This window comes from Amycolatopsis acididurans (genome assembly GCF_012328925.1).
GTDB classification, from domain to species: Bacteria; Actinomycetota; Actinomycetes; order Mycobacteriales; family Pseudonocardiaceae; genus Amycolatopsis_E; species Amycolatopsis_E acididurans.
Genome location: NZ_JAAXLS010000056.1, coordinates 1 through 42,547, shown reverse-complemented (window position 1 = coordinate 42,547; position 42,547 = coordinate 1). Strand labels below are relative to the sequence as shown.

Below are 42,547 nucleotides of genomic sequence, written 5' to 3'. Positions count from 1 at the left end.
ACGCCGATCTCACCGCCGCGGCGGGGACCTCGGCCCGGATCGGCGCCGCAGTTCCAAGCCGCTGGAGGGCCACGTCGACGCGGCGCCACCCCACCGCCGCCACCGCCCCCGCCGCTCTTCGCACCGACGGCGCCGCCGACCTTGCCGAACGCGCCGGTCTTCCCGGCGACCATGCCGAAGGTCTTCGCCGCGATGTAGGCGCGGGCCAGACCGCCGAGGAACGAGCGGCCGTTGCTGACCTTGACCGCCTTCAACAACCAGAACGGGATCTTGAACAGGATGAAGAACAAGGCGATCGCGGCGACCAGCGTGCCGAGCGCGGACAGCGTCGAGCCGAACAGATTCACACCGCCGGACAGGAACGTACGTACCGCGGTGATCAGCACCAGCGCCTGAGCGACCTGGATCGACAGCGTCGCGGTGAGCGCCTTCCACCACCAGCGAGCCAGCGGGTCGGTGTGCGGCAGCGCGTGGAACATCAGGAACAGAGGGCCCGAGATGATCAGGACGAGGGTGATGACGATCCGGACCACGTAGACGACCAGCAGGCCCAGGCCGACCACGACGAGCACCAGGCCGACCAGGATGATGAACAGTCCGCCGGTCTGGATGCCGGCGACGGCGTCCTTGAGGGTGTTGCCCAGCGAGGGCGCGTTGACTCCGTCGCCGAGGATGCCCAGGGTCAGGCCGTTGGCCAGTCGGATCAGCTTGTCGGTGAAGAACAGCGACAGCGCCGAGGCGATGAACGCGATCGGGATCCGGGGCCCGATCTCCTTGATCGAGTAGCGCGCCTGGACACTCTCGTGGCCCATCACGAGGATGCCGCCGAGGAGGATGAGCAGGCCGTAGGCGGCGACCACGAGCTCCCAGGAGTTGTTCCACAACTCGCCGATGCCAGGCAGATCGCTGATCGTCGGCGTGGACAACGCGGTGTGGCCGATCAGCTCCAGGATCGGCGAGAGCGCGGCATCGACGACGCTGCGGAACGCCGAGTTGATGGCCTCGGTGATGCAGGCGCCGATGTCGGTGATCCCGCAGTCGGAGTCGCTGTCGCCGCTGCCGTTGCCGGGCTGCTGCGGGCCGGTGCTCGGTGGCGGTGTCGTCGGCTGCGGGATGCAGTCCTCACCCGTGCACGGCTTGCTCGGCGTCGTGGTCGGTGTAGACGAGGTGCAGCCGACCTGGCCGGGGAAGGTGCATGTCGTCGGAGCCGGCACCTCGGTCGGGATGGGCAGTGGCGCGGTGGGCAGGGGCTTGGTCGTCGTCGGCGCCGGCAACTGGCAGACCGGCAGCGGCGAATTCGGCGTGCACGGATCCACCGTCGGGATCGGCAGCGGCGGTTGCGGCGGGGGTTGCTGCGGCGCGGCGGGCGAAGCCCAGGCGCTGACCGCGAGGGCGCCGACCAGGAGCACGACGATGCTCAGCGCCAGCATCCAGCCCGCGCGCCAGCGCCGCGGCCGACCAGCCGGCGGCCGGTCGGCGCTGGCGTCGCGGACCGGGGAGAGCATCGCTCGGTCTGCGGCGGCAGCGGTCGCGACCGGGCCGCCGGACCGGCGGTACGGGCGCACCGTGGGCGGGGTGCTGACGGCCATCGGTCAGGCCCCCACGATCCCTTTGAGGATCTCCACGACCAGCGGCGCGAGCGCCGCCAGGCCGTAGCCCCACCCCGCGCTCTTGAAGGCGGTCTTGGCCTTCTCGACCTCGCCGGGGTCGCCGCCGCCCATCACGTAGCGGACGCCGCCGATGGACAGGAACACCGTGGCCAGACCGGCCAAGATGCCCATGATCCAGTTGCGGACGTTGTTCAGGACCGTGGTCACCGAGTCCGCGAGGGCGACGACCATCGTGTCGGCGTGCGCCGACGACGCCGACGCCAGCAGCGCGAGGATCGCCAGCTCGACGATCAGCACCACGTGCGACCACCGCCGGGGACGGAGCGGAGTCCAGTCCTCCGGCGTAATGATCGGAGCATTCGACGGCTCGGTGCCGGTGTGCTCGTCCGGCGTGCGCTCCTGCACGGGCTGGGCCGGCGGCTGCGGATTGCCGTCGAGACCGGGGCGACGCGGCCCGCTCGCGGCGGGAAGGAAACGATCGATCAGGCGCATTGGGGCACCTCCGAAGGTCGGGCTGAGCGCGGGTGTGTCCCGCAGCCCTGAACTCCGGATTTCGCGTCCGTTTTGGACACGCGACCCTGAACTTTCTGCCCTGATCCGACCTGGGCGACGGACACGGACAGTGACGACCGTGGCAAGTCGCTGACCGACGTGACCGGGCGCGCCAGGGCCACCGCAGTGGCCACCTGGTCGGTCAGCGGGTCGGTCGGATCGGTCTCGGCGGCGCCGTCGCGCAGGTACGCGGCGAGCCGGAGCTCGGCGCGTTTGCGCGTCTTGTAGACCGCCCACTCGCCGGTCTGGTGCGTCGCGGCCCAGTCCGCGACGGGCACCTCTTCCAACCGGGTTGCACCGATCAGCGCGGCCTCGGTCTGGGTCAGGACTCCGTCCGCGACCGCGCGAGCGAGGACCAGATCCGGATGCCCCCACGGCGTGTGCGGCGGGGTTGACCGGAAGCCCGGCGCGACCGGAGTCGGACCCGCCAGCGCCTCGGCGAGCGCGTCATATCCGGACCGGTACGCGGCCCACCGCAGCCGCAGCATGATCCGCGGCGGACGCAGATCGATGGTCGACAACGCGGTCAGGAAGCCGCGCAACACCTCGGCGTGAACATCGGCCGGATCGCCGGCAAACCGATCGGACAAGGTGGCCGCGACCGAGGTCAGCGCGGGCAGTGCGACACCGACCGCGGCGACAGTCCAGGTCGCTCCTTCAGTCCGGGAGCGCAGCACCAGATGCGCCCACACCGCGTCCCGCGTCGCCTGCGGGCACCGGCGCGCCAGCAGCCGGTCGCGGACCTCGTCCAGCGGGAGGTACCGGTCGGGCAGACCGGGGAAGAGCCGGCCGTTCAGCGACACCGGATGCGGCCCGGTCACCAGCCAGGTAAACGTGTCCCGCGCGATATCCAACGAGTTCGGGACAACCTCGTCGCCACGGCGACGAAAAACGGATTGTGCTGCCATGTCATGACTCCCACGGCGTCGATGCGAACAACAACGACGTCAGGAAGCCACGACCGATACCACGGAAATACCACGGCATTACTAGGCCCCAACTAGCAAACCGCGCCGAGACTACTAGCGAACTACTATTTCGCCCCGCGAGCGGGGTCGATCAAGATCAACAAACCAGCCCCGCGCAGCAGGCCCCTTGATCAACTCTAGTAGCTGATTACCTGCGGTTATAGTCACCCGCTAGTACAGCACTAGTAGTCGCACAGGGCGTCAGAGGGCGCCAGGATTGAAGATCAACCGTCGCAGCCGAAAAATCTTGAAAAATTTTTCCCAGGCCAGTCCAGCGGGCGGTTCTGGGCGAGCCCGGAGTGACCGAACCGGCGGCTCTCAAACCACGGCTTTAACAGAACTGTTCGAGTCCTTTCGAGGTGCGAGCAACGCGGGCAGTTGTGATGCAGAGAAATTTGACGAGGCGTGTCCAAAACGGGGTCGAAATACGGAGTTAAGGGGCGTCAGAACGCACAGCACCCCCTCGTCGGAGGAGACCCGCGATGACCCCGACACACGGCAACGGCTCACCAGGAGACGGCTCCCAGGAGCACGGCCCGACCGACCCACCGACCGTCCCGATCCCGCTCCCGCAGCGGCGGCGAACACCGCGTCTGCGTGCCCTGCGCCTCACGCTGCGCCATCCGCGTCCGGCCCGGCCGAGCACCGTCTGGCCGTGCGCTCAGGACGACCTTCGTGAAGGCACCGGGCTGCTCGCCAACTGGCTGCTGACCGCGGTCATCAAGCTCGTCACCACCTACACCCAGCCCGGCCAACGGGTGCTTCTGCTCGACCCCGCGCCCTACCTCGCGCCGTCCGCGTCGTGGTCACCAACTGGGAGCCGCAGCCAGTCTCGGCCCGGTCCGTATGCCGGACTGCACGAAGCGGGCTGGACCGTGGTCCGACTCGGCCGCGGCGTCCAAACCCAGACCGCCGTCGCACACCCCGACCCGGTCGACGAACCCGCCGGTGCCGCGGCAGTCGAGTCCGAGTCCGGACCCCGACCGAACCCCGACAGTCCGACCACCGACCAGTCCGACGGGCCGTCGACAGACCGCCGGACCGGATCCGATCCGACTGCAACCGGCGTCGGTCCGGACCGCTACGACCTCGTCATCACCGCGGCCGACCCGCGCACCCTCGACTGGTTCCGACCCGCCGACTGGGCCGGTCTGCTCACCCCGACCGGCACCCTCGCCGTCATCACTCACGGTGACCGTTCCCGTGATCGGCTCACCGACCCCGCCGGCTCGCTGGTGCGCGCCGCGCACCGCACCGGGCTGCGCTACCTCGATCGCATCGCCCTGCTGCGCGTCCCCGTCCGCGACGGCGCGCTCGCGGTCGCGACCCCGGCCCCGCACCCCCGACCGCAGGGTCCAACGCGACCGCTCGCGACCCCCGCTCGGCACACCCAGGTGCATGAGGACCTCTTGGTGTTCGCCCGCCAACCGGCCCTGACCGACGCCGCCGACGGGGAGGAGACCTCCGATGACTGACCGTCCGACGTCGCCCTGGCCGCTCCCCCTGCCGCCGGGGGAGGAGCCGCCGATGCCGCCGCTGTCGGTCTGGCCCACCGGCCAGCGTGACCCGCTCGCGCAACTGCGCGACGCCGGCTGTGTGCCCGGCACCGAGACCGACACCGAGCGGATTCCGCCCGCCGTCGCCGCCCACGCGATCGCCCTCTACACCCGTCCCGGCGACCTCGTTCTCGACCCCGACTGCGGCGCGGGCACCGCCCTCGTGGAGGCGCTGCGCGCCGGCCGTCACGCGCTCGGATTGACCGCCCGCAGCCGGTGGTGGACGCTGGCTCGCGCCAACGTCACCGCCGCCAAGACCGCGGGCGCCTGGCGCGACGGCTCGGTCCTCGACGCCCGGCCGAAAGTCCTCGCGACCGTCCGGGCCGCCGGGTTGATCGGGCGAGTCGGACTCGTCCTGACCGCCCTGCGCACCGCGCCAGCCGACCCCAACGACCAGGCGAACGGTCCGGACCGCGACCCGGTCGAGTCCGCCCTCGCCGACCTCGCCACGACGCTGCTCTACTGCGAGCCGCTGCTGCGCTCCGGCGGGCACGTCGCCGTCATCGCGCGACCTCTCCGGCACCCGAACGGTTCGCTGGTTGACCTGACCAGTCCGCTCATCGCCGCCGCCACCGCTGCCGGGCTGGCGCCGGTCGAGCGGTGCATCGCGCTGACCGCCGGACTGCGCGGCAGCCGACTAGTCACCCGAGCCTCACTCGCCGAACGTCGCGCCGCTGCCCGAGCCCGCGCCGCCGGTGCGCCGACCGCGCTCACCGTTCACCACGAGGTGCTCGTCCTCCAACTCGCCCACGACACCGAACTCGCCGCCGCGACGGCAGCCGGCATCCCGTGGCCGACCGAGGACGACGTCATCCGGCCCGCCGTCAACGGCGTCACCTACCCCGGCTGGAGGCGAGCGGCATGACCACCCGCCTGTACTGCCGCGAGTGCGGCTGGCACCCCGAGTTCCGCCGCAAGCGCGCCGCCCTCCGTGCCGCCGCCCGGCACCAGTGCCCCGGCACACCGGTGGCCGAGATCCGTCCACCGTGGTGGTCCCGCCTGTGGACAAACCTGTGGACAAGTCAGCCGGGTGGCTCTGCCGTCGACACCGAAGTCGACGCGGACGACCAGCCCGGTGACGACGAACTGGTTGACGCTCGCGGCAACCGGATCCAGTGGGCCGCGCTCGCCGCGCACCACGCCGAGACCACTCGCCGCGCCCGCGCCGCCATGGTCGAACTCGTCCGGGCCGGCTACCAGATCGGGCCGCCGCCCTACGGCTACCGAGCCCTGCGCATCCGGGTCACCGACCCCAGCGGCCACAGCAAGCTGCGTGCGGTCCTTGTCCCGGACTGGCAGACCGCCGCCGCCGTCAAACAGATCTTCATCTGGCGCGCCGACCACGGCCTGACGTTCGCCGTCATCGCCGCACAGCTCAACAGCGACCCCCGCCAGTACCCGGCTCCGGTGCCCAACGGGCGGTGGACCGCCAAGGCCGTCCGGCGGATCGTCACCAACGTCAAGTACACCGGGCGCCAGGTCTGGGCCCGCACCGTTGCCGGCCGCCCGGCACCGGTCGAGCAGTGGGTCACCTCGGCGCCGAAGGTGCACGAGCCACTGGTTGACGAACGCACGTTCCGCCGCGCCCAGCCGGGCGCCGCCGACGGTCCGCCCGACGCGGAGGACTCGGCCGGTACCCGGCCGAGTGCGGCATGACCACCCGTCGGTGGCGCGTCGCCGCAGTGGTCCTGTTCGCCGCGTACGCAGCGACGATCGCGGGTGCGAACTGGGCGACCACGCTCTGGCCGGCGGTGGCGGTCGCGGGCCTGCACATTCCCGCGGGCGCGCTCCTCGCCGGGCTCGCGTTCACCGTCCGGGACCTCCTGCAGGACGCTGTCGGCACCCGGACAACGCTGCTCGCGATCGCCCTCGGCGCGGCGTTGTCCGGGCTGGTCGCCGAGCCGCGCATCGCGCTCGCCAGCGCCACGGCTTTCGCCGTCTCCGAACTGGTCGACCTCGCCGTCTACACCCCGCTGCGCGACCGGAGTCACCTCGCTGCCGTGAGTGTGTCGAACGCGGTTGGGCTGCTCGTCGACAGCCTGCTGTTCCTGCCGCTGGCCTTCGGCTCGCTGACTTACCTCACCGGCCAACTCGTCGGGAAGACCGCCACCACGGCCCTGGCGGTCGCGCTGCTTGCTGGTGTCCGCGCTCGTCGGAGGGCGGTGCCGGCGTGAAGTTCTACCTCGGCGTCCATCAACCCATCTGGCTGACTCGCGTGCCGGACATCCCGCTGCTGGTGTCGCACCGGCGCCTCGGTCACCGCCGCACCCTGCCTCGCGCCATCACGGAATGGGCGCTCGACTCCGGCGGCTTCACCGAGCTGCAGCTTCACGGGCGCTGGCTGATCACCGAGAAGGATTACGTCCGGGCGGTCCGGCGCTACGCCGACGAGATCGGCAACCTCGCCTGGGCGGCGCCGCAGGACTGGATGTGCGAACAGCGCATCCTGAAACGCACCGGCTTGACGGTCCGCGAGCATCAACGGCGGACCGTGCGCAACCTCGTCCGCCTGCGGGAACTCGCGCCTGAGCTCCTTTGGGTGCCGACGCTGCAAGGTTGGACTCTGTCGGACTACGAACGCTGCGCCGACTTCTACGAGCGGGCCGGGATCGACCTGGCCGCCGAGCCGCTCGTCGGGATCGGCACGGTGTGCCGGCGCCAGAGCAGCGCCGACGTCGAGCGCATCATGCGCGCCTTTGCCACACGCGGGTTGAACCTGCACGGTTTCGGCGTCAAGATCACCGGCCTCGACCGGTACGCCGAAGCTCTCTCTAGTTCGGACTCGGCGGTTCTCTACCCGGTTCGTAGTTGTTGGTGGATGTTGATCTTTAGCCTGCCGCTCGTGAGAACTGCTTATGAGGCTGGTGGCTGGGTTGTGTTCCGGTATGAGTTGGAGTGTCTGGGTGGGACGGTGGACGATCCGTTGTTGGTGGCCCATGCGGGGTTGTTGGCTGGGTTGGCCGAGCGGGGGCGTCGGCGTGGTCAGCCGTTTCTGATCGGTCCGGACGGTCGTCCGGATGGTCGGGTGAACGCGTTCTTTGCGTCGCCGCGCATGTTGGGCCGGTCGCCGTTGACGTGGAAGAAGTACGCGCAGTCGTTGGGGATGTGGCTGAACTTCTTGTTGGTGCTAGGCCGGCGGTGGGACGAGGCGACCGAGGATGACGCAGAGTATTTCAAGGAGTGGCGGCTGTCGGAGCGGAGCAACCCGCGGCTGGTTGAGGCGAGCACGTTCGCGGCGAACTTGGCGGGGTTGCGCGCTTTCTATCGATGGGCCGCGCGCCGGTACGGTGTGGTCGATCCGGTCGTTGCGGTGGATGACTTCGATCTGAAGCCGCGTGGTGTCCGCGGGCAAGATGTGAAGTGGTTGGACCCGGCCGGATATCGCCGGTGGCGTGACCTCGGGGTCCGTGGTCTGGGCCTGGATGGCCGGCCGGATGGGTTGTGGCGAGGCCGAAACGAGCAGCGGGACGGCGCGTTCGTCGACGGGCTCTACAGCACCGGGCTGCGGCTGACCGAGTGGGCCAGCGTGCTGGTTACCGAGTTGCCGGACGACGACCCGGCCCGGGGTTATCGGACCTGCCGGTTGGCGGACGCCTGCGCGAAGGGTGGCTACGGCCACAAGTACTGGATCCAACGCGAGGCACTGCTCGGGGTGCTGGACTATGTCGAGGGAGCTCGGGCACGTGCCGTCCGGGATGCGCAGCGCGCCGGTCGCTACGGGCAGTTGACGACGGTGCGCTTGGTGGTCGGCTCTGAGCGAGGCCGGCTGATCATTCAGGAGCCGGACGGTCGGCGGACCGGGCCGGCGCTCAACGCGGTTGGTCCGTGGGGCCGTCGGCGGTTGTTCCGCCGCACCGAGCAGGGGCTGGAACCGTTGGCGGTCTGGCTCAACGAGGACGGGATGCCCCGGACCCCGCACGGCTGGCAGCACACCTTCGCCCAGGCCAACGACCGCATCGCCCGGGCGGGCCTGGCCGGGTTCAGTGCGACCCCGCACATGCTGCGGCACAGCTGCGCGTTGCGGTGGTATTCGGTCGGGCGGTTGGCCTATGAGCACCGGTTCGCCCATCTGAGTGTGGAGGAGACGAAAGACTTCCGGGCCCAGTTCGGCGACACGTGGGATCTGGTGGCCACGATCCTGGGCCACCGCAGCCCGGAAACCACCAAGCAGCACTACCTCGAGCCGTTCCGGGCGCTGGATGTCGAGCTGCTGTTGCAGCACGCCCAGCAGGCCGCCGTCGAGCGGTTCCTGGCCAGCTACCTTGCCGAGCACCCGCGCGTGCTCACCGACCCGGTACGGGAGGCCACGTGAGCAACCATGTGAGCATCGGTCGAGGTAGTGGCCGTCGCGCGGCGTTGCCGCCCACGGGTTACGCACCCGCCGCCCGGGTGGTCGACGACACGGCGGCTTGCCGGGTCCGGTTCGTGCCGGAGAACCCCGCGCAGGCGCCACGCGAGTTCGACTTCACCGGCTGGCCGGTGAACCTGCCGTTGCGGCAGGCGTTCGCGACCGCGTTCGCCGAACGCACCCGGCCCGGCGGCCGGGTCCGGACCAGCGAGTCGGCCTACAAGACGTTCCGCACCTTGCGCCAGTTCGCGGAATACCTGGCCGGTCTGGTGTCGCCGCCAACTACGGCCGCCGACCTGACGTCGGCGCACCTGGATGGCTGGTTCCACCCGCAGCGACAGCATGCCGGCGGGGCGATCAAGCTCGGTGAGCTGAAGACCACATTGCGCAAGATTGCGGGCACCAGCAAGGAGTTCCGGGCTGCGTTGGCACGCCGCAACCCACCGCGGGCGAACCTCACAGCGAAGACCAGCTACAGCCGCAGCGAGAACCGGCGGATTCTCAACGCCGCCCGCGCCGACATCCGCCGCGCCGCCGACCGCATCCGCGGCAACCGTGACCTGCTACGGCGCTGGCGCGCTGGCGACATGGACACCGAGCCGGGGGACATCTACCGGCGCGGCGAGCTGCTCGATTTCGTCGACCGGCATCTGGACGTCCCGCGCTATGCCTCCGTCAGTGCGGCGCCGAAGCGGTGGGTCTCGATGTTGGGCGCGGTCGAGGACCACATGACCGCGCTGCACCTGTCGAGTGTGGAGGTCGCCGCGTTCGCGGTGCTGCTGATCGGGCTGACCGGCCAGAACAAGAGCACCATCCTGACTGCGCCCGCGGCGCATCACCGGCCCGACGGCTACACCGGGCACCCGTCGACGGCGATCGTCAAGCTGGACAAGCCACGCCGCGGAGCCCGCCGGCACATGGACGTCCCGCTGACTGGTGTCCCCACCTGGGTCGGCTCCGACCCCTACACGAGAGGCGCATCCTCGGTCGGCGAACAGTCGCGGCGGGTTGATCTGCACTCGGCGTTCGGCGTCTACATGCTTCTGCACGAGCTGGCCGCGCCGGCCCGGCACGTGGTCGGGACCGACCGGCTGTTCGTGTTCTGGGCCGGCACCGGGGCGGGTGTCGGACGCGGTCTGCGCACCACATTCGACCCCCGGCTGCCCGTGGCCTGGGCGCAACGTCACGACCTGCCCACCGACACCGCTCTCGCGCAGTCCGCGCCGGACGGCCAGCGGGAGCAGTTGCAGGTCACCTTCGGCCGGCTGCGGCTGACCTACAACGAGTTGCAGCAGCGCCCGGTCGCCCACACCGAGACGACTCTGGCCAACGAGTACCTGGCCCGCAACCGCGGCAACCTGGTCGAGTATCAGCAGGTCGTCGCTGCTGCGTTGGCCGAGCAGGTGACCAAGGCGTCCACCCGCGCCCGGCTGCACACACTCAGCGAGGCCGATGTCGTCGAGGCGCGGACGCATCCGGCGCGGGTGGCCGCCCGGCACGGGATGGACACCGCGACGCTGCAGCGGGTGCTCGCTGGCGAGTTGGATACGGTGGTCGGTGCCTGTGTCGACCACACCAACAGCCCGCACACCGTGTCAGGCCAGGCATGCCGGGCCTCGTTCATGCTCTGCCTGAGCTGTCCCTGCGCCAGAGCGCTGCCCACGCACCTGCCCCTGCAGGTGCTGGTCCACGACGGCCTCCGGCAGCGCAAGTCCGCCGTCACACCGCTGCGCTGGGCGCAACGGTTCGCCCTGCCGCATGCGCAGTTGGCCGACCTGCTCGACCGCGCCGGACCGGCGGCCGTCGCTGACGCCAGACACGCCGCCACACCCGAGCAGCGTGAGCTCGCCGAACGTTTCCTCCGCCGAGAGCTGGACCTGCTATGACCCACTCCGTCACAGCCGCGCCCACCAGTGCGCTCGATCGGCCGGAGCCGGACACGCCGGTGTTGCTGCACCGCAAGCACAATCCCGCCGCAGACCCGGCCCGCCAGTCGGTGTTCGGTGACTCCCGGTGGGACCTCACACCGGGGCTGTTCGAGGCCCACGCGGTCACCTGCCGACTGAACTTCCTACCCGTCCCCGAAACGTTCCGCGACCATGCCAAGCACTACATCTGGCAGCTGATCAACCATGAACCACCCCGGCGGCTGCGCGGCACCCGTGGCACCCGGCTCGCGCTGCGCAGCGTCTCGCTCACCCTGCCCCGCATCACCGCGTTCCTGGTCTGGCTGCACACCCACCGAATCGACGGCTGCGACCAGGTCAGACCCGAGGATCTGGACCGCTACCTCGCCGACGTGATCAGCACCGAAGCCACCACCAGCATGAAATCCAGCCTGCTGATCGAGGTCCGGCGGCTCTGGGCCTACCGCGACCGGCTGCCCGAGCCGATGCGCCTCCCCATCTCGGAACCCTGGCAAGGCGAGGACCCCAAAGACCTGCTCGGCGGACGGGTCAGGCCGCGAGAGAACCGCACGCCACGTCTGGCGACGGACACCATCGAGCTGCTGCTGATGTGGTCGCTGCGGTTCGTCGACGACTTCGCCGACGACATCATCGCCGCCTTCCACGAACACCTGCGGCTGTTCCCCTACGGCCCAGCCACCCACAAACACGGCATCCAGGTCACCCGCCGGTCCGTCGACGATGTCCTCCCCGACCTGCTCGACTACCTCGACCGTCTCCACGCCAGCGGCGAGAGCCTGCCCGGCCGGCCCGGTCGCGACGGAACCCCGGAGATCGACTGGCCGCACTTCGTCCGCCTGTTCCGCAGCGGCACCGAAGCCTTCCCCCGCAGCGCCCGACTGCGGGAACCAGTCGAACACTCCGGCCTGCCGATCGCCCCCGACGCCTACCTCGACACACCCATCACCGGCCAGGTCGACGGACGTCCCTGGCGAACCACCCGCATCGGCTTCACCGAAGCCCTCGACCTGGCTATCCTGTTACGCACCGCCTGCCTCATCGTCGTGTCCTACCTGTCCGGCATGCGCACCGGTGAGGTGCTCAACCTCGAACGCGGATGCCTGTCCCACAACCCGGCCACCGGGATCTGGTCCATCACCGGCAAGAAATTCAAGGGCGCCCGGGACGAACACGGCAACAAGATCCCCGAAGGCCAATTCCGCGACGACCCGTGGGTCATCGTCGCCCAAACCGCCCACGCGGTCACCGTCCTCGAACGACTCCACTACCAGCGTCTGCTCTTCCCGGCCGAGATGCACCCGCACCGCGGCACTCACAGCACCCGTCGAGGAAGGGCACGGCACGCGCGAGGCATCCCTTACGACATCGCCGCCTTCCTGGCCTGGGTCAAGGACTACTGCATCGCGACCGGGCGTGACCACGAAGCCATCCCACCCGATCCGCACGGCGCCATCGGCACCGCACGCTTCCGCCGCACCCTGGCCTGGCACATCGTCCGCAAACCCCGCGGTCTCATCGCTGGCGCCATCCAATACGGACACCTGCACGTCCAGATGACACTCGGCTACAGCGGCTCCTACGACTCCGGATTCCCCGACGAACACGCCTACGAAGACTGGCTGTTCCGGCTCGAACGCCTTGCCGAAGACCACGAACGGCTCACCGCCGGCGAGCACATCAGCGGCCCCGCCGCAGCCACCTACATCCACCGGATCAACCAGGCACACCACACGTTCGCCGGCCGGGTCCTCACCAGCACCAGCCACGCCCACGACATGCTCACCAACCCACTGCTGCAGATCTACCCCGGCCGCGCCATGACCTGCGTATTCGACCAAGCCAAAGCCCTTTGCCAGCTACGCAGCGGCGAAGGAGACGTCCGCGCCACCCCAGACCAGGACGACTGCCGCCCCACCTGCCGCAACCTCGCTTACACCGACCGCGACATCGCCGCCCTCCACCAGCAAGCCACCGAACTGGAGAGCCTCCTCGGCGACTTCCTCGCCCCATCACCGCGCCACCAGCGCGCTCGCGCCGAACTCGACCGCCTCCACGCGCTCATCCGCAACCACACCCGAAAGCCGTGACCACGTGAAGATCGCAACCACAGCCTGGCCCACCAACGAAACCGATCCACAAAGGATCGCCATCCTCGACGCCGCCGACCGACTCCTCGCCGGCACACCACAGCGCTCCACCGGCAACCTGTCCACCGTCCAGCTCGCGGTCGAAGCCGACGTCAAGTACTGGGTCGTCGCCCAGAAACACCCCGACCTCCGCGACCACTTCCAACAACTCGCCCGCCACGCCCGCCGCACCGCCGCCGAATTCCGGAACAACCACGACCCATTCACCCAACTGCAACGCGACCACGACGCGCTCAAGAAGCACTGCACCGGCCTCGAACGACTCATCCACACCTACGCCCACGTGATCAACGAACTGTCCTCGGAGAACCAGGCGCTCCGGGAACAGGTCACCAGTCCATGCGCCACAATCACTCCACTCGGGAACCGCAAGCACAGCAGCAATGTCTCAGTAGACCGGGAGCGTTATGTCGAATCCTGACAACCTTGCCCGCTTCATATCCATTATCGGACTGCTCGTCTCACTGGCTGGCTTAACTATCGCTACTCTCAGCTATCGCCGCGGCCGTCCCCAGGTGATGATCAAGAATGTGTGTTGGCGCTCGAAGCCTGTTGCCGGTGGGATAACTGTCGAAGCAGTGCTTGCCAACCGCAGCCAAGCCAAGGCCCAGTTAACCTCAGGCGTCAGCTCGCCCGATGGGCCCATCATCGCGGAGTTCCAGCATCCCCGTGATCTACGCCTACTGGCCCGCCTCAGGCCGCGACACGCGGCACAACACGGCCGCAAGCCAGCCCAAACTCCTCTCATAGAACTGTCTCTGCCTGATCATATTGATGCTTTCTCTGCGATAAAAATCACCGGCAACCTGTTGGATGAACAGAGGATCAAGGTTCCACCAGAGTTCACAGCAATGCGCCTGCAGATCGAGTTGAGCTCAGGCAAGATCCTTTACAGTCCATGGTTCAACGCGCCACCCTACCGCGAATCAGAAAAACGCCAAGGTCTAGTGCAGTTGCGAAGGGCGTTCGGTGCGGCGATTGCTGCCGAGATGAGCGCGAGAGGCTTGTCCGTTAGCTCGGTCTGTGATGAGTCCCGCAAGCGCGGTTACAAGATCTCTCGTATTGCCGTGAATGATGTTATGAGAGGTGACAGGATTCCTCGATGGGAAAAAGTCGAGGTGATTCTAAACGCGATCAATCCTGCGGTGACGGATGAATACCTCAAAGAGTGGCGCAATCGCTGGCTCGAGCTGAACAAGTCTCACGGCAGACACTGCTCACAACAGGCCGAAGGAAGCTGATACATGCAGTCAGCGAAGCGACGCTCCGCTGAAGGTGCCGCCGATCGGACTATCCGCGGGCAAGGCCGCTACAAGGGCCGGGCTACCCCGCCACCCGTGACCGATCAACAGTGTCTGACCGGCGAGAGAACGATGTCCTGGAGTATGCGCGGCCGGTACGTGCCCGGATGCGGTCCGAGCCATCGCACCGAGTCGAACTGTCTGCGCTTCGCGCTCAGCTGGTATCGGCAGATCCGAACCACGCTGGGGTCGGCGGGACTGTCTGCGGACAGCGTGTCCCCGCAGGTATCGAGGAGGGCCGCGTGATGGCCGTCGCCGCGTTCGCCGCCGAGGGCTCACTGCTCGTCGCGGGACTCCGCGGTGTCCGGTTCGACGAGCGAGACGTCACGTGGCGTGTCGATTCCGAACAGCTCGTTGGGCGTGCACCGCAGCGTCGTGCACAACGCCTGCAAGGTCACCACCTTCACCTGGACCGGTTGCCTCTTGATCAGCACGTCAACCGACTGGAGGGACAGCTCGAACCCGGCGCGCTGGATGAGGAGTTCGCGCAGCTGAGTCGCGTTCCAGACGTCGCGGGAGGCCATGACCTTCCGCAGCCGCCACTCGATCTGCACCCGCTGCCGTCCCGTGTTCGTCGCTCCGAGGCGCTTCGCGCCGTCGCCAACCGACGCTCAGTGTCCCCGATGGCGACGAAGGCCGGCCGTCGCACGTCCGGCGTGTTCAGCAGACACACGCCGATCAACAAGCATGACTTGAGCTACTAAGGTTTTACCGGATTTACTCAGGTGCTACCTTAGTTGAATGGCAGACCTGTCCCCGGTTCGAGAGAAAGGAGGTGCTTCGGCGCCCATCACGTTCACCGCCATGCCGACGCACCGCAGTCCGCTGCCAGCGCCGGTAGCGATCTTCTGGACTCGCGTCGACCGCTCACCTCGCGCTGACGAGGTGATCCAGTACCAGTTCGGCCCCGCCGAACGGCAAGAGTCCAGCACGGCCACGAGCGCCGGCCCCGTACATGTGCACTCGGGGAGTAGAGGCCCGTGGGTCGTGACAGCTTCGGCGGTCCCAGCTCATTCAACGCACGTCATGGTGCGTGCCCGCGTCGCCGCGAAACCCGCCTCGCGCGGACCGGCGACCGCAGGTGTCAACGGCTGGGAGCGCCCGCTGTGTCGACGGTTCCTGTCGCCGACCAGCAGCCCCGTGAACCTCCGCCAGCCGCGGGCTTCATGGGCACGAAGGGGGCGCTCATGTGCGCTCAACCTCGCAACCCTGACCAGACCAACGACAACTGCGCCGACGTTCCTTCTCCGGCTGACCAGGAGCAGCAAGGAAGCCCCGTCAACGCGTCGAACAGGCAACCCCGACGGCGCGTTGGCGCGGGCAGAGCTGTGCGCAACGTGGTGGTGCGCGGCGTCCGCCGCGATCCACCGGACATGCACAAGCTCGCGCGGGTGGTCGCCTGCCTCGCAGCCGACCTGCTGCAGGCCGAAGCCAGCGAACAAACGCTGCCCGCCGAGCCAGGCGCTGCGGACGCCGGCCACCGCGACCACCGCCGCGACGCGGCATGACGCCGCCCATTCGCGCTTGCGCAACGAACGCAGCAGAACGAAGCCGCTCGCCAATGACTCGAAAGGACGGTCCAGCACGATGCCGCCTGTCACTTGCGATCCCCGCAGTCGTCGCGACACACACCCACGAACTCGACGGTCGGTACGCGTCGGCCTCTACCAGCGGTGGCCCACGCTCCGCGAAAGTGACCACCTGCAGACCTACGTCGCGTCCCAACCCGGTTGGCACATCGCTCTCCGCAGCAGCGACTACGCATCAGGCGGCACGCTGAAACGTCCAGGGCTGCAACGGATATTGGCGGCAGCCCGATCCGGAGTCATCGACGTGCTCGTCGTCAATCACCTGTACAGCCTGTCCCGCAAGACGCAGCACCTCGCCTTCGTTCTCAGCGAGCTGACGTCCCGAGGCGTGCGGGTCGTCTCGGCCGCCGATCCCGCCCTCGACACCGAGACCGCGCACGGCCTCTTTCTCGTGCGCGTGGTGACCGCCGTCGCGGAGATCGAGCAGACGGGAGCAGTCGCAGATCGACGCGACCGTCGTCGGCACGAGCAGCGATCCGACAACGAGTCGCCGCTCGCGGGCTAGCCGCAAATCCCGCCGGGGCCCACTCCGCCGAACAACACCAACCAATCCGAACGACCCACAACGAGGTGTCATGACCAGCGCGTACGCCAACTCGGACAACGAACGTCAGCAGCGCTGTCCTGTCCCCACGCAGCGACCATCGGATGCCCCCGCGACCGACGCCCGAGCAGTGATCTACATACGCGTGGCCTCCGACCGGGCCGAGAGCGAGCACAGCGTCACGGCCCAGCGTGAGGCATGCCTGCGCAGGGCCAGGGAACTGGGCTTGTCGGTCATCGACGAGTACGTCGCCCCACGCGCTCGACTCTGGCGACGGCCGAAGTGCCAACCGTTCCGACGCATCCTCGCGCGGTTCCGCAGCCGGTGAGACACAGCAACCCCGCCACGAATTCGCCGCTCGCCGGAAGCGCGCGATCCAGCCGCCAGGACCCACTCGCCGGCTGCACGGTCCACCGTCCAGGCCGCCCTCAGAAGGAGGTGTCATGACCAGCGCTTATGCCGACTTCATCGACGAACTGCAGCAGGACGTCACCATCCCCATCCAGCCGCCGACGGACGACCTTGCCCCCGGCACCCGCGCAGTGATCTACCTGCGCGTGTCCTCGACCGGGCAAGTCCGCACCGACTACAACCCAGAAGGCATCTCCATCCCGGCCCAACGGGAAGCGTGCCTTCGCAAGGCGCGAGACCTCGGCGTCACGGTCATCGACGAGTACGTCGAACCCGGACGCTCGGGAACGGAGATGACCAAACGCGAAGCATTCCAACAGATGCTCGCGCGGGTCCGCAGCCAAGGCGACGTCGACGTCATCATCATCTACCAGCTCTCGCGCATGGCGCGGAACCGCTACGACGACGCGATCGTCATGGCAGACCTGCGCAAGCGCGGCGTCACCCTGGTCTCGGCCACCGAAGCCATCGACGACACCCCGGTCGGCCAGCTGATGCACGGCATCCTGACCACGTTCAACGAGTACCAATCCCGCCAGTCCGGTGCCGACATCGCATACAAGATGGGCCAGAAGGCGCGCAACGGCGGCACGCTCGGCCGCGCGAAACTCGGCTACCTCAACCACATCGACCACTCCGACGGCCGCGTGATCCGCACGATCATCGTCGACCCCGAACGGGCGCCCTTTGTCCAGCTGGGTTTCGAGCTCTTCGCCACCGGCGACTACACGCAAGAAGAGCTGGCTGACGAGCTCTACGACCGCGGCCTACGCACCAGGGCCACCCGGCGACACCCCGCCAAGAAGATCTCCGAGAACAAGATTTCGCAAATGCTGCGCGATCGCTACTACCTCGGATACGTCGAGTACGACGGCGAAGAAATCCAGGGGCGACACGAGCCCCTCATCGACGAGGACCTCTTCGACACCGTCCAGGAGATCCTCGAATCTCGCATGACGGCACAAGAACGCCGTCGCGTCCACCACCACTACCTCAAGGGATCACTCTTCTGTGGACGCTGCCAACGCGACGGCATCAAGCGGCGGATGATCATCCAACGGACCATCAACTCCAAGGGCGCCGAGTACCTGTACTTCTTCTGCCGCGGCCGGCAAAAGGGACTGTGCCAAGCACCCCACGTCAACGTCACGCTCGTCGAGGACGCGGTTGAGCGCCACTACTCCGCGATTCGCTTCAGCCAGCCGTTCATCGCTGACATGCGCGATCAGATCGATGCCGTGCTCGGCGAGCAGGAAAAGTCCGCACGCCTCCTGCGCAAGCAGATCACCGCACAGCTCAAGGAACTCGACACGAAGGAGGAGAACTTGATCGACCTCGCCGCCGACAGCACGCTGCCTCGGACCAAGGTCAAGGAGAAGCTACGCGACATCGCCCGCGAACGCCGCCGGCTGGAGGAGCGCCTCGACACAGCCAACGCCGACCTCACCGACAGCGCCCAGCTCGTCAACGCCAGCCTTGCCCTCCTCGAACAGCCCGACCAGCTATACCGACGCTGCAACGACCAACAGCGGCGCCTCCTCAACCAAGCGATCTTCCACGCCCTCTACATCGAGGACGACAAGATCACAGACGGTGAGCTCCGTGAGCCCTTCGGCGAACTCCACGCCATCCAAGATCAGCGGACCGCCGCACCCAACGCGGAGGACACAAGCAAAAGGACCACCCGCAACGCGGGTGGTCCTTGCACGCCGTCAAGCGTCACGGTCCTACTTCGCGGCCTTCATTCAGGCACTTGTTCTAGTAAGACCCCTAGGGTGGAGCTGAGGGGAATCGAACCCCTGACCTTCTCGATGCGAACGAGACGCGCTACCAACTGCGCTACAGCCCCTTGAGGAAGCTTCGAAAGCATAGCAAGCGCCCCGGCGGGGATCGGCGAGGGGGTTACTCGCCGACCGCCCGGCGGAACGGGAGCTGGCCCGGGTCGTCCAGCTCGTGAAACTCGGGGTCCTCGTCCTCCAGGTCGACGACCACGGCACGGCCGCGCATCCGGGACGCGGGCGAGGGCCTGCGCTCGATGCCGACCAGCTCACGCCGCGGCATCTCCGGCTCCGCCTCGACCTCGTAGTCGTCGATGTACTCGTCCTCGGCGTAGTCCTCGACCATCTCGCGCCGTGGCGCCGCCCGCCGCGTGCGGGTGCTGCCGAGCCGCGCCAGCCGCCGCTGCCGGATCTCGTCCTCGATACGAACCTGGCGCCGCAGATAGGCCAGATACGAAACGAACGCGAGGTCGACCGCTCCGTGCAGCCACCACAGGCTGCTGGCGAGGAACCCGGCTCCCGCGGCGGTCACCACGGCCAGGATGATCAGCAGCAGCACGATGCGCTGCCGGAAGGCGTACTTCGCACGGGCCGCGATCTCCGCCGCCTCCGGGTCGAAGCCGCCGCGCCCAGGCCGGTACCGGCGCTCACTGGAACTCGGACTCGGCTCGTAAGAGCGAACGGGCTCTTCTTCCACGATCTCTTCGGGTTCGGCGACCTCGGTGGCGGACTCGGACATGACGACCTCCTCTTCCCCCTCGTCTGCGCCGCTTCCACTGCGCACGACTCGCGCGGCCAGCGCGGCATCCGCCGTCTGCGCGACCGCCTGCCGCTTCCGCGCGACCATGGGCACGAGCACGACAAGCCACGCCGCCGCAAGAGCAACGATGATCAGCGAGCTGGGCATCTCCCTCTGTCACCTCCCCCGTCCACTGCTACATACCGTCACGCTAGTCACAGGAGTAACAGAAGACAGGGAGGCACGCCGCTCGACTCGAGAAAAAGCGTCACCGGATTAGGTGAAATAGGGCCGATGTGGTAACGCGGATCTCACACGTGCTCGGCGCGGCCGGCCGTGACGAGCTTCGCGACGAGGCCCGGGCCCGTCTCCTCCGCCGTGATCGCGAAGCAAAGATGATCTCGCCACCCACCGGCGACATCGAGATAGCGCTGGAAGAGGCCCTCCTGGCGAAAGCCGGCCTTGGTCAGCACGCGGATGCTGGGGTCGTTCTCCGGTCGCACCGTCGCCTCGATCCGGTGCAGCCCGCCGGAGGCGAAAACATGATCGACGACCAGCGCGACGGCGGCCGTGGCGACCCCGCCGGCCACCGCCGTCGAGGACACCCAGTAACCGACCCATGCCGAACGGAGTGAGGCGCGGATCACGTTACCGATAGTGATCTGCCCCGCGAACTCGTCGTCGACCGTGATCACGAACGGCAGGCACTGTCCGCGCCGGGCGAGCCCGCGCAATGCGAGCCACTGCGGAGGCCACGACCAGAATCCGTTGCGGTCCTGCCACGGTCCGGGCGCGGTGGGCTCCCATTTTTCGAGATGCGCCTGGTCACGCAGCCGGATCCGGCTCCAGTCCCCGGCGTCTCGCAGGCGGATCGGCCGCAACGCGACCGTGCCCGCGGCGACCTTGAGCGGCCCGAGCCGGGCCGGCCAGCCGGGATGACGAGCCTCGAGGTCGTAAGTAGCTGCCTGCACCGGCGTATTTAACCGTCAGACACGCTGTGCGAGGAAGGTCACCCGTACCTGCTCGCCCGCGGCCACCTCGGTCAGGTCCTCATCGACGTTCACCAGGCAGTTGGCCTCGGCGAGCGATGCCAGCAGGTGCGCACCCGATGTGCCCAGCGGTTGTACCAGGTACTCGCCGGTGCTCTCGTCCCGCAGCAGCTGCCCGCGCAGGAAACCCTTGCGGCTCTTGGTCGAGGTGATGGGCGACAGAAGCCGTGCGCTGACCATGCGCCGATGGGGGTTGCGAGTGCCGCGCGCCGCCCTGATCAGCGGCCTGATCAGCACCTCGAACACGACGAGCGCGCTCATCGGGTTGGCGGGCAGCAGGAAGGTCGGCACCGAGTCCGGGCCCAGCCGGCCGAAACCCTGCACCGAGCCGGGATGCATCCCGACCCTGGTCATGTCGATGCGCCCGAGCTCGGACAACGCGGCGTGCACCTCGTCGGCCGCGGTACCGCCCGCGCCGCCAGCGACCACGACGACCTCGGACATCAACAGCCTGCCCTCGACCACCTCGCGCAGCCGCCTCGGCTCGCTCGCCACGATGCCGACCCGGCTGACCTCGGCGCCGGCGTCCCTGGCCGCGGCGGCCAGCGCATAGGAGTTGACGTCGTAGACCTGGCCGACCGACGGCGTGCGGTCGACGTCGACCAGCTCGTCGCCGACCGACACGATCGACACCCGTGGCCTCGGATAGACGAGCACCTTCGACCGCCCGACCGCGGCGAGCAGCCCGACCTGCGCGGCGCCGATGGTGTCACCCTGCCGGACCGCGACGTCGCCGATCTGCACGTCCTCGCCGGTGCGCCGCACGTACCCGGCCGAGGGCACGGACTTGTGCACGGTCACGTTCGCCGGGTGACCGTCGGTGAACGCTGTCGGTACGACGGCGTCCGCGAGCGTCGGCAGCGGGGCGCCCGTCGCGACGCGCACCGCCTGGCCGGGCTGAAGCCTGCGCGGCTGGCGCGAACCGGCGGCGATTTCACCCACAACGGGGAGGCGCACGGGTTCGTCGCCCTCGGGACGCACGTCGACGCTCCGCACCGCGTACCCGTCCACCGCGGCCTGGTCGAAACCGGGCAGGGCGTGTTCCGCGACGACCTCTTCGGCGCAGAGCAGGCCCTGCGCCTCCGAGATCGCGACCCGGACCGGACGCGGCCGCACGGCCGACTCCAGCACGAGCGCGATCTGCTCGTCGACGGGACGAAACTCCTGCTCAGCGGCCTCGGGCGGCTCCGCGGTGGGTTCGGTCATCGGCCTTCGTTCTCAATTCGCTCGGCGAGCCAGGTGCGCAGCGGCGGGCCGTAGTCGGGGTGGTCGAGTGCGAAGTCGACCGCGGCCCGGAGGAACCCGCCGGGGTTGCCGAGGTCATGCCGGCCGCCCCGGTGCACCACGATATGCACCGGATGTCCCTCTTCGATCAGCAGTGCCACCGCGTCGGTGAGCTGCAGTTCGCCTCCGGCACCCGGCTTGATCCGGCGCAACGCGTCGAAGATCGCCCGGTCCAGCAGGTAACGTCCGGCCGCCGCGTACGTGGAGGGAGCATCCTCCGGTTTCGGCTTCTCGACCATTCCGTGTACCCGTTTGACGTCCGCATCGTCCGTATCAGTGACGTCAAACACGCCATAGGGTGAAATCTGCTCTTTCGGGATATCGAAAGCGCACAGCACGCTGCCGCCGTACCGGGCCCGCACCGCCGCCATCCGCTCCAGCACGCCGATCGGCAGCACGAGATCGTCCGGCAGCAGAACGGCGACCGCCGTGTCCTCCTCGGTCAGGTTCGCCTCGGCCTGCGCGACCGCGTGCCCCAGCCCCAGCGCCTGCTCCTGGATGGCGACCTCGACGTCGAGCAGGCCGGGACCACGGCGCACCTTCTCCAGCAGGTCCGTCTTGCCCTTACGCTCGAGGTTCTCCTCCAGCTCAGGCGCGGGACGGAAGTAGTTGACGACCGACTCCTTGCCGGGGGAGGTGACGATCACGAGCCGCTTGGCACCGGCGTGCGCGGCTTCGTTCGCCACGATCTCGATGCCCGGCGTGTCCACCACCGGCAGCAACTCTTTGGGTACGGCCTTCGTCGCAGGCAGGAACCGCGTCCCGAGGCCGGCGGCGGGGACGATCGCGGTGCGGAAGGTCTGGTTGTCGAGGGCGCCCGTCATAGAGGTAAAGACTAACCTCCGTTTATGGGAGACCTGCGCAATGACGGGATGGGCAAGGCGGAATGGCGGAAGAAACTGACCGCGGCCCGCTCGTCGGTTTCGTTGGCACAGCGCGTTTCCGAGGCGAAGGCTCTCACCGAGGCGATCGCGACGATGGAACTGCCCGCCACGGTGTGCGCGTACGTGCCGTTCGGCACCGAACCCGGTTCGGTCGGCTGGCTCGACGTGCTGCGGGATCGGGGCGCGCGGGTGCTGCTGCCCGTGATCCTGGACCGGTCGAGCGCGCTGGACTGGGCGGAGTACGACTGCCCGGCGACGCTGTCACCAGGCCGGTGGCGCGGGATTCTCGAGCCGAACGGCCCACGGCTCGGTCCCGCGGCGCTCGGTGAAGCGGGTCTGATGCTTGTGCCCGCGCTCGCCGTCGACGAAAGCGGGATCCGGCTCGGCCGTGGCGCCGGCCACTACGACCGGTCGCTGGTTCACGTCACTTCCGGCACGGATCTGGTCGCCGTGGTGCGTGACGACGAACTGGTCGGGCAGCTTCCCGCCGAGCCCCATGACGTGCGCATGACCGGCGCGCTCACGCCGGGCAAGGGACTCGTCCGGCTGCCGGCGCGAAGTCGCGGGTGACCAATCTCTCACGTCGCTTCGACATCACGATTCACGCAGCCGCCGTTCGACCAGATGAACGCATCGGTCCAGGCCACGCGCCGGGCTGTCCGGATACACCGCGGTCAAGTGCCATCACGATCCGCCGAAACCCCGTTTGACCTGCGAGGGAATGGCCCAGTATCGTTTCGCGTTAGCACTCTTGCGGATCGAGTGCCAATGCACGAAGGAGCTTCAGTGCCCACGTACCAGTACGCCTGCAAGGAATGCGGCCACCGTTTCGAGGCCGTGCAGTCGTTCTCCGATGCCAGTCTGACGGAGTGCCCCGAGTGCACCGGCCCGCTGCGCAAGCTCTACGGAGCGGTCGGCGTGATCTTCAAGGGCAGCGGTTTCTACCGCAATGACTCGCGGTCGGACTCGTCCAAGTCGTCGTCGGGCTCGAGTTCGAGCAAGTCGAGCTCGTCCAGCAGCTCGTCGAGCGACAGCGGTTCGTCCGCGAAGTCGGACTCGTCGTCCTCCTCCTCGAGCTCCAGCTCCTCCAGCTCGTCGAGCACTGCCGCGGCCGCGTCCTGACACCTGGGTTATCCACACCCACCCAGTTGTCCACAGCCGCTTGATCTGCCACTTTCCACCTCGCGAGCGCACTCCCTAACGTCGGAACCGACGCCGGAATCCTCCGCCGTCACACCGATTCTGGGGGTGCGCCGCCATGGAATTCGTTCCACGCTCTTTCTTCGCCCGGCTGCGGCGGTTGTCGCGCGGCCGGCGCTTCGTACTCATCCGCCGGGTTCTGGCGGTAGGACTGCTCGTCGGCGCGGTCGTGTCCGCCATGCGCCCTTCCCCGCCTCCAGCGGTGGCCCAGACGGCACAGCCGCAGGCTCCTCCCGGTGTCCCCCTGACGGGTGGACCGGGCTTCTCGACGGTCCCCGTTCATCTCGCCGACGCGAGCGTCGCGTCGTTGCTCAGTCCTGGAATGCGCGTCGACGTCGTCACGGTCGACAGCAGCGAGCAGAGCCGAAAAGTGCTGGCCAGCTCGGCGACCGTGGTCGACGTCCGTTCACCGCCGAAAGACAGCGGCGGCCTGCTGGGCGGGGAGTCGAAGGGACCGCTGGTGCTGATCACGGTGCCGGCCGACACGGCGACAGAGGTAGCCGCATTGTCACTGCGGAACCCGGTAGCCGTTACGCTCCGCTAGCCAGAGCGCCATGCGGAGGGGGCAGCGTTCCCGGTCGATGCCCTCCTGCCTCTGCTCGGTATTTCGGGTCCCTGCGACGAAGGAGTGCACATGTTCAAGGGCTTCAAAGACTTTCTGATGCGCGGCAACGTGGTCGATCTCGCCGTCGCGGTCGTCATCGGCACGGCCTTCACGGCTATCGTCACCGCGTTCACCAACGGCCTGATCAAGCCGCTGATCAACACCATCGGTGGCACGGACGCCGCGAAGGGCCTCGGCTTCAACGTCCTGTCGTCCAACGACTCGACGTTCCTGGATTTCGGCGGCGTGATCAACGCGGCGATCAACTTCGTGCTGATCGCGGCGGTGGTGTACTTCATCATCGTGCTGCCGGTGCAGAAGATCCAGGAGCGTCGCAAGCGCGGCCAGGAGCCCGGCCCGTCGAAGCCCACGGACGTCGAACTGCTGACGGAGATCCGCGACCTGCTCCGCCAGCGCCAGAACGGCGACGCACAGACCACCTCCACAAGCACCACTGGCAGCACCACGGCCGCCAGCAGCAGCAACAACACGGCCACCACCACCGACTCGCAACGCTCGGAGCGCTGACTGCCGGACAGCGAAACCAGCACGGCCGCCCGGCCGGACCGCGACCCGCCGCACATACCCGGCCGGGGTCGCTACCCTCCGGTCACCCACCACACCCGGCGCGACTTAGCCCTTCCCACCACCCGTCAGTACCCGGCCGGCGTGCTGCTCTCCCCGCCATCGCAGCGCCACACCGGACAGGATTCACCGTCGCTTACCACAGGCAGCCCGAGGTCTCCCCCGAGTGGGCCGCCGGTGGCGGCAAATTCAACCGGGGCCGGGCGGACACCGCACAGGGGAAGCGAGCGGGCAGCGCCGACAGTGGCCCAGCGTCGGCTCACGTCCACGTCGCGCTCGGTCAAGCCACATCTGGACGGGGCAACACAGGGTCACGTCACGCAGGGGCCCGGTCGGGCGGCAACAGCAGAGAGGACGGGCGACGACACGACCAGAGGGCCCGCCGCCCGGAGCCGACGACCGGGCCACCGCCCTACGGCTCGCTTCAGGCACAATCAGTCCGGCCAACGACCGCACGGCCTCAGGCTCCGCCGACGGCTCAGCCAAGCCTTGACGCAGCCGACCCTCTGCCCCTGCCGAGGCCCCGCACGCCGAGCCCGCTCAACGGCACCGCGCCAAGCTCACTCGCCGGCCCGCGCCCCATGTCGCTGAACCGTCGGCCGGTCGATGTCGTCCCGCGGTCAGCGTCTCCGGGCCACCCGGCCGATCCGCACCCCGCTCACCCCAACCGTCGACGCCCCCAGCCCACCTCACCGGTCCGCGCGCCCGGCCCGCCGAAACGGTAACGGCCCCACGTCGCCGAAACGATCCGCCACCTCGCAACGACAGCCCCCGCGACCTCTCGTCGGTCGCGCCTCACCCCGAGGGGCACCGCCTGAGCTTCGCCCCTAGCGGTCGTGGTGCGGGGGCCGGTTCTCGCGGTACCAGGAGTCGCTGTCGTGGTTGCGGGCCTCGGGATCGCGCTCGTCGGAAGTGGTCTCCGGCAGGACGTCGCCGAAGATGGCGTCCAGGTCGCGGCGGTCGTCCCGCTTGCGGGGTCGTTCCGGAGGCTTCTCGCCGGACATGGGTCAGGATTCGTCGAGGCCGGAGAGCTGGTCGATCACGTACGGCACCAGCGACGACAGCGTGGCCATCCCGTCGCGCACCGCGGCGCGGGAACCCGCCAGGTTGACCACGAGCGTGCTGCCGGAAACACCGACCAGGCCACGCGAGATCCCCGCGTCCACCGCGCCCGCGGCGAGCCCGGAGGAGCGCAGCGCCTCACCGATGCCAGGGATCGGGCGGTCGAGCACACCCGCGGTGGCGTCCGGGGTGACATCGCGTGGCGAGACACCCGTGCCACCGACCGTGACGACCAGGTCCACACCACCGATGACCGCCGTGTTGAGCGCATTGCGGATCGCGACGGTGTCGGCATGCACGACGACCACCCCGTCGACGATGAACCCCGCTTCCTCCAGCAACTCCGTCACCAGCGGCCCCGAGGTGTCGTCATGCTCCCCATGCGCCGCGCGGTCGTCCACGATCACCACGAGAGCGCGGCCAAGGCGCTGTGCACTGCGTTCCATGTGGCACACGGTAGCCCGTTCTTACCGAAGTCTGACGGCCACGTCCGTGGTACTGCGCGCCACCCGGCCCCGCCCTAGCGTGACGCCTGTGCGAGTACTCGTGACCGGCGGCGCCGGGTTCATCGGTTCCCATGTCGCCGACCAGCTGGCCGAAACAGGCTGCGAGGCGATCCTGCTCGACAGCCTCCTCCCCCAGGCACACGGCTCCAGCGCGCAACCCGCCTACACCAAGCCACATCGCTTCGTCCACGGCGAGATCACCGACGTGCCGCTGCTGCGCGAGCTGTTGTCCGAAGTGGACGCCGTATGCCACCAGGCTGCCGTGGTCGGACACGGTCTCGACCCGTCCGACGCGCCGGCCTACGCCTTGAACAACGACTACGCCACCGCGGTCCTGCTCGCCGAGATGCACGCTGCCGGCCTCACCCGGCTCGTGCTCGCCTCGTCGATGGTCGTCTACGGCGAGGGCCGGTACGCCTGTCCGCAGCACGGCGTCGTGCCACCCGCGCCTCGCCGACAGTCCGATGTGGACGCGGGACGGTTCGAGCCCACCTGCTCCGAATGCGTCCGCGACCTCGACCCGCTCCTGGTGCCCGAGGACGCACCACCGCGTCCGCAGAGCACCTACGCGGCGACAAAACTCGCCCAGGAGCACCTCGCGGGCGCGTGGGCGAGGCAGACCGGCGGCACGGTGTGGGCGTTGCGATACCACAACGTCTATGGCCCCCGCATGCCGCAGAACACGCCCTACGCCGGAGTCGCGTCGTTGTTCCGTTCCGCACTCGTTCGCGGCGAGGCCCCGACCGTCCTGGAAGACGGCAATCAGCGGCGCGACTTCGTGCACGTCGAGGACGTGGCCACGGCGAACGTGCTCGCGCTGCGAGCCGATGCCACGCCCGGAGCGATCATCCCGCTCAACGTCTGCTCCGGCACCCCGCACACCGTCGGCGAACTGGCAACCACACTCGCCCGCGCCCACGGCGGCCCGGAACCGAAGATCGTCGGCGGCGCGCGGCCCGCGGACGTCCGGCACATCGTCGCCGACCCCGCCCGCGCCGAAAAGCTCCTCGGCTTCCGCGCGAAGGTCGACTTCGACTCGGGGATCACCGCGTTCGCGAGCGCGCCCCTCCGCGAATCCGTCTGAGGCGCAGGCCGGGCCCCCACCGGCGTCGGCGGGCGAGGCCACTACGCGGCTCGGCCCTGCTCCTGTGCTGATGCCACCCGGCCTCCTCGGCATGACGAGCGGCGGTCTTCGCGATGCGGATGGGGATTCGACCTGCTCGGACGCCTCGCGCGACATTGCGGGAGCCCTCTGACACGGTCGGGTCCCCGCAACGCGGCCAGCCTCCCCGCAACGCGGCCAGCCTCCCCACGACACCGACCAAGCTGTCAGGACGCGGCCAGTGGAAGCCGCACCTCGAAGCGGCAGCCCGCGCCGTGGTTCCGGACTCCGATGTGGCCCCGGTGGGCCTCCACCAGGCCCTTCGCGATCGCCAGGCCCAGGCCGCCGCCCGCGCCCGCGCCGCCGGCCGAGCGCTCCGGCGTCCGGGCGTGCGTACCGCGGTAGGCCACGTCGAAAACGCGCCCGATCTCGTCCTCCGGGATGCCCCCGCAGCCATCGTCGACCGCGACCAGGGCCTCCGCGCCGTCGACGCCGATGTGCACCGCCACCGTGCCGTCCGGCGGAGTGTGCCGGATCGCGTTCGAGACCAGGTTGCGCAGGATGCGCGCCAGCTCCGGGTCGCTGCCCGTCACCACCGGCCACGCCTCGGCCTCAGTCAGCACGCGCACCTTCTTCTGCTCCGCCAACGGCGTCTGCCCCGCGAGCGCATCGCTGACGACCTCCCGCAGCGGCACCGCCGACATGGTCAGCCGCAGGGCTCCGGCGGTGATCCTGGACAGCTCGAACAGGTCGTTGACCATCCCCGAAAGCCGTTCGGTCTCGCCGCTGATCCGCTGCGCGTAGTCCGCGACGTCATCCGGCTCCGCGACGACGCCGTCGGCCAGCGCCTCGGCCATCGCCCGGATACCCGCGAGCGGGCTGCGCAGGTCATGGCTGATCCACGCCACCAGATCCCGCCGCGCGGCCTCCGCCGAGCGCTCGCGTTCCCGTGCCTCCCGCTCCCACACAGTGCGCCGCCCGATCGCCCGCCCGAGCACGATAGCCGCCGGCACGGTCACCAGCGCGACCAGCAGACAGACCAGCAGCATCGTGGTCAACGCCGGGGTGAACATGAACCCGCTGATGCCCAGAACCCCGGTGATCGTCGCCAGCACCGGGATCAGGACGAGCACGGTCAACGTCGTCGCCAGCGAACCGCGCCGCAACCAGTAGAGGATCAGCCCGCCCAGCGCCGCCACCGGCAACGCGAAGGCCAGCGCCCACGGCAGGATGTGCCAGGCGTGCGCCAGCATCGCCTGGAAGGACTCGCTAGGTTCGATCATGATTGGTCACCGCGTCGTACCGGTAGCCGACACCCCACACCGTCGCGATCCGCACCGGTTTCGCGGGATCCCGCTCGATCTTCTCGCGGAGCCGCCGCACGTGGACGGTCACCGTCGACTGGTCGCCGAAATCCCAGCCCCACACCCTTTCCAGCAGGTCCGACCGGGAGAACGCGACGCCGGGATTGCCGATGAAGAAGGCCAGCAGATCGAACTCACGTGCCGTCAGCGACAGCTCCGCACCGTCCAAAGTGGCCTGTCGGGCGCCCAGTTGCAGCCGCAGGTCTCCGTCGGTCAGTTCGGTGGGCATCGCCTGGTGCGGCATTCGCGCGCGCCGCAGCACCGACGCCACCCGCAGCGCCAGCTCACGGGGGCTGAAGGGTTTCGTCACGTAGTCGTCCGCTCCGAGTTGCAGGCCCGCGATGCGGTTCTCCTCCTCGCCGAGCGCGGTCAGCAGCACCACCGGCACCTGGCTGGTCTGCCGCAGCCTGCGGCACACCTCGAGCCCGTTCAGCCCGGGCATCATCACGTCGAGCACCACGAGATCCGGCCGCTGGACCGCGAACCGGCGCAGGCATTCCTCGCCGTCCCCGGCCATCTCGACGGTGAACCCACCCGCCTCCAGATAGCGGCGCACCACGTCACGCACCGTCTCGTCGTCGTCCACGACGAGCACCCGACCTTCACCAGCCACGGCCACCTACCAATACGTCAGCACGAGATGGTTCACCGCGAGCGCGGTCACCGCCTGCCCGGCCAGCCACCACCGCGACCTGGGCAGCAGTGCCGCTGCGGGCAGCAACCACACCGTGAACGGTAGCCAGATCCGCTCGACCTCGGATTTCGAGAGCCCGGAAAGGTCGGCGAGCACGATCGTGATCACGGCGGCGGCGACGAGCACGAGCGCCGGATCACGCCACGCCTGCCGGTCACGCCGCAGCAACACGGCGCCGGTCCGGCGGACTCCCGCGACGAGCGCGGGTCCCGCGGCCAGTACGAGGCAGGCGAGGTTCGCCCACACCCAGTACCAGTACGGCCGTTCACTGGCGACGCCCTGGTAATAACGCTCGACGACGAGGTGGTAACCGTCCAGCCACCAGAAACCGGCCGCGGTGAACGCGGCCACCACGGCGAGCGCGCCGAGCAGCGCCAACGGCAGGGCGCGGGTGAGTCCGCGGCCGAGGTAGGTGACGGCGAGCGCGATCAGGCCCAGAAGTACGAGCCCGTAGGACAGGTAGGCGCCGAAGCCGAGCAGCAGGCCGCCCAGCACGGCGAGCGGAAGGCGGCGCGTACCGAGCGCGAGCAGCGCGATGCCACTGGCGGTCACCCCGGCGAACAGGCCGTCCGCGGAGACGCCGACCCAGACCGCGCCGGGGAACAACGCCGCGAACAGGAGGACGGCGCGCGCGGGCGTGAGGCCCCGTTCTGCGCCGAGAGCTTGCCCGGCGGCGGGAACGGCGGCCGCTCCCGCACGCTGGTCGTGCGCGCGGGCCACGGAAACGGCGCCCACCAGAGCCGGTTCCGCGCGGCTGGCGGACCGGCTCAGTGCCTTTACGGTGACCGGCACGGCGACCGTGACCAGGCAGCCGACCAGAACGCACACCGTCGCCGCCCAGGCGCCGCCGCCCAGACCGATGCGGTCCAGCCAGACGAACACCAGCGTCGCACCGGGAGGGTGGCCCGATACGTGCGTCGTCCACGAATTGGGCTGGAAGTCCAGGATGCGGGCGGAAAAGCCGCGCAGCATGGCCGGGATATCGGTGATCCCCGGCACCTCGTGCAGGTACTCGTTCGGGTTGGTCAGGCGGTCGGCGAACCCGCGGTGCCAGCCGTCGATCATCGCCAGCGCGAACGTCCACGCGACCGACACCGCGTAACCCACCCCGAGGAGCGTCCCCCACCTCAGGTACCCCGCCAGCGACGGACCCCACGCGACCACCGCGAACGCGATCAGCACCGCGAACACCGAACCGGGGCCGACATGCGGCAGCCAGACCGCGAACAACGGCGCGGCAGGCGCCAGCAACACCACCCCGGACCCGGGCCGGTTCAGATACGCCCCGGCTCCGACCGCCACCCCCACCAGCACCAGAGCGAGCGCGACCGCCCGAAAGTCCCCGCGCATGCGCATGATCCGGCACACTAACCCGCCCGGGCGCACGGCAACACTCGAAACGTCGTCCCGTCATGGTTCGGTAAGAACTGCCACGACGTCACATTTCGGTAAGGACCGGAAAGGTTTCGATCTGTCCACGGTGGACATACCTTCCGAGCGTGGAGCGCACAGACGTCGTACTCCCGTGCCTGGACGAAGCCGCCGCGCTGCCGTCCGTACTGGCCGGGCTTCCCGGACACTGCCAAGCCATCGTCGTGGACAACGGATCGACCGACGGCTCACCAGACATCGCGGCCGGGCTCGGCGCCAAGGTCGTCCACGAGCCCCGCCGCGGCTACGGGGCCGCCGTCCACACCGGACTCGAACACGCGACGTCGGAGATCGTCTGCTTCCTCGATGCCGACGGATCGCTGGACCCCCGCGAACTCGTGCCGCTGGTCGAAGCAGTGGAATCGGGCGCCGACCTGGCCGCCGGACGGCGGGTGCCCACCTCGGGTGCCTGGCCGTGGCACGCCAGAGCCGGGAACGTCGTCCTCGCGACTCTCCTGCGACGGCAAGGGATTCCCGTCCACGACATCGCACCGATGCGGGCGGCGCGCCGGACCTCGCTGCTCGATCTCGACGTCACCGACCGCGCTTTCGGCTACCCGCTCGAACTGCTGATCAAGGCGGGCCGGGCGGGCTGGCGCATCGAGGAGTTCGACGTCACCTACGGGCCACGCGCCGCCGGCACCCGCTCGAAGGTCTCCGGTTCGGTACGCGGCACCGCCCGCGCCGTTCGCGACATGATCGGAGTTCTGCGCCGATGACCGCCTTCTGCCTGCTCGTCGTCGCCAAGGCTCCGATACCCGGCTTCGCCAAGACGCGCTTGTGCCCGCCGGCGTCGCCGGAACAGGCCGCCGGCATCGCCGCCGCCGCACTGCTCGACACGCTCGAAGCCGTCGCGGCAACCCCCGGCGCCCGGCCGGTGGTCGCCACGGCCGGCGATTTCGGAGCGGCCGCGAACGCCGCCGAACTCGGCCGCGCACTTCGCGAAACCGTGGTGATCCCGCAGCGTGGCAACGACTTCGGCGAGCGGCTGGCCAACGCGCACGCCGACGCCGGCGCCGCACTGCCCGGCCTGCCGGTCGTGCAGATCGGCATGGACACCCCGCAGGTCACGCCCGGTCTGCTCGCCGGGGCGGCCGCCGCGCTCGGCACCCGGGACGCGGCGCTCGGTCCCGCCGAGGATGGCGGCTGGTGGGGACTCGGCCTGCGCGATCCTGCTCAGGCCAAGCTGCTGATCGGTGTGCCGATGTCCCGCGACGACACCGGGAAGCACACGCTGCGCGCCCTGACCGGCGCCGGGTTGTCGGTCACGAACCTCGAACTTCTGTCTGATGTGGACACCATGGCGGACGCCGAGCGAGTCGCGAAACTCGCGTCCGGAAGGTTCGCCGAGGCCGTCGCGGCGGTGCGCCGGTGACCGCATCGTTCGACCTCGGCCTGCTGGGCGGTGCCTGCGTACTGGAAAGCGCCAACGGTGCACGTATCGCCTTGCCGACGCTGCGCTGGACCGGTCAGCCCACGCACGCCGACGAGATGCTGCTCGCCCGCTGCGCCGGACCGACGCTGGACATCGGCTGCGGACCAGGGCGGCTGACCGCGGAACTCACCCAGCGCGGCGTGCCCGCGATGGGGATCGACGTGTCGAAAACCGCCGTCCGGCTCACCCGCGAACGAGGTGGCGTGGCGATCCGGCGCAGCGTGTTCGACCGGATCCCCGGCGAAGGACGCTGGCGGCACGCCATTCTCGCCGACGGAAACGTCGGTATCGGCGGCGATCCGCCGGCCCTGCTCCGGCGCGTCTTCCAGCTTCTCGCGCCCGGCGGTCGCGCGCTGATCGAACTCGAACCACACGGGACCATGCGCCGGGACCGGGTCCGAGTGGGCGACGGTACGTGGTTTCCGTGGGCCTGGCTCGGGGTCGACGCGCTCGACGACATCGCACGGGCCGCGTCGTTGCGCATCGCCTGGTCCGCGGCGCACGGTGCGCGCCGGTTCACCGAATTAGTCGCGGCTTAGCAGTTTCCGCAGCGCGGCAAGAACATCGTCGGGCGCTTCCTCCATGACGAAATGCCCGGCGTTGCCGATCAGGAGGAGTTCGGCGCCGGGGATACCCTCGCCGAGTTCCTCGGCGATGACGGTGCGCAGGTACTCGTCCCTCGCGCCCCACACAATCGTTGTGGGACATTGGATCTTGCCGAGACCCTGTGCGAGATCCTGGCGCGCGGGTACCCGGTACTCACCGAAGTAGTGCAGCAGCCAGCGCACGCCGTCCGTTGTGGACATCCAGCCGAGGTAGCTGTCCAGGGTTTCCCGGTCGACGGCACCGGACCGCAACAGCCCGCGCATACCGAGCCGGTTCACTTGTCCCAGGGGCAGAACCCGGGCGAACAGACCGGCGAGCGGACTGCGACCGAGGATCCCCACAAGACTGAACACCGCGTACCAGGCCGGCACGAACGTCCGGTGGGCGCGGCTGTTGAGAATCGCGAGCCGGCGCACCCGGGCCGGAAACCGTTGAGTGAAGCCGAGCGCGAGGAAACCACCGTAGTCGTGACCGAACAGATCGCAGTCGTCGATGCCGAGCGCGTCGAGAACGCGGCCTAGGCGGCCGACCTCGGTGTCGTAGTCGAAACGCAGGTCCGTCCGCCGTTCCGACTCGCCCCAGCCGAGCCAGTCCAGCGCGATGACCCGGTGCGACTCGGCCAATCCGGGGATCTGGTGCCGCCACGCGCGATGGTTGGCCGGGTAGCCGTGCAACAACACGACCGGTTCGGCGGCGGGATCGCCTTGCTCCACAGAGCAAAGCCGGGCGCCATCGACCCGCACCGAGCGGTTCACGCCCGACGCCCGCGCAACACATACGGCAACCAGGCGCGCGGACGCCGGAGCACGGTGCGGATGACCGCCAACGGATCGAAATGCGCGACGCGCTCGGCGATCAGGCCGTCCTTCGGCGTGATCCGGTCGACGAGCGGCCACTCGATGGGCCCTCCGGCGAGCGAGCCATGCAGCCGGCCCCAGATCAGCAACTGACCGGAGCCGCTTGCCCAGCCCTGCACGTCGTAACGCAGGTCCGGGATCAGGGCCATGGTTCGCGTCATGAATGCCCGCGCCTCGTCGACGCCACGGGTGTCGCGTTCCATCGGGTGAACCAGGCGCACCTCGGGGACGAACAGCGGCGTGAAGGCGTCCGGATCCATGCGTTGCCACGCCTCAGTGAACCGCTTGACCAGATCAGCGGCTTCGGCATCGGTGAGGACGTCCAGTGGTTCCATCGCCACCTCCACGGTTTCTTGCAATCGTTGCAAGAATGCCCTCACCGTAGACGGTTCTTACAACGAATGCAAGAAAGCCCGTACGATGGCCGGATGGCGCGCGACCCACGCAGGCAACGGACGATCGATGCCCTGCTCAAGGCGGCCGAGGAAGTCTTCGCCGAGCGCCCGGCCGAGGACGTGACCGTCGAGGAGATCGCCGAGCGCGCGGGAGTCTCGGTCGGGTCCATCTACAACAGCTTCGGCTCGAAGGCGGGACTGCACGCCGCCGTGGTGGACCGCGCCCTCGACGTCGACCGCGAGTACATGGACCGCGCCTACACGCCGCAACGCTCGCCGATCCAGCAGCTCGAGGCCGCCGCGGAGCAGTACCTGCGCTTCGCGCTCGAACAGCCGCAGTTCTTCCGGATGCTCGCCTTTCCCGCCGCGCTGGGCAACTACCCCGCAGCGGCCGAGACGGCGGCGCGGCTGGCCCACCGCGTCGACGAGCAGAACGCCCGCATGATCGACGCGATCGAACGTGGCATCGCCGACGGCACGATCCGCGAACTCGACGCGCGCAAGGCCGCGACGGTGCTGTGGGCGAGCTGGAACGGCGTGATCAGCCTCGCCTGGCGACCCGACGAGCTGCGCGAGGACGAACAGGGCCTGGCCGAGCTGCTCTCGCTCGCGGCCGACATCGTGAGCTGGGGCCTGCGGCAGGCCGAGGGCAAACCCGGGTCCTGACCACGAAAAAGGGGCTCCCGGCGCGCGTGTCGCCGGGAGCCCGTGGGGGTTGGTCTCGGCCGGGACATCCCGGCCGAGCGTCTTCGTGAGGTCATTTCACCTGGACAGGCTGACCACCGAGGGTGATCTGAACAGTGCGCCCGTCGCTGAGCGTCAGCGTGGCCTTCTCGTTCGGCGCCCTGGTGCGCACCGCCGCGATGAGCCCGTCGGCGTCGTTGATCGTCAGGTTGTCGACCTTCGTGACCACGTCGCCCGCCTTGAGCCCGGCCTGCTCGGCCGGACTGCCTGGCTGCACCTGCTGGATGAGCGCGCCACCCGCCTGCGCGTCACTCACGCTCGCGCCGATGTAGGTCTGCGTGGCCTTGCCGGTGTCGATGATCTCCTTCGCGGTGCGCCGCGCCTGGTTGATCGGGATCGCGAACCCGATGCCGGCGTTCGTCGCCTCGCCCTGCTGCTGCCCCAGGCCGCCGCCGGAGGACTGCGGGCTGTAGATCGCCGAGTTCATCCCGATGACCTGGCCCTGCAGGTCCACCAGCGGCCCACCGGAGTTGCCGGGGTTGATCGCGGCGTCGGTCTGGATCGCGCTCATCACCGTCGTCTGGTCGCTCTCACTGCCGCCCGCCTGCACGGGCCGGTGCAGCGCGCTGACGATGCCGGCGGTGACCGTTCCGGTGAGCTCGAACGGCGAACCGAACGCGACCACCGACTGGCCGACCGCGACCTGGTCGGAGTTGCCGAGCTGGACCGGAGTCAGGTTCTTCGCGCCCTGGACCTTGACCACCGCGATGTCGGTCGTCGGGTCGCGGCCGACGATGGAGGCGTTGACCTTCTGCCCGTCGGGGAACACCGCCTGGATCGTGCCGCCGTTCGCGGCGACCGACACGACGTGGTTGTTGGTCATGATGTAGCCGTCGTTGGAGAGCACGAAACCCGAGCCCTCACCCTGCGCCTGCGCACCCGACACGACGAGTTCGACGACGCTCGGGGAAACCTTCTGTGCCACCGATTCCACGCTGCCCGCGGGCGCGCTGCTGGTCTGCTGGCTCGGCGCGGGCTGGTCGAGCGCGTTGTAGGAACTGCCGCCCGTACCGCTGTTCTGCGACACCAGGTACCCGCCGAGACCACCCGCGCCGCCGCCGATGACCAGCGCCAGCAGCGCGACGCCGGCGACCAGCTTGCCTGCCCCGCCACGTTTCGGCTGTTGCTGTCCGACGGTGGTCTGCTGCGCGGCGGGCATCGTCGCCGTGTTGTACATCGGGATGCCGTGCTGCGCGGCGCCCTGCTGCTGCATGCCGGGCTGGGTCCACGGGTAGGCGGCCTGCTGCTGTTGCTGGCCCTGCGCGGACCACGGGCTCGGTGGCTGTTGCGGTTGCGGGTGTTGCTGTTCCCCGCCGAGTGGCATACCCCGAGGCGGCGTGGTCACGTCCTCCTCCGGCGTCTGTTCCGGACCGGGTTCCGGATTGCCGCCTTCGCCCTGTGCACTGGGGTCGTTCTCGGTCATGTGCCTCACCCTGCTTGTTGGTCCTGAGAGCTAGCTGAGCTCAGCCTGAGGTTCCAGCATGAGTATGCCGGTGAGCTCAGCCCACCGCGCGGAGGCGTTCGGCGATCTGCTCGGGGGTGGCGTCGTTGATCCACACGGCCATCCCGGACTCGGACCCGGCGAGGTACTTCAGCTTGTCCGCCGACCGCAGCACCGAGAACAGCTCCAGGTGCAACCAGTGCAGGTCACGACCGGTGCGCACGGGCGCCTGGTTCCATGACGCGATGTAGGGCAGCTGCCGGTCGTACAGCGCGTCGAAACGGCGCAGCACCCGCAGGTAGATTTCGGCGAACTCGTCACGTTCACCGTCGTTCAGCGCGGGAATGTCGGCCACCTGGCGGTGCGGCACCAGCAGCACGTGCACCGGCCAGCGGGCCGCGGGCGGCACGAACGCCGTCCAGTGCTCGCCCTCCTCGATGACGCGGCTGCCCGATTTGCGTTCCGCCGCGAGCACATCGCCGAGCACCGGCCTGCCGTGTTCCTCCTGGTAGTCGCGGGCGACTTCCAGCGTGCGGCGGGTACGCGGGGTGACGAACGGGTAGCCGTAGATCTGCCCGTGCGGATGGTGCAGTGTGACGCCGATCTCCTCACCCCGGTTCTCGAAGGGGAAGACCTGTTCGACACCATCCACAGTGGACAACGCGGCGGTGCGGTCGGCCCACACGTCGACCACGGTGCGGGCACGCTCCGGGGTGAGCGTGGCGAACGAACCGTCGTGATCGCTGGTGAAGCACACGACCTCGCACCGGCCGCGCCCCGGCGCGGTCGGCACCAGCCCGGCATCGTCTACAGTGGACGGTTCACCGGTGACGCCCTGCGCGAACGAGGGGAAGCGGTTCTCGAACACGACGACGTCATAAGAGGGCTCGGGAATCTCGCTCGGCTTACCGGGTTTGCTCGGGCACAGCGGGCACAGATCGGCGGGCGGTTTGTAGGTGCGGGTCTGCCGGTGCGCCGCCATGCCCACCCACTCCCGGGTCAGCGGGTCGAGCCGGATCTCCGAACTCGCCGCGACCTCGGGCAGGTCGCGCGTGTCGACCGCGGTGCGCTCGCGCGCCTGCTCGTCGAAATAGATGATCTCCCTGCCGTCGGCGAGATGCCGAACAGTCTTGTTCACTCTTCCTCCACGGAAGCGGTTTTCAACTCACCCACGCGCTCGGTCAGCGTGTCTTGTGCGGCCTGCGGCAGCCCGCCATCGGTGACCACGACGTCCGCCTCGTCCAGATCGGCGAAGGTGGAGATCCCGACGATCCCCCATTTGGTGTGGTCGGCGAGCACGACGAGACGGCGGCCGGACTCGACCAGCGCCCGGTTGGTCTCGCTCTCCTCCAGGTTCGGGGTCGTGAAGCCCGGGCCGTCGGCCATCCCGTGCACCCCGAGGAAAACCTGGTCCAGGTGCAGGCGCCGCAGGCTGTGCACGGCGATCGGGCCGACGAGCGCGTCCGACGGGGTGCGGATGCCGCCGGTCAGCACGACCGTGCGGTCTTGTTGACTCGACTCGCGCAGCATGTCGGCGACCCGGATCGAGTTCGTGACGACGGTCAGCCCGGGCACCGCGTCGAGGGCGCGAGCGAACGCCCAGGTGGTCGTGCCCGCCGAGATGCCGATCGCCGTGCCGGGGCGGACGAGGGTCGCCGCCAGTCCGGCGATGGCGTCCTTCTGTGTTTGCTGCTGCACGGATTTCGCTTCGAAACCGGGCTCGTCCGTGCTCTTGCCGAGCACCGCCGTCGCACCGCCGTAGACCTTCTCGACCAGGCCGCGGCTCGCGAGCACGTCGAGATCGCGGCGAATGGTCATGTCCGAGACGCCGAAGCGCGTGACCAGGTCGCTGACCCGGACGGCACCGTTACGCCGAGCCTCTTCGAGGATCACCGCTTGCCGCTGCCGCGCCAGCACCGCCCACTCCCGTCACCGTCAACTACACAAAACCCTACACGATCAAACACTCAGGTGGGGGTGCCAGGGATCCGGATCGTGATGAGCGCGCCGCCTTCGGGTGCGCGGCCCGCGTAGACGGTGCCGCCGTGGCGTTCGGCGGCCTGTTTGACGATGGACAGGCCGAGCCCCGAACCGGGCAGCGTGCGGGCCTCGGAGGAACGGTAGAAACGGTCGAACACCTTGGGCAGATCGGCCTCGGCGATGCCGGGTCCGGAGTCGCCGACCTCGACCACGGCGGTGCCGTCGCCGAGCGGCCGCAGCACCACCCGGACCGTCGAGGCCGGCGGGGAGAACTTCACGGCGTTGTCGAGCAGGTTCAGCACGGCGCGTTCGAGTGCCGCGTGGTCGCCGACCAGGAACCACGGCTGCAGCTGCACGGCGAACTCGATCTCGCCGGCGCGGCGGCGGGCCCGGTCCAGCGCACGCTCCACCACCTCGACCATGTCGACGCGCTCGAACTCGGTGCGGGGCTCGTCCTGCCGCGCGAGCTCGACCAGGTCGCCGATGAGCTGGGTCAGCTCGTCCAGCTGCGCCTTGATGTCGGTCTCGATGTCGGCACGGTCGCGTTCGGACAGTGCCGGGGCGCCGGCGCGGCTGGCGGACAGCAGCAGCTCCAGGTTGGTGCGCAGGGACGTGAGCGGCGTGCGCAGCTCGTGCCCGGCGTCGGCGACGAGTTGCCGCTGACGTTCCTGGGATTCGGCGACCGTGCCGAGCATCGTGTTGAAGCTGTGCGTCAGGCGCGCCAGTTCGTCGTCCCCGCTGACCGGGATCGGACGAAGATCACCTGTCCGGGCGATGTGTTCGGTGGCCGAGGTGAGGCGTTCGACCGGCCTCAGCCCGGTTCTGGCGACCGCGGTACCCGCCAGCGCGGCGATCACGATCCCGCCGCCCCCGATCAACGCGAGCACGGCGGCCAGCTGGTTGAGGGCCTGTTTGGTGGAACCGAGCGACTGGGCGAGCACGAGCGCCTGGCCCGGCGCGTACTGCAGCGCGATCACCCTGGTGTCGGTCGCGGTGTCGGTGCGCAGCGACGAGGACGCGGTGCCCCTGGCGACGGCGAGTTCCTCGTGGCCCGCGGGTGGGCGCTTGCCGCCCGGCGGGTACTGCAGCAGGCCGCTGGAGTCGAGCAGCCCGATCTCGATGTCGGCCGTGGTGAGGAACGCGCCGGGGAACTCCTGCAGGCCCTGCCGCACCTGCGGGGTCTGCATCGCGGCGACCGCGCGGGTGGCGAGGTTGTCGTCCACCTGCTGGTAGAGGTTGTTGTAGACCGTCACGTACGCGCCGATGGACACGAGCGCCATCACGCCGGCCACGCACGCGGCGGCGAGCAAGGTGACCCTGGCGCGCAGGGACATGCGGCGTTTCGGGCCACGTCCCGGATCGGCTGGAGCGCCCACCCGGACGACGTCGACGGGTTCGGTCATGGTCTGGCTCACGGTGGGGTTTCCCGCAGCACGTAGCCGACGCCGCGCACCGTGTGGATGAGCCTCGGCTCACCCCCGGCCTCGGTCTTGCGGCGCAGGTAGCCGACGTAGACCTCGAGTGCGTTGCCGGAGGTCGGGAAGTCGTAACCCCAGACCTCCTCGAGGATCCGGCCCCTGGTCAGCACGTGTTTCGGGTAGGTCATGAACAGTTCGAGCAGGGCGAACTCGGTGCGGGTGAGGCTGATGTCGCGGTCGCCGCGGGTGACCTCGCGAGTGCCCGGGTTCAGGGTGAGATCGGCGAAGGAGAGCTTCTCGGCGTCGGCGCCCGGCTGTGCCTCCGGCGCGGCGCGGCGGAGCAGGGCGCGCAGGCGGGCGAGCAGTTCTTCCAGCGCGAACGGCTTGGGCAGGTAGTCGTCGGCGCCGGCGTCGAGCCCGGAGACCCGGTCGGAAACGGTGTCACGCGCGGTGAGCACGAGAATGGGCAGGTCGTCGCCGGTGCTGCGCAGGCGGCGCGCGACTTCCAGACCGTCGAGACGGGGCATCATCACGTCGAGGATCATGGCGTCCGGCCGGTCCGCGATCACCTTCTCCAGTGCCTGCGCGCCATCGCCGGCGAGTTCGACCTGGTAGCCGTTGAACTCCAGCGAACGCCGGAGGGACTCCCGGACCGCCCGATCGTCGTCGACAACGAGAATGCGCATGTAGACAGTCTTACCGAACGTGCTGAGACTCGGCTAAGAAGCTACAGCTGATCGAGCAGGCCACCCCGGTAGGCGAGCAGCGCGGCCTGCACCCGGTTCGCGGCGCCGATCTTGGACAGGACCGCCGAGACGTAGCCCTTGACCGTGGCCTCGGACAGGTGCAGCCTGCCGCCGATCTCGGCGTTGGACAGGCACTGGCCGATGAGCGAGACGACCTCGCGCTCGCGTTCGGAAAGGCTGGACAGGAGCTTGCGGGCGGGCTGGGCGGCACGCTGGCCCTCGCGATGGGCGCGCACCATGCGCGCCGCGACGCCCGGATCGAGGACGGCGCCGCCTCTGGCCAGGTCACGGACCGCGCGCAGCAGCGCCGCGGGCTCGATGTCCTTGAGCAGGAAGCCGTTGGCGCCGAGGCGGAGGGCGAGGCTGACGTACTCGTCCATGTCGAAGGTGGTGAGCATCGCCACTGTCGGCGGGCTGGGCAGGGCGAGGATGGCCCGGAGCGCGCGGATGCCGTCGTCGGGGGCGCTCATCTTGATGTCGAGGAGGACGACGTCGGGGTGCAGGCGGCGGGTGGCCTCGACCGCGGATCTGCCGTCGCTCGCCTCGCCGACCACCTCGATGTCGGGCGCGCCGGACATCATGCCCCGCAGCCCGGACCGGACAAGCTCCTCATCATCGGCGAACACCAGCTTGATCAACTAGCCCTCCGAAGGTTGGTGGCCGCGGGGTCTCCGCGTCCGGTCACGGAAGGTTACCGGGTGGTAGCGAAAACGTCGATACGTTGTTCATCCACCCGGGTCTGCCTCAACAAGGGGACCGGTGACCGCTAGGCTGTAGCCCGCAGGCCCTCGTAGCTCAGGGGATAGAGCACGGCTCTCCTAAAGCCGGTGTCGCAGGTTCGAATCCTGCCGGGGGCGCACAGCAGGACCAGCACGAAACCGCCCCTCACCAGCTAAAACTCCGGTGAGGGGCGGTTTCGTTATGTGCGGTTCAGTGCATCTCGGAGCGGCTGATTGCAGTTCGTTGTGCCGAGGGCGTGCCGAATCCCGGCAACGACATCGCGGATTCGGGCGTGGGTGTTGTCGGGGTCCCTCAACGTTCCTGCCGAGGACGCCGCCAACTGATCCAGTCGTTCACGCCGAGACAGGCCCCACGAGCGCAGGTGGACCCACTTGTTCAGCTCCGCCAACGTGACGAACGTGATCGCGGGCCGGAATCCGACGAGCCGGACCGCCGGCCACTCTCGTTCGAACGCGAGAGAACCGACATCGGTATCAAGACAGCGACCTCAGGCACTACGCCAGGTTAGCCTTCCGCTCGGCCGACACCCACGCCAGAAACTCATCCAACTCGTCGTCGGTCTCAAACACGCCCTCACACGCGAGATCATCGACAGACCGGATCGGCTGCACGTCCTTCTCCGCCACCAGCGCCGCCAGGTGAGCAGGGCCGTCAAGACCCTCATGCGACGGCTGCTCCGCGCTGCCACTGGTCACGGCCACTTCCTTCGGCTGGAACCACCTATCCGGATCATACCCACGGTCCTACCCGACCCGCGGGCGCTTGTGTCACGACTCAGACGACGGGTGCCGGATCGTGGTCCGATGGGCGATGACTTTCGTAGGGTCTGTCAAACGAGCGGTGTAACTCGGGTTGAAGGGGAACTACTTGCGTCCGGCGGCCAGACGGCCGTCGAAGGCGATCTCGAACGCGTTCAGCGCGGGTTTCCACCGCATCGTCCAGCGTTTC

43 protein-coding genes, 2 tRNA genes and 1 pseudogene are annotated in these 42,547 nt (G+C 69.1%); 22 read left to right on the top strand and 24 right to left on the bottom strand.

The annotated features are described in order from the left end of the window. From HFP15_RS36955 to HFP15_RS36945, 3 genes are all read right to left on the bottom strand, one after another. A partial coding sequence (locus HFP15_RS36955; RefSeq protein ID WP_210718365.1) for a TrbL/VirB6 family protein occupies window positions 1-1,589 on the bottom strand: 1,589 nt, incomplete at its 3' end. A gap of 3 nt (window positions 1,590-1,592) precedes the next feature. Further along, window positions 1,593-1,841, bottom strand: a complete 249-nt coding sequence (locus HFP15_RS44235; RefSeq protein WP_225950548.1) for a pilin — start codon at window positions 1,839-1,841, stop codon at window positions 1,593-1,595. 251 nt (window positions 1,842-2,092) lie between these two features. Further along, window positions 2,093-3,070, bottom strand: a complete 978-nt coding sequence (locus HFP15_RS36945; protein WP_168522292.1) for a serine/threonine-protein kinase — start codon at window positions 3,068-3,070, stop codon at window positions 2,093-2,095. Between the two features lie 542 nt (window positions 3,071-3,612). Here HFP15_RS36945 and HFP15_RS36940 point away from each other — a divergent pair. Genes HFP15_RS36940 through HFP15_RS36900 form a run of 9 tightly spaced genes read left to right on the top strand, consistent with a single transcriptional unit; the run spans window position 3,613 to window position 14,350 of the window. Next, window positions 3,613-4,605: a hypothetical protein gene (locus HFP15_RS36940; RefSeq protein WP_168522290.1), complete on the top strand. Its 993-nt coding sequence runs from the start codon at window positions 3,613-3,615 to the stop codon at window positions 4,603-4,605. After that, the gene (locus HFP15_RS36935) at window positions 4,598-5,551 is read left to right on the top strand and encodes a DNA methyltransferase (protein ID WP_168522288.1); all 954 of its coding nucleotides are present in this window, start codon (window positions 4,598-4,600) and stop codon (window positions 5,549-5,551) included. Before HFP15_RS36940 ends, HFP15_RS36935 begins: the two co-directional genes overlap by 8 nt. Beyond that, window positions 5,548-6,342, top strand: a complete 795-nt coding sequence (locus HFP15_RS36930) for a recombinase family protein (protein WP_168522286.1) — start codon at window positions 5,548-5,550, stop codon at window positions 6,340-6,342. Before HFP15_RS36935 ends, HFP15_RS36930 begins: the two co-directional genes overlap by 4 nt. Next, on the top strand, window positions 6,339-6,860 hold the full coding sequence (locus tag HFP15_RS36925; protein ID WP_168522284.1) for a VUT family protein: 522 nt from the start codon (window positions 6,339-6,341) through the stop codon (window positions 6,858-6,860). The genes HFP15_RS36930 and HFP15_RS36925 overlap by 4 nt, the downstream gene beginning before the upstream one ends. Next, window positions 6,857-8,998 carry a deazapurine DNA modification protein DpdA family protein gene (locus HFP15_RS44055; RefSeq protein WP_168522282.1) on the top strand — a complete coding sequence of 714 codons (2,142 nt, stop codon included), beginning with the start codon at window positions 6,857-6,859 and terminating at the stop codon, window positions 8,996-8,998. Before HFP15_RS36925 ends, HFP15_RS44055 begins: the two co-directional genes overlap by 4 nt. Then, window positions 8,995-10,920, top strand: coding sequence for a hypothetical protein (locus HFP15_RS36915; RefSeq protein WP_168522281.1), 1,926 nt, complete (start codon window positions 8,995-8,997; stop codon window positions 10,918-10,920). Before HFP15_RS44055 ends, HFP15_RS36915 begins: the two co-directional genes overlap by 4 nt. Continuing rightward, window positions 10,917-13,049, top strand: a complete 2,133-nt coding sequence (locus HFP15_RS42355) for a hypothetical protein (RefSeq protein ID WP_210718364.1) — start codon at window positions 10,917-10,919, stop codon at window positions 13,047-13,049. Before HFP15_RS36915 ends, HFP15_RS42355 begins: the two co-directional genes overlap by 4 nt. A gap of 4 nt (window positions 13,050-13,053) precedes the next feature. Then, window positions 13,054-13,530, top strand: coding sequence for a hypothetical protein (locus tag HFP15_RS36905; protein WP_168522279.1), 477 nt, complete (start codon window positions 13,054-13,056; stop codon window positions 13,528-13,530). Continuing rightward, on the top strand, window positions 13,517-14,350 hold the full coding sequence (locus tag HFP15_RS36900) for a hypothetical protein (RefSeq protein WP_168522277.1): 834 nt from the start codon (window positions 13,517-13,519) through the stop codon (window positions 14,348-14,350). Before HFP15_RS36905 ends, HFP15_RS36900 begins: the two co-directional genes overlap by 14 nt. A 335-nt stretch (window positions 14,351-14,685) precedes the next feature. Here the strand turns inward: HFP15_RS36900 and HFP15_RS36895 are convergent, their stop codons facing one another. Then, the gene (locus tag HFP15_RS36895) at window positions 14,686-14,964 is read right to left on the bottom strand and encodes a helix-turn-helix domain-containing protein (RefSeq protein WP_168522275.1); all 279 of its coding nucleotides are present in this window, start codon (window positions 14,962-14,964) and stop codon (window positions 14,686-14,688) included. Between the two features lie 456 nt (window positions 14,965-15,420). Continuing rightward, window positions 15,421-16,011 carry a hypothetical protein gene (locus HFP15_RS36890; RefSeq protein ID WP_168522218.1) on the bottom strand — a complete coding sequence of 197 codons (591 nt, stop codon included), beginning with the start codon at window positions 16,009-16,011 and terminating at the stop codon, window positions 15,421-15,423. On the opposite strand from HFP15_RS36890, the gene HFP15_RS36885 reads away from it, so the two are divergent. The 3 genes and pseudogenes from HFP15_RS36885 to HFP15_RS43185 form a co-directional block, all read left to right on the top strand. Then, window positions 15,998-16,504, top strand: a complete 507-nt coding sequence (locus tag HFP15_RS36885; protein ID WP_246272384.1) for a recombinase family protein — start codon at window positions 15,998-16,000, stop codon at window positions 16,502-16,504. The genes HFP15_RS36890 and HFP15_RS36885 overlap by 14 nt on opposite strands. A 70-nt stretch (window positions 16,505-16,574) precedes the next feature. Beyond that, window positions 16,575-16,871, top strand: a complete 297-nt coding sequence (locus tag HFP15_RS36880) for a recombinase family protein (protein ID WP_168522271.1) — start codon at window positions 16,575-16,577, stop codon at window positions 16,869-16,871. A gap of 115 nt (window positions 16,872-16,986) precedes the next feature. Then, a pseudogene (locus HFP15_RS43185) lies at window positions 16,987-17,847 on the top strand (recombinase family protein); the annotation flags it as partial. Between the two features lie 883 nt (window positions 17,848-18,730). Here the strand turns inward: HFP15_RS43185 and HFP15_RS36870 are convergent. The 5 genes from HFP15_RS36870 to HFP15_RS36850 form a co-directional block, all read right to left on the bottom strand. After that, window positions 18,731-18,803 (bottom strand) — tRNA-Ala (locus HFP15_RS36870). A gap of 53 nt (window positions 18,804-18,856) precedes the next feature. Further along, complete coding sequence (gene sepX, locus HFP15_RS36865; protein WP_168522269.1) at window positions 18,857-19,639, bottom strand: divisome protein SepX/GlpR; 783 nt, start codon at window positions 19,637-19,639, stop codon at window positions 18,857-18,859. 143 nt (window positions 19,640-19,782) lie between these two features. Continuing rightward, the gene (locus HFP15_RS36860) at window positions 19,783-20,442 is read right to left on the bottom strand and encodes a GNAT family N-acetyltransferase (protein ID WP_168522266.1); all 660 of its coding nucleotides are present in this window, start codon (window positions 20,440-20,442) and stop codon (window positions 19,783-19,785) included. 15 nt (window positions 20,443-20,457) lie between these two features. After that, the gene (gene glp, locus HFP15_RS36855) at window positions 20,458-21,726 is read right to left on the bottom strand and encodes a molybdotransferase-like divisome protein Glp (protein WP_168522264.1); all 1,269 of its coding nucleotides are present in this window, start codon (window positions 21,724-21,726) and stop codon (window positions 20,458-20,460) included. After that, on the bottom strand, window positions 21,723-22,628 hold the full coding sequence (locus tag HFP15_RS36850; protein WP_168522262.1) for a UTP--glucose-1-phosphate uridylyltransferase: 906 nt from the start codon (window positions 22,626-22,628) through the stop codon (window positions 21,723-21,725). Before HFP15_RS36850 ends, glp begins: the two co-directional genes overlap by 4 nt. A gap of 24 nt (window positions 22,629-22,652) precedes the next feature. Here HFP15_RS36850 and HFP15_RS36845 point away from each other — a divergent pair, with 24 nt between their 5' ends. The 4 genes from HFP15_RS36845 (at window position 22,653) to mscL (ending at window position 25,020) form a co-directional block, all read left to right on the top strand. Then, complete coding sequence (locus HFP15_RS36845; RefSeq protein ID WP_168522259.1) at window positions 22,653-23,258, top strand: 5-formyltetrahydrofolate cyclo-ligase; 606 nt, start codon at window positions 22,653-22,655, stop codon at window positions 23,256-23,258. Window positions 23,259-23,474: 216 nt separating this feature from the next. Then, window positions 23,475-23,810, top strand: a complete 336-nt coding sequence (locus tag HFP15_RS36840; RefSeq protein ID WP_168522257.1) for an FmdB family zinc ribbon protein — start codon at window positions 23,475-23,477, stop codon at window positions 23,808-23,810. Window positions 23,811-24,210: 400 nt separating this feature from the next. Beyond that, window positions 24,211-24,432: a hypothetical protein gene (locus HFP15_RS43180; protein WP_246272379.1), complete on the top strand. Its 222-nt coding sequence runs from the start codon at window positions 24,211-24,213 to the stop codon at window positions 24,430-24,432. A gap of 90 nt (window positions 24,433-24,522) precedes the next feature. Continuing rightward, entirely contained in the window at window positions 24,523-25,020 is a 498-nt protein-coding gene (mscL, locus tag HFP15_RS36830) for a large-conductance mechanosensitive channel protein MscL (protein WP_168522253.1), read from the top strand. Window positions 25,021-25,904: 884 nt separating this feature from the next. Here mscL and HFP15_RS36825 read toward each other — a convergent pair. Continuing rightward, entirely contained in the window at window positions 25,905-26,081 is a 177-nt protein-coding gene (locus HFP15_RS36825) for a hypothetical protein (RefSeq protein WP_168522251.1), read from the bottom strand. A gap of 3 nt (window positions 26,082-26,084) precedes the next feature. Beyond that, a complete protein-coding gene (locus tag HFP15_RS36820) occupies window positions 26,085-26,585 on the bottom strand; it encodes a MogA/MoaB family molybdenum cofactor biosynthesis protein (protein WP_168522249.1) in 501 nt (166 codons plus the stop codon). An 88-nt stretch (window positions 26,586-26,673) separates the two neighbouring features. Between HFP15_RS36820 and HFP15_RS36815 the strand changes: the two genes are divergently transcribed. Beyond that, window positions 26,674-27,729 (top strand): NAD-dependent epimerase/dehydratase family protein, encoded by a 1,056-nt coding sequence (locus tag HFP15_RS36815; RefSeq protein ID WP_168522247.1) that lies wholly within the window; start codon window positions 26,674-26,676, stop codon window positions 27,727-27,729. Window positions 27,730-27,974: 245 nt separating this feature from the next. On the opposite strand, the gene HFP15_RS36810 is transcribed toward HFP15_RS36815, so the two are convergent. From HFP15_RS36810 to HFP15_RS36800, 3 genes are read right to left on the bottom strand one after another with little or no spacing between them, the layout of a single operon-like run. Continuing rightward, a complete protein-coding gene (locus tag HFP15_RS36810; RefSeq protein ID WP_168522245.1) occupies window positions 27,975-29,030 on the bottom strand; it encodes a sensor histidine kinase in 1,056 nt (351 codons plus the stop codon). Continuing rightward, the gene (locus HFP15_RS36805; protein WP_168522243.1) at window positions 29,017-29,724 is read right to left on the bottom strand and encodes a response regulator transcription factor; all 708 of its coding nucleotides are present in this window, start codon (window positions 29,722-29,724) and stop codon (window positions 29,017-29,019) included. Before HFP15_RS36805 ends, HFP15_RS36810 begins: the two co-directional genes overlap by 14 nt. Before the next feature lie 6 nt (window positions 29,725-29,730). Then, a complete protein-coding gene (locus HFP15_RS36800; protein WP_168522241.1) occupies window positions 29,731-31,161 on the bottom strand; it encodes a hypothetical protein in 1,431 nt (476 codons plus the stop codon). A gap of 143 nt (window positions 31,162-31,304) precedes the next feature. Here HFP15_RS36800 and HFP15_RS36795 point away from each other — a divergent pair, with 143 nt between their 5' ends. Genes HFP15_RS36795 through HFP15_RS36785 form a run of 3 tightly spaced genes read left to right on the top strand, consistent with a single transcriptional unit; the run spans window position 31,305 to window position 33,210 of the window. After that, window positions 31,305-31,955 (top strand): glycosyltransferase family 2 protein, encoded by a 651-nt coding sequence (locus HFP15_RS36795; RefSeq protein ID WP_168522239.1) that lies wholly within the window; start codon window positions 31,305-31,307, stop codon window positions 31,953-31,955. Beyond that, entirely contained in the window at window positions 31,952-32,611 is a 660-nt protein-coding gene (locus HFP15_RS36790; protein ID WP_168522237.1) for a TIGR04282 family arsenosugar biosynthesis glycosyltransferase, read from the top strand. Before HFP15_RS36795 ends, HFP15_RS36790 begins: the two co-directional genes overlap by 4 nt. Further along, window positions 32,608-33,210 carry a class I SAM-dependent methyltransferase gene (locus tag HFP15_RS36785; protein ID WP_168522235.1) on the top strand — a complete coding sequence of 201 codons (603 nt, stop codon included), beginning with the start codon at window positions 32,608-32,610 and terminating at the stop codon, window positions 33,208-33,210. Before HFP15_RS36790 ends, HFP15_RS36785 begins: the two co-directional genes overlap by 4 nt. On the opposite strand, the gene HFP15_RS36780 is transcribed toward HFP15_RS36785, so the two are convergent. Next, window positions 33,196-34,032 carry an alpha/beta fold hydrolase gene (locus HFP15_RS36780; protein WP_312871928.1) on the bottom strand — a complete coding sequence of 279 codons (837 nt, stop codon included), beginning with the start codon at window positions 34,030-34,032 and terminating at the stop codon, window positions 33,196-33,198. The two genes, HFP15_RS36785 and HFP15_RS36780, sit on opposite strands and share 15 nt — an antisense overlap. Continuing rightward, the gene (locus HFP15_RS36775) at window positions 34,029-34,469 is read right to left on the bottom strand and encodes a nuclear transport factor 2 family protein (RefSeq protein ID WP_168522233.1); all 441 of its coding nucleotides are present in this window, start codon (window positions 34,467-34,469) and stop codon (window positions 34,029-34,031) included. Before HFP15_RS36775 ends, HFP15_RS36780 begins: the two co-directional genes overlap by 4 nt. A gap of 93 nt (window positions 34,470-34,562) precedes the next feature. Between HFP15_RS36775 and HFP15_RS36770 the strand changes: the two genes are divergently transcribed. Further along, window positions 34,563-35,195 (top strand): TetR/AcrR family transcriptional regulator, encoded by a 633-nt coding sequence (locus HFP15_RS36770; protein ID WP_168522231.1) that lies wholly within the window; start codon window positions 34,563-34,565, stop codon window positions 35,193-35,195. A 91-nt stretch (window positions 35,196-35,286) separates the two neighbouring features. Here the strand turns inward: HFP15_RS36770 and HFP15_RS36765 are convergent, their stop codons facing one another. The 6 genes from HFP15_RS36765 to HFP15_RS36740 all read right to left on the bottom strand — a co-directional run bounded on the left by HFP15_RS36765 (window position 35,287) and on the right by HFP15_RS36740 (window position 41,496). Next, window positions 35,287-36,696 carry a S1C family serine protease gene (locus HFP15_RS36765; protein WP_168522229.1) on the bottom strand — a complete coding sequence of 470 codons (1,410 nt, stop codon included), beginning with the start codon at window positions 36,694-36,696 and terminating at the stop codon, window positions 35,287-35,289. Window positions 36,697-36,772: 76 nt separating this feature from the next. Continuing rightward, entirely contained in the window at window positions 36,773-37,852 is a 1,080-nt protein-coding gene (galT, locus tag HFP15_RS36760) for a galactose-1-phosphate uridylyltransferase (RefSeq protein ID WP_168522226.1), read from the bottom strand. Further along, on the bottom strand, window positions 37,849-38,631 hold the full coding sequence (locus tag HFP15_RS36755; RefSeq protein WP_168522224.1) for a DeoR/GlpR family DNA-binding transcription regulator: 783 nt from the start codon (window positions 38,629-38,631) through the stop codon (window positions 37,849-37,851). The genes galT and HFP15_RS36755 overlap by 4 nt, the downstream gene beginning before the upstream one ends. 50 nt (window positions 38,632-38,681) lie before the next feature. Next, on the bottom strand, window positions 38,682-40,097 hold the full coding sequence (locus tag HFP15_RS36750) for a sensor histidine kinase (protein WP_210718360.1): 1,416 nt from the start codon (window positions 40,095-40,097) through the stop codon (window positions 38,682-38,684). 8 nt (window positions 40,098-40,105) lie between these two features. Beyond that, the gene (locus HFP15_RS36745) at window positions 40,106-40,798 is read right to left on the bottom strand and encodes a response regulator transcription factor (protein ID WP_168522222.1); all 693 of its coding nucleotides are present in this window, start codon (window positions 40,796-40,798) and stop codon (window positions 40,106-40,108) included. 41 nt (window positions 40,799-40,839) lie between these two features. Then, on the bottom strand, window positions 40,840-41,496 hold the full coding sequence (locus tag HFP15_RS36740) for a response regulator (protein WP_168522220.1): 657 nt from the start codon (window positions 41,494-41,496) through the stop codon (window positions 40,840-40,842). Between the two features lie 146 nt (window positions 41,497-41,642). Between HFP15_RS36740 and HFP15_RS36735 the strand changes: the two genes are divergently transcribed. Beyond that, a tRNA-Arg gene (locus HFP15_RS36735) sits at window positions 41,643-41,715 on the top strand. A 378-nt stretch (window positions 41,716-42,093) separates the two neighbouring features. Here HFP15_RS36735 and HFP15_RS36730 read toward each other — a convergent pair. Beyond that, window positions 42,094-42,294, bottom strand: coding sequence for a hypothetical protein (locus HFP15_RS36730; RefSeq protein WP_168522216.1), 201 nt, complete (start codon window positions 42,292-42,294; stop codon window positions 42,094-42,096). Window positions 42,295-42,547 lie beyond the last annotated feature (253 nt).

What these genes read in the sequence shown, in the direction of transcription:
- HFP15_RS44235 (WP_225950548.1), bottom strand. Translation starts at nt 1,841, where the DNA reads ATGGTCGTCGCCCTCGCGGACTCGGTGACCACGGTCCTGAACAACGTC.
- HFP15_RS36945 (WP_168522292.1), bottom strand. Translation starts at nt 3,070, where the DNA reads ATGGCAGCACAATCCGTTTTTCGTCGCCGTGGCGACGAGGTTGTCCCG.
- HFP15_RS36940 (WP_168522290.1), top strand. Translation starts at nt 3,613, where the DNA reads ATGACCCCGACACACGGCAACGGCTCACCAGGAGACGGCTCCCAGGAG.
- HFP15_RS36935 (WP_168522288.1), top strand. Translation starts at nt 4,598, where the DNA reads ATGACTGACCGTCCGACGTCGCCCTGGCCGCTCCCCCTGCCGCCGGGG.
- HFP15_RS36930 (WP_168522286.1), top strand. Translation starts at nt 5,548, where the DNA reads ATGACCACCCGCCTGTACTGCCGCGAGTGCGGCTGGCACCCCGAGTTC.
- HFP15_RS36925 (WP_168522284.1), top strand. Translation starts at nt 6,339, where the DNA reads ATGACCACCCGTCGGTGGCGCGTCGCCGCAGTGGTCCTGTTCGCCGCG.
- HFP15_RS42355 (WP_210718364.1), top strand. Translation starts at nt 10,917, where the DNA reads ATGACCCACTCCGTCACAGCCGCGCCCACCAGTGCGCTCGATCGGCCG.
- HFP15_RS36900 (WP_168522277.1), top strand. Translation starts at nt 13,517, where the DNA reads ATGTCGAATCCTGACAACCTTGCCCGCTTCATATCCATTATCGGACTG.
- HFP15_RS36885 (WP_246272384.1), top strand. Translation starts at nt 15,998, where the DNA reads ATGCCGCCTGTCACTTGCGATCCCCGCAGTCGTCGCGACACACACCCA.
- HFP15_RS36880 (WP_168522271.1), top strand. Translation starts at nt 16,575, where the DNA reads ATGACCAGCGCGTACGCCAACTCGGACAACGAACGTCAGCAGCGCTGT.
- sepX (WP_168522269.1), bottom strand. Translation starts at nt 19,639, where the DNA reads ATGCCCAGCTCGCTGATCATCGTTGCTCTTGCGGCGGCGTGGCTTGTC.
- glp (WP_168522264.1), bottom strand. Translation starts at nt 21,726, where the DNA reads ATGACCGAACCCACCGCGGAGCCGCCCGAGGCCGCTGAGCAGGAGTTT.
- HFP15_RS36850 (WP_168522262.1), bottom strand. Translation starts at nt 22,628, where the DNA reads ATGACGGGCGCCCTCGACAACCAGACCTTCCGCACCGCGATCGTCCCC.
- HFP15_RS36845 (WP_168522259.1), top strand. Translation starts at nt 22,653, where the DNA reads ATGGGAGACCTGCGCAATGACGGGATGGGCAAGGCGGAATGGCGGAAG.
- HFP15_RS43180 (WP_246272379.1), top strand. Translation starts at nt 24,211, where the DNA reads ATGCGCGTCGACGTCGTCACGGTCGACAGCAGCGAGCAGAGCCGAAAA.
- mscL (WP_168522253.1), top strand. Translation starts at nt 24,523, where the DNA reads ATGTTCAAGGGCTTCAAAGACTTTCTGATGCGCGGCAACGTGGTCGAT.
- HFP15_RS36825 (WP_168522251.1), bottom strand. Translation starts at nt 26,081, where the DNA reads ATGTCCGGCGAGAAGCCTCCGGAACGACCCCGCAAGCGGGACGACCGC.
- HFP15_RS36820 (WP_168522249.1), bottom strand. Translation starts at nt 26,585, where the DNA reads ATGGAACGCAGTGCACAGCGCCTTGGCCGCGCTCTCGTGGTGATCGTG.
- HFP15_RS36810 (WP_168522245.1), bottom strand. Translation starts at nt 29,030, where the DNA reads ATGATCGAACCTAGCGAGTCCTTCCAGGCGATGCTGGCGCACGCCTGG.
- HFP15_RS36800 (WP_168522241.1), bottom strand. Translation starts at nt 31,161, where the DNA reads ATGCGCATGCGCGGGGACTTTCGGGCGGTCGCGCTCGCTCTGGTGCTG.
- HFP15_RS36790 (WP_168522237.1), top strand. Translation starts at nt 31,952, where the DNA reads ATGACCGCCTTCTGCCTGCTCGTCGTCGCCAAGGCTCCGATACCCGGC.
- HFP15_RS36775 (WP_168522233.1), bottom strand. Translation starts at nt 34,469, where the DNA reads ATGGAACCACTGGACGTCCTCACCGATGCCGAAGCCGCTGATCTGGTC.
- HFP15_RS36770 (WP_168522231.1), top strand. Translation starts at nt 34,563, where the DNA reads ATGGCGCGCGACCCACGCAGGCAACGGACGATCGATGCCCTGCTCAAG.
- HFP15_RS36765 (WP_168522229.1), bottom strand. Translation starts at nt 36,696, where the DNA reads ATGACCGAGAACGACCCCAGTGCACAGGGCGAAGGCGGCAATCCGGAA.
- HFP15_RS36750 (WP_210718360.1), bottom strand. Translation starts at nt 40,097, where the DNA reads ATGACCGAACCCGTCGACGTCGTCCGGGTGGGCGCTCCAGCCGATCCG.
- HFP15_RS36745 (WP_168522222.1), bottom strand. Translation starts at nt 40,798, where the DNA reads ATGCGCATTCTCGTTGTCGACGACGATCGGGCGGTCCGGGAGTCCCTC.